The 57,671-nt window shown below is 61.9% G+C and carries 33 protein-coding genes (2 of these 33 cut by a window edge); 26 read left to right on the top strand and 7 right to left on the bottom strand.

Annotated elements, in window-relative coordinates; translation table 11 throughout:
• The 5 genes in view from tssF to J2X24_RS17925 are tightly spaced (at most 30 nt apart) and all read left to right on the top strand, a layout consistent with a single transcriptional unit that may run on beyond the window.
• Window positions 1-262 carry the end of a type VI secretion system baseplate subunit TssF gene (tssF, locus tag J2X24_RS17945; protein ID WP_209724645.1) on the top strand. 1,601 nt of this gene lie to the left of the window's left edge, so 262 of the gene's 1,863 nt are visible here — the last part of the coding sequence; its start codon lies beyond the left edge, outside the window; the stop codon is at window positions 260-262.
• Entirely contained in the window at window positions 226-1,263 is a 1,038-nt protein-coding gene (tssG, locus tag J2X24_RS17940; protein ID WP_245344914.1) for a type VI secretion system baseplate subunit TssG, read from the top strand. The genes tssF and tssG overlap by 37 nt, the downstream gene beginning before the upstream one ends.
• A gap of 30 nt (window positions 1,264-1,293) precedes the next feature.
• Complete coding sequence (gene tssH / locus J2X24_RS17935) at window positions 1,294-3,951, top strand: type VI secretion system ATPase TssH (RefSeq protein WP_209724643.1); 2,658 nt, start codon at window positions 1,294-1,296, stop codon at window positions 3,949-3,951.
• Between the two features lie 20 nt (window positions 3,952-3,971).
• The gene (locus tag J2X24_RS17930) at window positions 3,972-4,664 is read left to right on the top strand and encodes a YqiA/YcfP family alpha/beta fold hydrolase (protein ID WP_209724641.1); all 693 of its coding nucleotides are present in this window, start codon (window positions 3,972-3,974) and stop codon (window positions 4,662-4,664) included.
• Window positions 4,661-6,058 (top strand): class I SAM-dependent methyltransferase, encoded by a 1,398-nt coding sequence (locus J2X24_RS17925; protein ID WP_209724639.1) that lies wholly within the window; start codon window positions 4,661-4,663, stop codon window positions 6,056-6,058. Before J2X24_RS17930 ends, J2X24_RS17925 begins: the two co-directional genes overlap by 4 nt.
• Here the strand turns inward: J2X24_RS17925 and J2X24_RS17920 are convergent.
• From J2X24_RS17920 to J2X24_RS17910, 3 genes are all read right to left on the bottom strand, one after another.
• Window positions 6,055-6,375 (bottom strand): DUF4031 domain-containing protein, encoded by a 321-nt coding sequence (locus J2X24_RS17920; protein ID WP_209724637.1) that lies wholly within the window; start codon window positions 6,373-6,375, stop codon window positions 6,055-6,057. The genes J2X24_RS17925 and J2X24_RS17920 overlap by 4 nt on opposite strands.
• Entirely contained in the window at window positions 6,375-6,629 is a 255-nt protein-coding gene (locus J2X24_RS17915; RefSeq protein ID WP_209724635.1) for a WGR domain-containing protein, read from the bottom strand. The genes J2X24_RS17920 and J2X24_RS17915 overlap by 1 nt, the downstream gene beginning before the upstream one ends.
• Before the next feature lie 96 nt (window positions 6,630-6,725).
• The gene (locus tag J2X24_RS17910) at window positions 6,726-7,574 is read right to left on the bottom strand and encodes an arylesterase (RefSeq protein WP_209724634.1); all 849 of its coding nucleotides are present in this window, start codon (window positions 7,572-7,574) and stop codon (window positions 6,726-6,728) included.
• Between the two features lie 20 nt (window positions 7,575-7,594).
• Here J2X24_RS17910 and J2X24_RS17905 point away from each other — a divergent pair, with 20 nt between their 5' ends.
• The 13 genes from J2X24_RS17905 (at window position 7,595) to J2X24_RS17845 (ending at window position 31,587) form a co-directional block, all read left to right on the top strand.
• Window positions 7,595-8,959, top strand: coding sequence for a glycoside hydrolase family 53 protein (locus J2X24_RS17905; protein WP_209724632.1), 1,365 nt, complete (start codon window positions 7,595-7,597; stop codon window positions 8,957-8,959).
• A gap of 159 nt (window positions 8,960-9,118) precedes the next feature.
• Window positions 9,119-9,700 (top strand): RNA polymerase sigma factor, encoded by a 582-nt coding sequence (locus J2X24_RS17900; RefSeq protein ID WP_209724630.1) that lies wholly within the window; start codon window positions 9,119-9,121, stop codon window positions 9,698-9,700.
• Window positions 9,687-10,688: a FecR family protein gene (locus J2X24_RS17895; RefSeq protein WP_209724628.1), complete on the top strand. Its 1,002-nt coding sequence runs from the start codon at window positions 9,687-9,689 to the stop codon at window positions 10,686-10,688. Before J2X24_RS17900 ends, J2X24_RS17895 begins: the two co-directional genes overlap by 14 nt.
• 105 nt (window positions 10,689-10,793) lie before the next feature.
• Entirely contained in the window at window positions 10,794-13,706 is a 2,913-nt protein-coding gene (locus tag J2X24_RS17890; protein ID WP_209724626.1) for a TonB-dependent receptor, read from the top strand.
• A gap of 97 nt (window positions 13,707-13,803) precedes the next feature.
• Window positions 13,804-16,290 carry a beta-galactosidase GalA gene (gene galA / locus J2X24_RS17885; RefSeq protein WP_209724624.1) on the top strand — a complete coding sequence of 829 codons (2,487 nt, stop codon included), beginning with the start codon at window positions 13,804-13,806 and terminating at the stop codon, window positions 16,288-16,290.
• Between the two features lie 83 nt (window positions 16,291-16,373).
• Window positions 16,374-17,561, top strand: a complete 1,188-nt coding sequence (locus J2X24_RS17880; RefSeq protein WP_209724623.1) for an ROK family transcriptional regulator — start codon at window positions 16,374-16,376, stop codon at window positions 17,559-17,561.
• A gap of 66 nt (window positions 17,562-17,627) precedes the next feature.
• Complete coding sequence (locus J2X24_RS17875; RefSeq protein WP_209724622.1) at window positions 17,628-19,121, top strand: tryptophan halogenase family protein; 1,494 nt, start codon at window positions 17,628-17,630, stop codon at window positions 19,119-19,121.
• 215 nt (window positions 19,122-19,336) lie between these two features.
• The gene (locus J2X24_RS17870; protein WP_209724620.1) at window positions 19,337-20,362 is read left to right on the top strand and encodes a LacI family DNA-binding transcriptional regulator; all 1,026 of its coding nucleotides are present in this window, start codon (window positions 19,337-19,339) and stop codon (window positions 20,360-20,362) included.
• 46 nt (window positions 20,363-20,408) lie between these two features.
• Window positions 20,409-23,357 (top strand): TonB-dependent receptor, encoded by a 2,949-nt coding sequence (locus tag J2X24_RS17865; protein WP_245344913.1) that lies wholly within the window; start codon window positions 20,409-20,411, stop codon window positions 23,355-23,357.
• 264 nt (window positions 23,358-23,621) lie between these two features.
• A complete protein-coding gene (locus J2X24_RS17860) occupies window positions 23,622-24,998 on the top strand; it encodes a glucoamylase family protein (RefSeq protein ID WP_245344912.1) in 1,377 nt (458 codons plus the stop codon).
• 2 nt (window positions 24,999-25,000) lie between these two features.
• Window positions 25,001-27,997, top strand: coding sequence for a discoidin domain-containing protein (locus J2X24_RS17855; RefSeq protein ID WP_209724614.1), 2,997 nt, complete (start codon window positions 25,001-25,003; stop codon window positions 27,995-27,997).
• A 37-nt stretch (window positions 27,998-28,034) separates the two neighbouring features.
• Window positions 28,035-30,302, top strand: coding sequence for a glycoside hydrolase family 3 N-terminal domain-containing protein (locus J2X24_RS17850; RefSeq protein ID WP_209724611.1), 2,268 nt, complete (start codon window positions 28,035-28,037; stop codon window positions 30,300-30,302).
• Window positions 30,295-31,587 carry an MFS transporter gene (locus tag J2X24_RS17845; RefSeq protein ID WP_209724609.1) on the top strand — a complete coding sequence of 431 codons (1,293 nt, stop codon included), beginning with the start codon at window positions 30,295-30,297 and terminating at the stop codon, window positions 31,585-31,587. The genes J2X24_RS17850 and J2X24_RS17845 overlap by 8 nt, the downstream gene beginning before the upstream one ends.
• Here the strand turns inward: J2X24_RS17845 and J2X24_RS17840 are convergent, their stop codons facing one another.
• Window positions 31,588-32,913 carry an MFS transporter gene (locus tag J2X24_RS17840; protein WP_404977836.1) on the bottom strand — a complete coding sequence of 442 codons (1,326 nt, stop codon included), beginning with the start codon at window positions 32,911-32,913 and terminating at the stop codon, window positions 31,588-31,590. It lies immediately after the preceding gene.
• A 310-nt stretch (window positions 32,914-33,223) separates the two neighbouring features.
• Here J2X24_RS17840 and J2X24_RS17835 point away from each other — a divergent pair, with 310 nt between their 5' ends.
• Window positions 33,224-36,577 carry a DUF4450 domain-containing protein gene (locus tag J2X24_RS17835; RefSeq protein ID WP_245344910.1) on the top strand — a complete coding sequence of 1,118 codons (3,354 nt, stop codon included), beginning with the start codon at window positions 33,224-33,226 and terminating at the stop codon, window positions 36,575-36,577.
• A 214-nt stretch (window positions 36,578-36,791) separates the two neighbouring features.
• Here the strand turns inward: J2X24_RS17835 and J2X24_RS17830 are convergent, their stop codons facing one another.
• Window positions 36,792-39,062 (bottom strand): hypothetical protein, encoded by a 2,271-nt coding sequence (locus J2X24_RS17830; protein ID WP_209724604.1) that lies wholly within the window; start codon window positions 39,060-39,062, stop codon window positions 36,792-36,794.
• A 418-nt stretch (window positions 39,063-39,480) separates the two neighbouring features.
• Between J2X24_RS17830 and pelA the strand changes: the two genes are divergently transcribed.
• The 6 genes from pelA to J2X24_RS17800 all read left to right on the top strand — a co-directional run bounded on the left by pelA (window position 39,481) and on the right by J2X24_RS17800 (window position 50,364).
• Window positions 39,481-40,776: a pectate lyase gene (gene pelA / locus J2X24_RS17825; RefSeq protein ID WP_209724602.1), complete on the top strand. Its 1,296-nt coding sequence runs from the start codon at window positions 39,481-39,483 to the stop codon at window positions 40,774-40,776.
• Between the two features lie 79 nt (window positions 40,777-40,855).
• Complete coding sequence (locus tag J2X24_RS17820) at window positions 40,856-42,277, top strand: glycoside hydrolase family 28 protein (RefSeq protein ID WP_310004508.1); 1,422 nt, start codon at window positions 40,856-40,858, stop codon at window positions 42,275-42,277.
• Between the two features lie 100 nt (window positions 42,278-42,377).
• On the top strand, window positions 42,378-45,773 hold the full coding sequence (locus J2X24_RS17815; RefSeq protein ID WP_209724600.1) for a TonB-dependent receptor: 3,396 nt from the start codon (window positions 42,378-42,380) through the stop codon (window positions 45,771-45,773).
• A 125-nt stretch (window positions 45,774-45,898) separates the two neighbouring features.
• Entirely contained in the window at window positions 45,899-48,154 is a 2,256-nt protein-coding gene (locus J2X24_RS17810; RefSeq protein WP_245344908.1) for a glycoside hydrolase family 88 protein, read from the top strand.
• A 12-nt stretch (window positions 48,155-48,166) separates the two neighbouring features.
• Window positions 48,167-49,519: an oligogalacturonate lyase family protein gene (locus tag J2X24_RS17805; RefSeq protein ID WP_245344907.1), complete on the top strand. Its 1,353-nt coding sequence runs from the start codon at window positions 48,167-48,169 to the stop codon at window positions 49,517-49,519.
• A gap of 38 nt (window positions 49,520-49,557) precedes the next feature.
• Window positions 49,558-50,364, top strand: coding sequence for an IclR family transcriptional regulator (locus tag J2X24_RS17800; RefSeq protein ID WP_209724598.1), 807 nt, complete (start codon window positions 49,558-49,560; stop codon window positions 50,362-50,364).
• A 26-nt stretch (window positions 50,365-50,390) separates the two neighbouring features.
• Here J2X24_RS17800 and J2X24_RS17795 read toward each other — a convergent pair whose 3' ends face one another.
• A complete protein-coding gene (locus tag J2X24_RS17795; protein WP_209724596.1) occupies window positions 50,391-52,223 on the bottom strand; it encodes an Svx/AvrXca family virulence/avirulence protein in 1,833 nt (610 codons plus the stop codon).
• Window positions 52,223-54,610 (bottom strand): glycoside hydrolase family 127 protein, encoded by a 2,388-nt coding sequence (locus tag J2X24_RS17790; RefSeq protein ID WP_209724594.1) that lies wholly within the window; start codon window positions 54,608-54,610, stop codon window positions 52,223-52,225. Before J2X24_RS17790 ends, J2X24_RS17795 begins: the two co-directional genes overlap by 1 nt.
• A gap of 422 nt (window positions 54,611-55,032) precedes the next feature.
• Between J2X24_RS17790 and J2X24_RS17785 the strand changes: the two genes are divergently transcribed.
• On the top strand, window positions 55,033-57,671 hold the 5' portion of the coding sequence (locus J2X24_RS17785) for a TonB-dependent receptor (RefSeq protein WP_209724592.1). 61 nt of this gene lie beyond the right edge of the window; only the first 2,639 of its 2,700 coding nucleotides appear in the window; the start codon lies at window positions 55,033-55,035; the stop codon falls past the right edge of the window.

Raw genomic sequence — 57,671 nt, 5'->3', positions numbered from 1 at the left:
CCTGAATGTGTCGTCGCGGCGGGTGTCGCGGCGCGTTCCAGGGGGTGACCGCATGGCGGTGGCTTCGGGCCAGCATATCCGCATCCGCCTGGATGACGGCGCCTTTGACCGGGCGCGCCTGTTCGTTTTTTCGGCTGTGCTGGAGCGTTTCCTGGCCGAATTCACCACGATCAACAGTTTCACCGAGTGCGAGTTTGAGTCCCCCGTCGAAGGAGTGTTTGTCAAATGGCCGCCCCGGACAGGCCGTCAGCACAACATCTGAACTTCCTGGCCCAGGCCGCCGGGATGGTCCGGCGCTGGGGTCTGTTCGCCCTTTTGCGGGGCGCGGAAGCGCGCGCCCATGGCCTGCCGCGCGTCGGCCGGGCCCGCCTGCCGTCACAAAACGTCGTGGATCTGGCGCAATCGCCGTCGCTGGGCTTTGCCGACAGCACGCTGGATGAGGTGGAGATTAAGGGCGGTCGCGCGCGGGTCAGCGGCTACTGGCTGGGCCTCACGGGGCCGATGGGGCCCTTGCCCATCCACATGTCCGAGTTCGTCCTGTACGAAAAAAAGTATGCCACAAGCCGCCCCGTGGGCCGCTTCTTCGACATGCTGTCCAACCGCATGTTGCAGTTCTTCTATCGCGCCTGGGCGGACAGCCAGCCCGCGCCGATGGCGGACCGGCCCGGCGACGACCGCTTCGCCGCCTATATCGCGGCGGTAACTGGCGCTGCCGAAGGTGCCGGCGACCGCTCGGCCTTTCCGGCGCGGGCGCGCCTGCATTATGCCAGCCTGTTCGCGTCGCGGCGCAATGCCGGCGGTATCGAGGACGCCCTGTCGCACCTGCTGAGGCAGAAGGTCCGGGTACTGGAATTTCAGCCGCGCTGGCGCGACATCGAACCCGAAGACCGCACGCGGCTGGGCCAGTCCTATGCCCAGCTCGGCGGCGACATGCTTCTGGGCGGGCGGGTGCGCACGGCGTCGGACGCCTTCCGCATCGTCATTCGCGTCAATACATTGCGCGAGTACGAAAGTCTGCTGCCGACAGGATCGCGCTTCGCCATCGTGGCCGAGGCGCTGGACGCCTTTGCGCCGCAGCACCTGGAATGGGACATCGCGCTGGAGATGGAGGACGCCAAGGCGCCGCCGCTCAAGCTGGATGGCCGTGGCCGGCTGGGCTGGACCAGCTGGCTGGCGCCCAAGGCTTCGAACGGTATCCGGCGCGACACCATTGTGCGGCGCCAGGCCGCAAAGCCGCGTGCGGCTGAAACTACGATACATTGAAATTACAGGGATTAGGGAAGGGCTAAGGTTATGGCGGAAATTAGCAGGTCATCGCTGTTCGGGCGGTTGAACCCCACGGCGCTGAAGGCCATCGAAACGGCCACCAGCTTCTGCAAAATGCGCGGCAACCCCTATGTCGAGCTGGTCCATTGGGTCCACGTCATGCTGCAGGATCCGCGCAATGACGTAGCGGCCATCCGTACCGGCTTCAACATGGACGATACCCAGTTGGCGCGCGATGTGGTCGCCGCGCTGGACGCCCTGCCGCGCGGCGCCACTGCCATTTCCGACTTTTCGCCGCAGATCGAGGAAGCGATCGAAAAGGGCTGGCTCTATGCCTCGCTGCAATTCTCGGCCAACCGTGTCCGCACCGGCCATCTGATCTATGGTATGCTGAAGACCCCGACGCTGAAAAACGCGCTCGGCAATATCTCGGGCGAATTCCGCAAGATCGGCGTCGACAAGCTGGGTGAGACCTTCGAGAAGATCGTCGCGTCTTCCACCGAACAGACGACGGTCGACACGGTCTCAAGCGTTGGCGGCGGTTCCGCCGATGGAGCAGGACCGGTGGGTGAGGGCGAGGCCCTGGCCAAGTTCTCCGTCGACCTGACCGAACGCGCCCGCACCGGCGCGATCGACAAGATCGTCGGCCGCGACGCCGAAATCCGCCAGGTCGTCGATATCCTGCTGCGCCGCCGCCAGAACAACCCGATCCTGATTGGTGAAGCCGGCGTCGGCAAGACGGCTGTGGCAGAGGGTTTCGCTCGCCGCATCGTTGATGGCGATGTGCCGCCGCAGCTGAAGGACGTCACCCTGCGCGCGCTCGACATCGGCCTGCTGCAGGCTGGTGCCAGCGTCAAGGGCGAGTTCGAAAAGCGTCTCAGGCAAGTGATCGACGAGGTCGAAGCTTCGCCGAAACCCATCATCCTGTTCATCGACGAAGCACACACCCTGATCGGCGCCGGTGGCCAGGCCGGGACGGGCGACGCCGCCAACCTGCTGAAGCCGGCCCTGGCGCGCGGACGCCTGCGCACCATCGCCGCCACCACCTATGCCGAATACCGCCAATACTTCGAAAAGGATCCGGCGATGACCCGCCGCTTCCAGACGGTCGATGTCGGCGAACCGGAAACCAACAACGCCATCGCTATGTTGCGTTCGGTCGCGCCGATGATGGAAAAGCATCACCAGATCGTTCTGCTCGACGAAGCCGTCGAAGCGGCCGTCAAGCTGTCGCAGCGCTATGTGCCGGCGCGTCAGTTGCCGGACAAGGCGGTCAGCCTGCTCGACACGGCGTGCGCCCGCGTCGCGGTATCCCAGCACGCCACGCCCGCCGCCGTCGAGGACCGCCGCCGCAAGGTCGAGCTGCTCAATGTCGAAATCGAGATCGCCGCGCGCGAACTGGCCGGCCAGTACCGGAGCGACGATCGCGGTCCGAAGCTGAAGGAAGCTTTGGCCGAGGCTGAAGCGTCACTGGCCGAAGTGACCGCCAAGTGGGACGCCGAAAAGGCTGCCCTTGAAGGCGTACGTGCCGCCCGGGCTGCCCTCGAGGAAGCGCGAGCCCCGGCCGAAGACGGCGCCGAGCCGGTGGATGAAACCCCGTTAAAGGCTGCGCTCGATACGGCCATTGCCGCCATGCGCGATGCGGCCGGTGACACCCCGATGGTCTTTGCCGTCGTTGATGCCGATGCCGTCTCGGCCGTCATCGCCGACTGGACCGGCATCCCTGTCGGCCGCATGGTCAAGGACGAGATCAAGAGTGTGCTGGAAATCGCGGACCGCCTGAAGGAACGCGTCATCGGCCAGGACCACGCCATGGACGCCCTGGCCAAGCGCATCAAGACCAGCCGCGCCAAGCTCGACAATCCGAACAAACCGGTCGGCGTCTTCATGCTGTGTGGCCCGTCGGGCGTCGGCAAGACCGAAACCGCGCACGTCCTGTCGGAACTGCTCTACTCGGGCGACGATTCGATGATCGTCATCAACATGTCCGAATTCCAGGAAGCCCATACCGTCTCGACGCTGAAAGGCGCACCGGCGGGCTATGTCGGCTACGGCCAGGGCGGGGTGCTGACCGAAGCGGTTCGCCGCCGTCCCTACAGCGTCGTCCTGCTCGATGAGGTCGAAAAGGCCCACCCGGACGTCCACGAGATGTTCTTCCAGGTCTTCGACAAGGGCTTCATGAACGATTCCGAAGGCCGGCACATCGACTTCAAGAACACCCTGATCCTTTTGACCTCGAACGTCGGCACCGACCTGATCACGACGCTGTCCGAAGACGAGGAGATGAAGCCCGATCCGGAAAGCCTGGCCGACGCCCTGCGTCCCGAGCTGCTGAAAGTCTTCCCGCCGGCGCTGCTGGGCCGCCTGCTTGTGCTACCCTACTTCCCGCTGTCGCCGAAGATGCTGCAAGGCATCGTCAAGCTGCAGATCGACCGCGTCAAGAAGCGCATCCAGGAAAACCATGGCATCGCCTTCAACTACAGCCAGGAGGTCGTCGACCTGATCGTGTCGCGCTGCAACGAGGTGGCGTCGGGCGGCCGGGTCATCGACGCCATCCTGACCAATACCATGCTGCCGGAACTGTCGATCGCCCTGCTCGAAAAGCAGATGAACGGCGAAGAGGTCACGTCCATCGATGTCGGCGTCGGCGACGGCGCCAGCGGGTTTACCTACAGCTTCTCCTGACATTTTTCGGAGGATCAGCCATGCTGATACGTGAACTGGGTCTGCTTGCGGAGGCCGTCTATGAGGACGGCCCCAACCCCACGGCGTTCGGCTGTATCAGTCGGCGAGCAGCGGCGGGGGCGCTTAATGGCTTCCAGGCATCGGCCTATTCAGGCCGCGGCTGTATCGTCGTTGCGTTCCGTGGTACGGCGCAAAAAATGGATGCGATCGCCGATCTCAAGCTCGGTACCGGAATGAATACCTCTTACTTTTCCGCGGGCGAAGCGTTTGTGGAACAGTTCGCGGGGCAGAACATCGTCCTGTGTGGACATTCCCTAGGTGGGGCGATCGCTCAGGTTGTCGCCAACCGCAAGCGACTTCCCATGGTGACGTTCAACGCGCCCGGCGTGGGGGTCTTTGCGTCGCGCAATATCGCCGACGCCAGTGTCGCCATGACGGCGGTCAGGACGGCGGGCATGCTGGCCAGCGCCATCCGCCACCCCATGCAGGCGATGCGGGACGTCAAGTCGGCATTCCATACCGTCCAGGGGTTGAACGTCTGCCTGAGCAACGATGTCGTCAGCAAGATCGGCGTTCACTACGGAGAGGTTCTGCGTATCGCCGGGACATCCATGAATCCATTGACCGAGCACCGCATGGCGACAATGAACAAGGTCCTGCTGAGCCACGGTTGCGGCGCGAAGGACATCGCTCCGGCGCTGCTAAAGGCGTGACCGAAACCACCTACGATTCCGTCGCCTATCCGACGATGATCTTTCCGCACGCCCATCCTGACCGGATGGCGTTGATGGCGCGCATTCACGGCCTTGACGCGGCGCCGGTCGAAACGGCGCGCGTACTGGAAATCGGCGGCGGCGACGGGGCCAATGTCATCGCCATGGCGGCGGCCTACCCGGACGGGCGTTTCCTTAACTTCGACCTGGCCGCCAGCGCCGTCGCGCGCGGCCAGGCGCTGCTGAAGGAGGCCGGGCTTACCAATGTCCGCGTCGAGGTCGGCGATATTCTGGACGCCGCGGAAAGCCTGACCGAGACCTTCGACTATATCATTGTGCACGGCGTCTATGCCTGGGTGCCGGAGCCGGTGCGCGAGGCGATCTGGAAAATCATCGGCCGGTGTCTGGCGGCTGAAGGTGTCGCGTATATCAGCTATAACGCCTTGCCCGGCGGCCACGTGCGCAAGCTGCTGCGTGACATGATCCTGCGCCACGTCGAAGGTCTTCCCGACGCTGAGCGTACCGCCGCGGCTAGGGAATTCCTGACGGCCTACGCCGCGCCGCGCGACGATGATCGTCCGCTTCAGACCGGCCTGCGCGGGGAGGCGGCCAACATGCTGGATAAGCCGCCGGAGGTGCTCTATCACGACGAACTCGGGCCGTGTTTCGAGCCGCAATCCCTGACCGACATGGCGCAGGCCGCGGGGCATCATGGCATGCAATATCTGAACGAAGCGCATCCGGGCTTGCTGGCCGACGGCTTTATCAGCGAAGCTGGCGACAGCACTAAGGTCCGCGACATCGTCGCCGCCGTCCAGCGCCGCGACGACGATATCGTTCGGTTCTTCCGCCACAGCCTGTTTGTCCGGGCAGAGGCGAAGCCCGAACGCCGCCTCGATCCGGCACGGATCATGTCGTCACACGTATCGGCGCGCTGTACGCGCGACGGCCAGAAATTCACCTCGAAGGACGGCGAGTTCGTCATCTCCAACGAAGGTTTGGCCGAGATACTTGACAAGCTGTCCGCGTCTTGGCCGCGCCGTTTCCGGATCGATGAACTGACCGATCAGGAACCCTATGCCCACGCCCTGTTCCGGCTGTTCGACTTCGGATTGACTCAGCTGCATGGCGGACCGGCGCCATTTTCGGATACACCCGGCGATCGTCCGAAGGTCAGTGCGCTGGCGCGCGCCATGATCCGGCAGGGCTATCCGATGATGTACACGCTTGATCACCGCACCCAGAACATTACAGAGGACGAACCTCGGGCTTTTGTACTCGGCCTCGATGGTCGAAGTGACGTAGTGGATCTGAAGGCCGGCTGGACCTCGGAAGCGTTGAGCTTCGAGGCGGCCATGACCATGGTCGTCGAGTCCGGGCTGCTGCAGCCTTAAGGGTTACGCTGGCGCAGCCACTGCCGGTACCACCTCGCGGCATCGGCCGGATCGCCGCAATGGCCTTCCACGGCCTGCCGGCGCCGCATCATGCCGCACTGGCGGTAGGTGACGGCGATGGCGCCGGCGGCAATCGCGTCGCGGCGGCGGGGCAGGGGGATGTCGTAGTGATCGCCCTGATACCATTCGCGCCGCATGCCGATGCGACGAGCGAAGACGTGCAGTTCGTCGGGCGTGTCGGCGATCAGATGCGACATCTGCATGCCGCGAAACTCGCCTATGGCGTAGCGGTACATGTCGTCGACATAGACGGCCATCAGATGTCGGCTGCGGGGGCAGGTGCGCGCAGGGTGTAGCCGCGTTTCTGCTTTTGCCTGAGGATGGCGGCGGCCTCATTTTCGGCCTCGGTCTCGTCGCGGAACCAGTATTCCTTCGACTGGCCTGTCGTGCCGATTCGGCCCCAATGGCGCAGTACGGAGACATCGCCGAACAGGCCGGGCTGTACCGACAACTCGTAGCCGCGCGCCATATTGCGCGCCTTGTCGATACGGTGCAGGATGCTAATCGTCATCGCTGAATCCTCAGTGAATCCAATGATCTAATGTAACACGCCGCGAGTTTGCAGCCAAGAACAAAACGTGATTCACGATCACCTATTACGCGATAATCAGCCCACGCCGGATGAGACGACCGATGGCTTGGGCTTGGGCGCAGGCTGTCGAAGAAGTTCAGCGCGGATGGTCGGCAGGATGTTTTTCGCGATGACCTTGACGCCCTGGGCGTTGGGATGAACACGATCCTTCAGCAGTAACGCCTTGTTGAGCATGACGTCTTTCATGAAGAAGGGATAGAGGGTTGCGCCATGCCTTTTTGCCACACGCGGATAGATGGCGTTGAACTGATCGAAGTAGCTGAAGCCCAGGCTGGTGGTGTCGAACATGCCGGCCAGAATGACAGGAATGCCACGTGCCTTCAGCTCCGAAAGCATGGCGTCGAGGTTGGCTTCCGTTACTTTCGGGTTATGGCCCATCAGCATGTCGTTGGCGCCCAGTTCGACGATCACGAGGTCGGGTTTGCGCTTCAGGCCCTTCAATACGCGGTTCAAACGCGCCCTGCCACCCGTCGTCGTGTCTCCTGATACGCCAGCGTTATGCACGCGCACCCTGTGCCCTTCGTCACGCAATAGCCCTTCAAGTCTCGCGGGAAAGCTTTCGGACGATTTCAGGCCGTAGCCGGCAGTAAGTGAGTCTCCGAACGCCAGGACGAATCGCTCACGGGCGGGGGCGGCTTCTGCAGCAGGAGAGGCAAGCATGGACGCAACGCAAATAAGGAACAGCAAACAGGAAAGCAGAAAGGGGCTTGGGCGAAAAAGAGGACGCATCCGCCAGGGAACTCCGAAAAAGAGGAACAGGTGAGATATGGGAAGGTAGGGCCGTGGTGTCACCATGGTGGCGGCAAGGTATTTTTGCGGCATATTGCGCAAAAATAGTTCCGGCTGGCCGGCGGAAATAGCCAAGTGGATGCATCTGGTTTGATATGACCCATAAATTCATCACTCCCTTCGCCCTGGCCGCCCTGATCGCGGCGCCGTCCGTCCATGCGGAAGATCGTTCCTACTGGTTCGGCGCCGACCTGTCCTACGTCAACGAAATGAAGGACTGCGGCGCGCGCTACAGCTATCAAGGTAAGACCCAGGACGCCTACGGCATCTTCGCCCAATCCGGTCACAACCTGGTACGGGTGCGCATCTGGGTCGATGCCAAGTGGACGCCTTATTCCGACCTCGACGATGTCAGGATTACCATCCACGAAGCCAAAAAGGCCGGCATGAAGGTGCTGCTCGACTTCCACTATTCGGACGACTGGGCCGATGGCGGCAAGCAACTGGTGCCCGCCGCCTGGGCCAACCTCAATGATGACCAACAGGTAGAGGCGCTCTATAAATACACGGTCGACACGGTCGATGCGCTGCAGGCCGATGGGCTGATGCCCGACATGATCCAGGTCGGCAACGAGACTAATGGCGAAATCCTGCGGCCGAAGCCGGAAGAAAACGCGCCGATCAACTGGACGCGCAATGCCCGGCTGTTCAATGCCGGCATCAAGGGGGTCCGGGACGCCAGCGCCGACAGCGCGCTTAAGCCCACCATCATGCTGCACGTCGCCCAGCCGGAATATGTCGAGCCGTGGTTCGAAGCCGCGACCAAGGCGGGTGTCGTGGGGTACGACATCATCGGGCTCAGCTATTACAGCAAATGGTCGAAAATGGACTTCTCCGGTCTGGCTGAAACAATCCGCCGCGTCCATTATCGCTTCGGCAAGGAAGTCATCGTCGTCGAAACCGGTCATGCCTTTACCGATCAATGGAATGACGATGCCCGCAACCTGCTGGGCTCGGATTCGGCCTTGAAGGCCTATCCTGTCACACCGGACGGCCAGGCGAAATACATGCACGACATCATGCAGCTGACGCTCGACAATGGCGGAACGGGTGTTGTCTATTGGGAGCCGGCCTGGGTGTCGACCAAGTGCAAGACGCGGTGGGCGCAAGGGTCCGACTGGGAAAACGCGGCCTTCTTCGACTTCAAGGGCAATGCCCTGCCGGCGCTCGAATGGCCGAAGGCGCAGTACGTCTGGCCGGTCGAAGTGACGTTCAGCCTGCCCGATAACGGCCAGGCGGCGCAGTACCTGACCGCCGACTTTACCGGCGGCGTCAATGTGGCCATGGTCAAGACCGGCAATGCCTTCACCTATTCCGCCTGGCTGAAGCCGGGTACAGAGGTGATCGTGGGCACGGCGGACAGCGAACCTGCCCTGGAAACGGCCGAAGCCCTGACCTTCGCAGTGCCCAAGGCGGCAAAGACAATCGTGCTGAACAGGTCACAGCCGTCCGCCAACTGATAATTTGTCATACAATAACCGTCGCGTTCGTCCCAACATGTGCTATGACTCGCGCATAAATATGCAGCGGGACACGACAACCTGCTGTTTCCCAGGGAAAAGCTTAGGGCAGGTGGCGGAAATGACTGCGTCGCGCATCGTAGCATCAGGAAACAGGCCATGACGGCGGCGGAGAACCGCGCCGCGTTGCTGGCCTTTATCGGTACGCAGATCCTGCCGCACGAGGCGGACCTGCGCCAGTGGTTGACCCGGTTGGGGGTAAAGGCGGATGAACGCGATGACATCGTTCAGGAAGTGTACTGCCGCCTGCTGCGGATGGAGCGTACGGACCATATCCAGGACGCGCGCGCCTATCTCTTCCGTTCGGCCCGCAACATCGTGCTCGAGCAGGTGCGCCGCAACCGCGTGGTGTCGATCATGACCGTGCAGAATCTCGACGACCTCGGCATGGCCGATCATGCGCCCGATCCGGAAAAGGCGACTTCGGCGCGCGCCGAGCTGACGCGCGTCCTGGGCCTGATCGGCGCCCTGCCGGACCGGTGCCGGCAGGTGTTCGAGCTGCGCAAGGTGCACGGCCTCTCGCAGGCCGAGACGGCCAGGCGTCTGTGCATCAGCGAGAATATCGTCGAAAAGGAAACGGCACGCGGCTTGAGCCTCATCCTGCGCACCCTCGCCGACCAGCCGGTGCTGACCGTCGCGGTGCCACACACCTCTGTCGGAGTGAGGCATGTCGCGGATTGACGCTGAAGCGGCGGAGTGGGTCGCTCGCAGGGCAGGGACTTCAGATCCCGAAATCGAGCAGGCCTTTCAGGCCTGGCACGATGCTGACCGCCGCCACGCCGGTGCCTACCTGCGCGCCGAGGCGGCGTGGATTTTGCTCGATCGGGCTCAGGTCCTGACGCATGGGGTAGGGGCTGCGATCCCGCAGCACGACGTCCTGTCCAGTCCGCTGGTTACGCCGCTGCCCGCGCCATCCAGGGCGCCCGCCCAACCGTCCCGCCGCCACGCCTTGATGGGCGGGCTGGCGGCTTCGGCCCTGGCCGTTCTGGGCGTCGGCTATGCCATGTCCCGCCGGGCCAGCTATGAGACGCGGCGTGGCGAACTGCGCAATGTGCCTCTGAGCGATCGCTCATTGGCGGCCATTAATACCGACAGCCATGTCGAGGTCGCCATGGGCGAATCTTCGCGCAAGGTGCAACTGGTCAAGGGCGAGGCCTGGTTCGAGGTCGCCAAGAATCCTGACGCGCCGTTCGTCGTCTCCGCCGGCGATATCCGCGTGCGCGCCATAGGCACTGCCTTTAGCGTCCGCCGCCACGCCAATGGCGCCGACGTGCTGGTGACGGAGGGCACGGTCGAGACCTGGAGCGTCCGTGATCCGGAAAAACGCACGCGCCTGTCGGCCGGCAGCCGTGCCTTTGTCGCGGCGGAAACCGCGGAGCCTGTCGCGGTCGTCGCCGAAGCGGCGGAGATCGACCGCAAGCTGGCCTGGCGGGAGCGTGAAATCATCCTGCGCGAAGAAAGCCTGTCGGCGGCGGCATCGGACTTCAATCGCTATAACGACCAGCAGATCATCATAGCCGACGAGCGCCTGCTGGACGTCAAACTGGTTGGCGGTTTCCAGGTCGACCGGCCCGAAGCCTTTGCACGCGCGGTTCACAGTGCTTTTGGTGTGCCGGTCAGCATCCGCCACGACCGTATCATAATTGGCACACAAGCCGCATCGTCATAAATTTGTAGGATAATACCGGCGGAAAAGATTTCCCCTGTTCATCTTGTTATTGAAGGGGCCGGGAAGCGTCCCTCGTGGAAGATGTCAAGACAGGGGAACCCTTAAATGAAAGATTTATATAGTGCCGGTTTGCGCGCCGCCCTCATGGGTACCGTCGCCGTTGCTGCCGTCATGGCCGCGCCCGCCATGGCGCAGGAAAAGGCCTTCAACATTCCGGCCCAGGACGCGACGAGCGCGGTGCCGAGCTTTGTACAGCAATCGGACCTGCAGGTCTTGGCCGCCGCCAGCGAACTGCGTGGCATCCGCACCAATGCTGTCCAGGGCAATATGACGGCTGATGCGGCCCTTGACACGCTGATCAGCGGTACCGGCCTGACGGTCAAGTCGCGTGCCGGCAATTCGGTTGTGCTGGCCCGCGCCGCCACCGCCGAAAATGCCGCGTCACCGGCCGCCGCCGAAGCGCCGGCCGAATCCGAGGACGTGGTCGTCGTCGGCATGCGTAAGTCGATGCGCGACGCGCTCGACGTCAAGCGCCGCCAGACCGGCGTCATGGAAGCCATTGCCGCCAAGGACATAGGCGTCCTGCCCGACGTGACGATCGCCGAGTCGATCGCGCGCCTGCCGGGCGTCAACACGACCCGCGACCGCGGCAATGACAGCCAGGCGGCCATTCGCGGCATCGGTCCGCGCATGGTTCTGGGCACGGTTAATGGCCGCGAAGTCGCGTCTTCCGAACCGGACCGCAATGTCCGCTGGGAAATCTATCCGTCGGAAGTCGTTTCGGGCGTCAGCGTCTACAAGTCGTCGCAAGCGAGCCTGATCGCCGGCGGTATTTCCGGAACCGTGGATATCCAGACCATCCGTCCGCTGGAATACCGCGGGCCGGAACTGGTGGCGCGCGCCGGCGCCGTCTATTACGACGGTGGCACCGCCCTCCCGGACTATGACGGTCTTGGCTACCGCGCCTCGGGCTCGTTCGTCAAAAAGCTGACGCCGGAATTCGCCTTCGTCATCGGCGTCACCGCCCAGCAGCAGAAGAACGGCTATGAAAGCTTCCAGGGCTGGGGCTATAATGACGACAGCATCCGCCCGGCCAACTCGACTGGCCCGATCGTCACCGGTGGGCCGAAGGTGCCTACGCCGTGGGGCGCCCAGGCCGAGGCCAAGTTCCTGACCGCCGACCGCTACAGCGTCTCGACAGGCTTCCAGTACCGCCCGAGTGAGAATTTCCAGCTCACCTACGACCTGCTCTATTCGAACTTCAAGATCGACGAGCATCAGAACCAGCAGGTCTATGGCGGCCTCGGCGGCCGCTGGGGCAACTGGGCTGGCGGCAACACCGGCCAGTACACCAATCCGGTCATCGTGAATGGCGACCTGGTTGGCGCGACGACCGCCTATGACACCGTGACCTCGCTGGTTGCCCAGTATACCGAAAACAAGGACCTGATCGTGACAGGTCTGAACGGCCGCTGGACCTACGACCAGTGGACGGTCACGGCCGACGCCTCCTATTCGTCGGCTGAACGCAGCAATCTGTGGCAGGCCGCCCGGATGCAGTACTATCCGGCCACCATGACCTGGCTGCTGGACGGCGACGATCCATTCGTGACGGTGTCGGACCAGCCGCAGAACACCGCCCAGAGCGTCGAATGGCAACCGGGCGAAGCCGCACCGGGCCGCCTCAAGGACGAACTGAGCGCCTTGTCGTTCGACGCCCGTCGCGATCTGTCGGGAGGCTTCCTGACAGCGATCGAGTTCGGTGCCCGCTTTGCCGATCGCACCAAGTCCGAAATGACCACGGCGAACACGCAGGCGCAGCACCTCACCGGTGTGACGACCCTGCCGACCAGCCTGTTCACGTCGTATGAGTTCAAGAACTTCAAACTGCCCTCCATACTCGACGGTGATTTCGACGAGATCGTTACGGCGGCCTATGGCGCTGGAGCGCTCGACCTCGATCCGGAATCGCTGGCCTACAACTCGACCGTCAGCGAAAAGGTCGCGGAAGCCTACGTCCAGGCCCGCTACGAGACGACGTGGTTCGGCAAGCCGACGGATGGCAATTTCGGCGTGCGGGCCGTCAGTGTCGACAGCGAGAGCATTGGTGACAGCGTCTCCGGCGGCGCCTGGTTCCAGGACACGTCCGGCAACTGGGCCTTCTATCCGCTGGTCCTGACCTCGGCCAAGGGCGGCAGCGATTATACCAAGCTGTTGCCAAGCGCCACGGCGCGGATCGAACTGAACGACGGCGTTTACCTGAAGCTCGGTGCCGCCCAGGTATTGTCGCGTCCGCCGCTCAACGAGCTGAAGGCCAACCGCAGCCTGTCACCGACCGCGCCCTATACCGGTTCGTCGGGCAATCCGTATCTTAAGCCGTTCGAAGCGACGCAGATCGACGTGTCCTATGAAAACTATTTCGACAAGGACGCCCTGTTCGCGATCGCCGGCTATTACAAGCAGATCGAGAACTATGTCGGCTATAATCAGCGTACCGAGACGATCAACGGCAATCCGTACACACTGGTCTCGCCGGTCAACAAAACGGACTCGGGCTATATCGCCGGCCTGGAATTCACCTTCCAGACGCCGTTCAGCTTCATCCCGGGCTTCGAGAAGTTCGGCATCTATTCAAACCTCGCCCTGGTCGATTCCGACATTGAAGAGTTCGTCCCGACCAATAACCCGCTGACCATGAACGGCGTCGCCGACACGACGGGCACACTGGACCTTTGGTACAGCGACGGGACGTTCGAAGCGCGTCTGGGGGCCAAGTATCACTCGACCTATACTGCCCTTTATGGCTGGGATTCGAGTGCCCTGGTCAGCGTTGAGCCGGAAACGACTGTCGATTTCAGCGCCAGCTATAACGTCAACGCCCAAGTGTCGCTGCGCTTCCAGGCGGCCAACCTGCTCGACACGCCGCTGCGCGCCTACGACGACAACAAGGAAAACCGTCTGCGCCGCATGGACTACTATGGGCGTCGCTTCCTGTTCGACGTGACTGTGAAATACTAAGTTTCACTTGAAGTAGTAAACTCATGGCCGGGCGCTTGACCCTAGGAGCGTCCGGCCATCATTGTCTGAAAATGTGAACTCCCGGAGGACCGCTGCCATGACCCCCAACCGCCGCGAAGTGCTAGCCACCGCATCTTCTCTAACGCTTATGGCGTCGGCCGGCATTACCTGGGCTCAGGACAAGAACGAGCCCGTGGCGAAAGACGAAGTAGGTCGCATGGGACGCGTGCGCTTCAACGATGGCTGGCGGTTCGCCTTCGGTCACCTGCATGACGGCGAAAAGGACTTCGGTTTCGGCCTCGACCTGCGCACCTATGCCAAGCAAGGGCCGGATTCCGGCAAGGTCGCGCAAGCGGCTTTCGATGACTCGCAATGGCGTCAGGTTACCCTGCCGCACGACTGGGCGGTTGAACTGCCGTTCGTACCGAATCCAAAGGCGTCTGAACTGAAACCGAACGACCGCGGCGAAATCTGGGATCCGGCGGCAAATCACGGCTTCAAGCCGCTGGGCCGCGAATATCCGGAAACCAGTGTCGGCTGGTACCGTAAGACGTTCACGCTGGATACTGCCGACAAGGGCAAGCGCATCTTCATCGAGTTCGACGGCGTCTTTCGCAGCACGCTGGTCATGGTCAACGGCTACATCGTGCGCGAACATGACGGCGGCTATACCGGTTTCTCAATCGACGTCACGGACTTCCTCAATACCGACGACAAGCCGAATGTCATCGCCGTGCGCGTCGATGCATCCCTGGGCGAAGGCTGGTTCTATGAAGGCGCAGGCATCTATCGCCACGTCTGGCTGACTAAGGTCAATGCGGTGCACGTCCCCCAGCATGGCGTTCTGGTCCGGTCTAAGACGGATGGCACGGTGGAAATCACGACGACCGTTCGCAATGACAGCGACGTAGCGCAAACGGTTATCGTGGCTTCATCGGTCAACTATCTGGACGTGCCTTCAAGTAATCCTGATACCCGTGACGACTCGTCGATTGATGTGCCCGCGTGGTCCTCCACGGACGTGGTTCATAATGTTAAGATCGTTCAGCCTGCACTTTGGTCGGTAGAACAGCCTAACCTCTATTTTATAAACACCAATCTCATCGTTAAGGACCAGGTTGTCGATCAAGCTTCGACAACATTCGGTTTCCGCGATATCAAATTCGACGCCGAAAAGGGCTTCTTCCTCAACGGTAAGCACCTGAAGCTCAAGGGTACCTGCAACCACCAGGATCACGCCGGGGTCGGCGCCGCCATTCCGGACGCCTTGCAATATTACCGGCTGAGATTGCTGAAGGAGATGGGCTGCAACGCCTATCGCGCTTCGCACAATCCGCCGACGCCGGAAGTGCTCGACGCCTGTGACGAACTGGGACTGCTCGTCATCGACGAAACGCGCCTGATGACCTCGTCGAAGGAGGGGCTGGAAAACCTGCGCAGCATGATCGTGCGCGACCGCAACCACCCGTCGATCATCCTGTGGTCGGTCGGCAACGAAGAGCCGCAGCAGGGCACTGAGCGTGGGGCGATCATCACACGCACCATGAAGCGCCTGTGCAACGAACTGGATCCGACGCGCGGCGTCACCTACGCCATGGACCAGGGCTATGGATTCGGCGTCACCCACGAGGTCGATGTGTTGGGCTTTAACTACCGCACGCACCTGATCGACGACTTCCATGCCAAGTATCCGCACATCCCGGTCATCGGCTCGGAAACCGCTTCGACAGTTGCGACGCGTGGCGAATATATCGAGGACAAGGCCAACCATATTGTCCCGGCTTACGATACGACAGCGCCGTGGTGGGCGACGACGGGCGAGACCTGGTGGACCCACGCCGCCGAGAAACCCTACATGGCCGGCGGCTTCATCTGGACGGGCTTCGACTATCGCGGCGAGCCGACGCCGTTTTCGGAATGGCCCAGCATTTCGTCGCAGTTCGGCGTCTTCGACACCTGTGGCTTCCCGAAGGACAACTACTATTATTACCGCGCCTGGTGGCGGCCGGAGCAGCCCTTGCTGCACCTTCTGCCGCACTGGAACTGGGAAGAAGGAAAGACGGTTTCCGTCTGGGCGCACAGTAACTGCGACGAGGTCGAGCTGTTCGTCAACGGCAAGTCAGCTGGCCGCAAACCAGTGCCTCGCAACCGCCACGCCGAATGGAGCGTGCCCTATGTGCCCGGCAAGATCGAAGCCTTTGCCTATAAGGGCGGCAAGGTCTTGCTGAAGGACAAGCGCGAAACGGCGGGCGCGCCGGCCAAGGTGGTGCTGAGCGCCGACCGCACGGCGCTTTTGGGCGATGACATGGACGTCGCCGTATTACGCGCCGAGGTCTTCGACGCCAGGGGCCGGCCGGTGCCCAAGGCATCGGACCTGATCACCTTTGCCGTCTCGGGGCCGGGCGAAGTGATCGGCGTCGGCAACGGCAATCCGAACAGCCACGAAGCCGACAAGGCGAGCCAGCGCAAAGCCTTCAACGGGCTATGCAGCGCTATTGTCCAGACGCGCGGGAAGGGCAACATTACCGTGACGGCTTCGGGCGCCGGGCTGACCAGCGGGAAGGTCGTGCTGAAGGCCGGTTAAGCTCCGGCCCGAATTGGTCTCCTTTACAAGCCGGGCAAAACATTTCAGTAAATCACAAGTACTACTTGTGAGGATGCCGTTTTATGGCTGTGAAGGCCCGTGCAACGACCAAAAGCCGCCTGCCGGGCACTAATCTTAGCCGGGCAGGGGACTATAACCAGCGCGTCGTCCTGCAGGCCATTCGCGCCAACGGTCCGGTGACGCGCGGCGATGTCGCCGAAATCACCGGCCTGACGCACCAGTCGGTCATCAATATCAGCCGGCGGCTGCTCGACGCCGGGGTTATTGTCGATGAAGATCCCATTCCAGGCGCGCGCGGCCAGCCCGCGGCGCGCATGGCGGTCAATGCCAATGGCGCCTATGCCATAGGGCTTAATATCGACCGCGAGCATATAACCTTCGTGCTGATGGACCTGGCGGGCAGGGTCCGGCGGCGGATCTACACGGGCCAGCATTTCGCCCTGCCGGAACAGGTGCTGTCCTTCGTTGAGGACCAGCTTGCGGAAATCTTCAACCAGAGGGTCGCGCCGCGCAAGCGCGTCATCGGACTTGGGATCGCCATCCCGGAAAAGCTGGCCGGCGTCCATGTGAACGAACGCCCCGAAAGCTATGAGGCCTGGTCGGGACTGAATGTCACCGAAGCTTTCGCGGAGCGTCTCGGCATTCCGGTCTATGTCGAAAACGACGCGACCTCGGCGGCGCTCGGGGAATTGCAGTTCGGCCTGGGCATGACGCACCAGACCTTCGTCTATACGCTGATCAGCGCCGGAATCGGCAGCGGCCTGATCATCAACGGCCAGCCTTACACGGGCGGCCTGGGCAGCCCGGGTGACCTCGGCAAAATTCCCGTGCGGTCGAACGATGGCCGGGCAAAGTTGCTGTGGGACGTGCTGTCACTGTTCGCCTTCTATGAGGAATTGGCCCGGCACGGGGTGACGGTGTCGGATGTCAGTGATCTGCGTGAAGACGATCCGGCGACCCGCGCCGGCGTCAACGCCTGGATCGAAATGGCGGCGGAGTGTCTGTTCGATCCGTGCCTGACGATCAACTATGTCCTCAGCCCTGAACTGCACGTCATCGGCGGCCAGTTGCCGGCCTTTGTCACAAGGCGGTTGTGCGACCGGTTGAACGCCAGAATGGAGGTCGAGAGCATCGTGCCGCTGGCGCCGTTTTGCCCTTCGACCGTCTCGGTGGATGCGGCGGCGATCGGCGCCGCCGTGGTGGTCTTCCAGAACAGATTGTTGCCGACGCCCGAAGCGTTGATGAAATAGGCGCATTGCGCAAAGCCGAAATGCCGGCGCATAACGCATCAAAACAAATGCATGGAGGCACGCGGCATGACGGCCCAACCGGTTCAAACGATCACGATCGTCGGCGGCGGCACGGCCGGCTGGATGACGGCCGCCATGCTGTCGAAGCTGTTCATGGGCCGTTACGCCATCCGCCTGGTCGAATCGGACGAAATCGGCATTATCGGCGTTGGCGAAGCGACCATCCCGGCCATCCGCACCTTCAACGAGCTGCTGGGCATCAGCGACGTTGAGATGCTGAAAGCCACCAAGGGCACCTTCAAGCTTGGAATCGAGTTCGTCGATTGGCGCGAAAAGGGCCATTCCTACATCCACGGCTTCGGCAAGATCGGCATCGACCGGCTGTGGCTGCGGCCACACCAGTTCTGGCTGAAGATGCACGCCAAGGGCGCGGCCAGGGATTTCGACCACTACGCCATCAATGTCGTGGCGGCGCGCGCCAACCGCTTCTCCGACGGGCGTGGCCCCAAACCGGTCTCGGACATCGACTTCGCCTATCATTTCGACGCCGCGCTTTATGGCCAGTTCCTGCGCCGCCATGCCGAAGCACGGGGGGTTGAGCGTATCGAAGGCCGGATCATCGAGGTGCGCCAGAACCCGGAAAGTGGCCATGTCGCGGCGGTCAGGCTGGCCGATGGCCGCGAGGTCGCCGGCGACCTGTTTATCGACTGTTCGGGGCAGCGCGGCCTGCTCATCAACCAGACACTCGGCATCGGTTTCGAGGACTGGTCGCGCTGGCTGCCCTGTGACCGGGCGCTCGCGGTTCCCTGCGAGAGTGTCGCACCTTTGACGCCCTACACGCGCTCGACGGCGCGCGATGCCGGCTGGCAATGGCGCATCCCCCTGCAGCATCGCATCGGCAATGGCCACGTCTACAGCAGCGCCTACACGGACGACCAGGCGGCGGCCGATGTGCTGATGGCCAATCTCAACGGCAAGGCCCTGGCCGAGCCTCGGCCGGTGCGGTTTACGCCCGGCAAGCGCGTCAAGACCTGGGAGAAAAACGTCATCGCCATCGGGCTGGCGTCGGGTTTCCTGGAGCCCCTCGAATCGACCTCGATCCACCTCATCCAGACCGGCATATTGCGCATAGTCTCGCTCTTCCCCGACATGGCCTTCGATCCGGCCGTGGTCGCGGAATACAACCGCCAGACCGACAGCGAATATGCCGACATCCGCGACTTCATCATCGCGCATTACAAGGTGACGCAACGCGAGGACACACCGTTTTGGGCCTATTGCAGGCACATGGACGTGCCGGACAGCCTGCAAAGTCGCCTGGACCTGTTCAAAAGCTCGGCGCGTTTTTTCAAACGCAACGAAATTGAATTGTTCCGAGAGGAAAGCTGGGTGCAGGTCCTGATCGGGCAGGGGATTGATGCGCGCTATGACCCCAGTGTCGATCTGATGAGCGATGCCGAGAGCGCCGGATTCCTCAAGGATATCGAAGAGGTCATCGCAGACGCCGTCCGCCGCCTGCCGTCGCATGACGACGTTATCGCTCGCCATTTCAAGGCATAGATTTTTTATCTGTGGCGGTGCTTTAGCCAGTCCCACGCCACGCACTTTCGCATATCATTGTTAACGCTATCTGCTGCACCGCATCCTGTGACCCATAAGCTGCACTTGGATGTAAGCGCTTACAGAGCGTGTTGACTCCGTTAATGTAAGCGCTTACAGACGCAACCCAGAGCGATTGTAAGCGCTTACAGAAAATCACAGGGTTGGTGGAGTAGATGGCGGCAGGTGTGACGCTTAACGACGTGGCCAAGGCGGCCGGCGTCTCGATCGCTTCGGCGTCGCGGGCCATCAACGGACTCGACAATGTGACCGAAGAGATCCGCGACCGCGTCCTGGCCGCCGCCGGCCGGCTGAAATACGTGCCGCACGGCGCCGCCCGCGCCCTGGCCATGAGCCGGACCAACACCATCGGCGTCATCCTGCCCGACATCTATGGCGAGTTCTTCTCCGAGATCATCAGGGGCATCGATGTCGGCGCCCGCGCACGCGGCCTGCACATCCTGGTGTCGGGCTCGCATGGCGACCTGAACGAAGCCGTTACCGCAGTGCGATCCATGGCAGGCCGTGTCGACGGGCTGCTGGTCATGGCGCCCTACGCCAATGCCGGCGACCTGGCGGGCAAGCTGCCGGTCAACCTGCCGCTGGTCATGATGGGTGGTTCGGCCGGCCAGGCCGACCTGCCCAGCCTGATTATCGACAATTACGGCGGCGCCCTGGATGCCGTCCGCCACCTGCGTGAACAGGGCTGCCGGCGCATCGCCCACATTTCCGGCCCCGAAAACAACCTCGAAGCTCAGGATCGCCTGCGCGGCTATCTCGACGGCCTCAAGGAAAATGGCGGCACGCAGGAACCGATCGTCCTGTCCGGCGATTTCACCGACAATGCCGGCTATGCGGCCGTGCGCGGCCTGCTGCGCGGGACCATGCCCGACGGCCTGTTCGCGGCCAATGACATGATGGCGCTGGGCGCATCGCTGGGTTTACGCGAAGCCGGCCTGTCCGTTCCCGAGGATGTGGCCGTGGTCGGCTTCGACGATATTCCGGTGACACGGTATGCCTCGCCGCCGATTTCGACGCTGCGCGCCGGTGTCTTCGACATCGGCCAGCGCAGCCTGGAACTTTTGTCCGTACTGATCGAACGCGGCGATGCGGAAGGGGGCCCGCCCCCCGCCAGCCAGACAGTGCGGCCAGAACTGGTGGTCAGGGCTTCCAGCCGCCGCCTCAGCCCAAGTAACGCGTAGACATAACAAGAAACGCCAAGAAGGAAGATTGGAAAAGGACATGCAGATGAAACGCAATGAAGGCCTGCGCTTCGGCGCATCGGGACTGGCGCTCGTTACGGCGCTGGTCATGGCGGGCCCCGTCGTGGCCGCCGAATCTGACGCCACCCTGGTGGGCAGCGCCCCCGCCGGTACCGTCATCACCGCCACCGACGCCAATACCGGCGCGTCTTCGTCGGCTACGGCCGGCGCCAATGGCCGTTATATTCTGGTGGGCCTGCGCCCCAGCAACTACTCCGTCACCTTCAAGCTGCCCGACGGCACGACGCGTACTGACAGCGCGGTGTTGCCGGTCGGCCAGACGATCGAGCTGAACGCCCAGGCCGACACCGCCCAGGGCGATGTCCAGACCGGCGTCGTCACCGTCCGCGGCCGCCGCAACAGCCCGCGCACCTCGGAAATCTCGACGTCTGTGTCGCGCCAGCAGATGGAAACCTTGCCGCAGAACGGCCGCAACTTCCTGAACTTCGCGGCCCTGGCGCCGGGCGTGTCGGTCTCGACCGACCCTGAGCGCAAAACCTTCCAGGCCGGCGCCGTCAATGCCAACCAGGTCAACGTCTTCATCGACGGCCAGAGCCAGAAGAACCAGATCCTGCAAGGCGGCGTTTCAGGTCAGGACGCCTCGCGCGGCAACCCGTTCCCGCAATTGGCCGTGCAGGAGTTCAAGGTCTCGACCCAGAACTTCAAGGCCGAGTACGAACAGGCCGGCTCCGCCATCATCACCGCCATCACCAAGACCGGCGGCACGGAATTCCACGGTACGGTCTTCGGCACGCTGCAGACCAAGGACATGATCGGTCAGCCCTACTACGTGACTGGCGACAAGCCCGATTATGAGAACACCGAATACGGTCTCGACATCGGTGGCCCGATCATCAAGAACAAGCTGCATTTCTACGCTTCGTATGAAGGCCGCAAGGACAAGCGGCCGACCGATTCGGTCAACATGCAGAACAATGCGGCCTTCAATGCCGCCAATCCGACCCTGACCCAGGCCCTGGCGAATGCCTATAACGGCGCCTTCGCCAAGGACTTCCAGCAGGACATGATCTTTGGCAAGCTGACCTGGTTCGCCGACGACGACAACACGATCGACCTGACCGTCAAGCACCGCAAGGAAGACGACCTGCGCAACTTCTCGGGCACGACCGCCTATGAACGCGGCTCGACCTTCGACCAGGAAATCAAGGGCGTCAGCGTCAAGTGGCGTCACCGCGCAGGTAACCTGCTCAATGACATGCAGCTCAGCTACGAAGACGCGCAATGGCGCCAATCGTCGCTGTCGGATTCGCCGGCGATCACGATCATCGGCCGCGATGCGCCGCCGGCTGGTTCGCCCGCGGGGACGCTGGGCAACCCGAACATCAACACCGTCTATGCGACCTTCGGCGGGGCCTCCTATTCGCAGGTCAAGGGCCAGGAAAGCGTTACTCTGCGTAACGACCTGACGCTGATCGGCACCGAATGGCACGGCACGCACGTCATCAAGGGCGGCTTCAAGCTGGCCAACTACAAGTATGTCGCCGAGGAAAATGACCGCGCCGCCAATCCGGAATATTTCTATCTGGCGGACCAGTATGTCTACGGCGCGTCCAACAATGTGCCGTATGCCGTCAAGATCGCGGACGGCAATCCGCGCATCACATCGACCAACATGCAGTTCGGCGTCTATATCCAGGACGACTGGACGATCGACGATCACTGGACGGTGAACCTGGGCGTGCGCTGGGATTACGAGTCCAACATGCTCAACGATGACTTCGTCACCCCGGCCGAGGTTGCCGCCCTCCTGCGCTCGACAGCCGGCTTCAATGTCGCCTTCAACCCTGACGACTATATTTCGACGGGCGCCAACCGCGACAGCTTCATGGGCGGCATCGCGCCGCGCGTCGGCTTCTCCTATGACGTCAACGGTGATCGCGACCTGGTCATCTTCGGCGGCTACGGCCGCTACTACGACCGGACCATCTACGATTCGGCGCAGCTGGAAACCCGCCGCGCTCTTCTGCACGTGGCCCAGATCAACTTCGTCGCGGGCGGCAATACTGACACCATTCAGAACACGGCGGATTGGGACGCGAGCTATTTCGGCAACCCGGCCGCCCTGGTCGCCCTGGCCAAGTCGCTCAACCTGAAGGGCGAAATCTTCGCGCTCAAGAACGACGTCAAGGTGCCGTATTCGGATCAGTTCAATGTCGGCGTCCGCAAGCGCTTCGGCGACATCAATACCTCGGCGACCCTGTCCTATATCAAGTACCAAAACCTGTTCAACTGGGTGCTGGGCAACCGCCTCCCGGACGGATCGTGGTGCCAGTACGGCCCGCAATATGCCTGTCAGCCATGGGGTAACGGCATTCCGGGTTACGGCAACCTGATCATTTCGACCAATGATCGCGAAGCCAACTACAAGGCCCTCTACCTCAGCGCCGACAAGCCGTGGACGCCATCCTCGAAGTATGGCTTCACCGCCACCCTGACCCTGGCGGACGCCGAGATGAATGGCCATAATGACCAGTTCATCTTCGACTACGCCAATCCGCGCGACACCGGCATGCACCATGCCGAAGGCGTCGACAAGTGGCGCTTCGTCGGTTCGGGCATCGTCTCGGGTCCGTGGGACACGCGTGTGTCGACCATCGTTACCCTGGCTTCGGGCACGCCGTTCCCGTCAATCGATGCCACCGGCCCGGCCGTCCGCATCATCGACGGCTACTACTTCCCGAAGAAGGGCTTCTCGCAGGTCGACTTGCGCCTGTCGAAGGACTTCACCCTGCCGAACGGCCAGATGGTCACGGTCGACGGCCAGATTTACAACCTGTTCGACACGGTGAACCGCAAATACTCCGGCTGGACCGGCGGCTTCAACGGTGGCTCGGGCGCCTCGCTTGAGCCCGACGCCAATGCTCAGGAGGGGCCGTCGCGGTCCTTCCAGGTGGGTCTGACCTATAAGTGGTAAGCCCATAGGGTCCGTTCCGCCATTCCCGGCGGCGGAACGGACCTGACCCCATGCCCGGCGCGCATCCGTCTCCCTAGGCGCGTTTGCCGGACATCCGCCTCTGCCGTCCTTGTCTTCCCCGCGGCGTGAGGCACTATTCCCTGATGGCCGGAGGCTTTTTCCCGGAGCCTCCGGTCCCTTTTCCCTAATTTCTTGCGAAATGGGGCGGGGCGCCGAATAAGAAAGTCCGCTGCCATGTCTTTGTACCAACCGACCCGTAGGGCCATGTCCTTAGGTCTTCTCGCGCTGGGGGGCTGCGCGCACCTACCGGGTCATAAGGCCCGCATTGCGTTTTCTGATCCCTTGCTGGCGGACCTGCACAAACGCACGTTCCGCTTTTTCTGGGAGATCACCGATCACCACACCGGCCTTACGCCCGACCGCTGGCCGACGCGCACCTTTTCCTCGGTCGCGGCGATCGGTTTTGCTTTCAACGCCTATATCATCGGGGCGGAGCAGGGCTATGTCAGCCGCGCCAAAGCCGCCGAACGCACGCGCAATACGCTGAGCTTTCTTTATACCCTGCCGCAGGGCGAGGCGGCGTCGGGCGTCGCCGGCCACAAGGGCTACTTCTACCACTTCCTGAATTTCGAAGACGGCACACGCTACAAGACCTGCGAACTGTCGTCTGTCGACACCGCGCTGCTGCTGATGGGCGCGCTCTGCGCCGCGCAGTATTTCGATCGCGACGACGCTGTCGAGGCCAGTGTCCGCCGTTTGGCCACTGCCCTTTATGAACGCGTCGACTGGACCTTCATGATGCGTCCGTCGGGCCGCCAGACCATGGGCTGGCATCCGGAAACCGGCTTCATCAAGGCCGAGTGGCAAGGTTATTACGAAGGTATGATGATCTATCTTCTGGCTATGGGATCGCCGACCCATCCCATCGACAGATCCGCCTATGGCGTCTGGTGCTCAACCTATGACGAAACCTTCGGTCTCAACAATGGCTTTGTCCATCTGGGCTTTCACGCCCTGTTCGGTCATCAGTATAACCATATCTGGATCGACTATCGCGGCATTGCCGACGCCTATATGCGCGCCAAAGGCTTCGACTATTTCGAGAACTCGCGTCGCGCTACCCTGTCCCAGCGGAACTACGCCATCGCCAACCCGATGGGCTTCAAGGACTATGGTCCGGACATCTGGGGCTTTACGGCGTGCGACGGGCCGGCCGACGTCAAGCTGACCCTCGACGGCGTCGAGCGCCAGTTCCGAAGCTATTCGGCGCGCGGGCCGGGCGGAGACCACCCGTTCGATGACGGCACCATCGCGCCGACGGCGGCGCTGGGGTCGATCATGTTCACGCCTGAGGAATCGCTGGCCGCGGCCAAGGCGATGAAGGCGCGCTATGGCGCCGACATTTATGACAAATACGGCTTCCACGACAGCTTCAACCCGACCTTCGTGACGGACTATCCGTCGCGCGAAGGCCATCAGACCAAGCGCGCCGGCTGGGTGTCGAACGACTATATCGGCATTGACCAGGGGCCGATCTTAAGCGCCATCGAGAACCAGCGCTCTGGCCTGTTCTGGCGATTGATGAAGGGCTGCGCGCCGCTGCAGCGCGGTCTGAAACTGGCCGGCTTCGAGGCGCTGTAGCGATGCGTATTGCCGTCGTCCTTGCTGTGCTTACGTTGTGCTGTGGTTCTGCCGCAGCCGCCGACACGCCGCTGATCATGCCGGGCACCTGGACCGCCGGTGCGTCCGAAGGCGTGACGTCCAAGGCGACCGGTAAGGACATGGCACGCCTCGACTATGGCTTTGCCGGCGCCGGCTACGCCTTCATGATCCACCCGCTGGATTTCGCGGCTTCTGAGAATTTTGTTATCGAAATTCCCGTACGGGGCGAGGGGGCGGGCAATGACCTGCAGATCAAGTTTACCGACGCCTCGGGCGACAATGTCTGGTGGGTGACGCGGCCCGGCTTTGTGCCTTCCAAGGATGGCACGACCTTGCGCGTCCGCCCGCGTCATATCGATTTCGCCTGGGGTCCGGCGCCTGACAAGACCTTTAAGGGCGGCAAGCGCATGGAGGTTGTCGTCGTCAAGACCGCCAAGGGCGCGTCCACGGGATGGCTCGAAATTGGTCCGGTGACCTGGCGCGCCGAAGTACCGGAGCCCAGGGTCGAAGCGCCTCTCAAAGCGGATGAGGCATTGGCCGTGGATGGCAACCTGGCAACCGGGAAAGCCGCAAAGGCGGTGACGCTTGACCTGTCGCGGGTGCGGCCATTTGGCGGCCTGAAGCTCGATTGGGCGGAGGCGCCGGCGCGCTACGATATAGCCGTATCCGACGACGGCAAAAGCTTTCGGAACATGCGCACTGTGACCCTCAGCGATGGCGGCACCGACTATGTGGCCCTGGGTGAAGTCGATGCCCGCTACGTCCGCATCCGTGGGCAGGGGCGGTTGAACGAGGCTGGCCTGCTGCCGCTGGAGATGGGCATAAAGCCCAATGCGTTGCTGACCGAACTGACCAAGGCGGCGCCACGCGGCGACTATCCGCGCGGGTTTTCGGAGCAAAGCTATTGGACCGTCGTTGGCGTGGCGCACGGCGGCGCGCGCGCGGCGCTTCTGTCCGAAGACGGCGCGGTTGAACTGGGACCGGAGCGTCCGTCCTTGGCGCCGGTCCTCACTGTCGATGGTCAGCGCTATACATGGGCGCAGGCCAAGGTCACGCTCATTGCGGACGCCGAACGTTTGCCTTTGCCATCCGTGGAGTGGCGGGCGGGACCTGTGAAGATGACAATCGCGCCGCTGGCCTATGGCGACGGCAAATCGCCATCCGGACTGGTGCGTTATGACATTCGTTCTGACACTGATACGACGATTCGTCTCGACCTCAACCTGCGCCCCGTCCAGGTCAATCCGCCGACGCAGTTTCTGACCCGGCCGGGTGGCTTCGCACCTATCCGCAAACTCGCGTACGATGCTCAGACCTTGAGCATTGATGACCAGAAGCTATGGCTGCTGACCCCGCCGTCGCGTGTGACGATCTCGGGTTTCCTGACCGGGCCGCAGGGGGCAACCGTCAGCGATGCCGACGGCATGGCTTCGGCGGTCATCGGCTACAATATGACGCTGAAAGCCGGTGAGATGCGCAGCATCGTCGTGTCCTTTCCGCTTGGTGAGGCATCGCCTGCGCCGCAGGTTTCCGGGAACCCGGTGGCCTGGGCCGACCAACAGGCCAGGACGGTGCGTCTCGATTGGCAGCAGCGGCTTGGCCAAACCCAACTCAGCTTGCCCAAGGGCGCGCCGCCGATCGCTGATAGCCTGAAACTGGCGCTGGCCTACCAATTGGTGCTGATGGACGGCGACTGGCTGAAACCCGGCGCGCGGTCCTACGACCGGTCATGGATCCGCGATGGCGCCATGATGTCCGAAGGCTTGCTGCGCATGGGCTTGACGGACGAGGCCTTGCGCTTCTTCAAGGCCTACGCGCCGATGAGCTTCGATAACGGCAAGGTACCGTGCTGCGTCGATGCGCGCGGCGCCGATCCGACACCGGAAAACGACAGCCACGGCGAACTGGCCTGGCTGGCGGGCGAACTGATCCGCTATGGCGTGCCGCCGGCCGAAATCGCGCCGTATTGGTCTCAGGTCTCCGGCGCCATCGCCTATCAGGAGAGCCTGCGCCACCAGAACCTGACGCCTCAAACGCCTGCGCGCTTCAGGGGACTACTACCACCATCGATCAGCCACGAAGGCTATTCGGACAAGGCCGCCTATTCGTACTGGGACAATTTCTGGGCGCTGAAGGGGTATCGCGGCGCAGCCCTGACCGCCGAGGCGCTTGGCCTGACCGGCGATGCACAAACCATAACCGGGCAGGGCGAGGCCTTCGCCCGTGACCTCAAGGCGTCGATCACAGCCACCGCCACACACTACGGTCAGGACGTCATTGCCGGCGCCGCCGATCGCGGTGACTTTGATCCGACCTCGACGACCATGGGGCTGACCGCCGGCGCCCATGAGGCCGATATTCCTGAAGCGTTGAAGCGCCGGACTTTCGAACGCTATTGGTCGAAAACACTGATGCCGCGCCGTGAGACGCCCAAGGTCTACACGCCCTACGAACTGCGCAATGTCGGCGCCTTCCTGCGTCTGAAGCAGCCCGAACGCGCGCGCCAGGCACTCGACATGTTCTTTGCCGACCAGTCGCCGAAAGAATGGTTTCAATGGGCCGAGGTCATCACCACGCCCTATCGTCAGCCGCTGTTTATCGGCGACCTGCCGCACGGCTGGGTCGAGTCTGACTACCTGCGCGTCGCGCTCGATCTTTTCGCCTATGAGCGGCCGGAAGCCCAGCAGATGGTCTTGCTGTCAGGGTTCGATCCCAAGTGGGCGGACGCAGAAGGCGCGAAGCTTGACGCCCTGCAAACCCCCTATGGCCTGCTATCCCTGACCGCGCGCCGCAACGGTTCCGCCATCGACGTAAAACTGAACGCCGAGGCCGCTCCACAGGGCGGTTTCGCGCTCGACCTCACTCCATTCGGCTCCGTGGCCGTCCGCGTTGACGGCAAGGTCGTCAAGCCTGACGCCCGCAACGAAGTCCTCATCCGCACACCCCGCGCCGTTGTCCAGTTGGAGCCGGCAAGATGACATTGAAAATTTCCCGAAAGCTGAACAGGATCAAACCATGACCGCTTTTACGCCCTCACGCCGTTTCTTCCTCAAGGGCGCCGTCGCCACGGCCGCCTTCCTGCCGGTTGTCGCGCCCGCTCTGGCCAAGGTCAGCGCCGCGCCAGATCCCTTTATCGAAAAGCTGATCGCGTCGATGTCGGTCGAGGAAAAGGCAGGCCAGCTTAGCCTCTATGCCGACCTGACGCGCCCCGACTTCGGCAATGTCAATCCGGCGGCGATCGCCCAGACCAAGGACGAGGTCAAGGCACGCATCCGCAAGGGCGAGATCACCGGCCTGTTCAACGGCATCGGCGTCGCCGGCGCGCGCGAACTGCAGAAGGTCGCGGTCGAGGAATCGCCGCACAAGATTCCGCTGATCTTCGCGGCCGACATCATCCACGGCCTGCGCACCACCTTCCCGGTGCCGCTGGGGGAAGCATCGGCATTCGACGCCGATCTGGCCTATCGCACGGCGCGCGCCGCCGCGATCGAATCGACCGCCGTCGGCCTGCACTGGACGTTCGCCCCCATGGTCGACATCGCCCGCGACCAGCGCTGGGGCCGCGTCGTCGAAGGCGCCGGCGAAGACACCTATCTCGGCAATGTGCTGGCTGCCGCCCGCGTCAGGGGCTTCCAGGGCGACGACCTGACCGATGGCCGTTCCATGCTCGCGACCATGAAGCACTTTGCCGCCTATGGCGCCGTCCAGGGTGGCCTGGAATACGCCACGGTCGATATCCCCGAAACGACGCTCCGCGAAGTCCATCTGCCGCCGTTCAAGGCGGGCCTCGACGCCGGGGTGATGAGCTTCATGTCGAGCTTCAATGACGTGGCCGGTGTGCCCGCGACGGCCAACCGCCACCTGCTGACCGAGATATTGCGCAATGAATGGGGTTTCAGCGGTCTGGTCGTTTCCGACTACACGTCGGAGGAAGAGCTGATCCTGCATGGCTATGCCGCCGACGGCCGCGACGCCACCAAGAAGGCGATCATCGCAGGTTGCGACATGTCGATGCAGTCCGGTCTCTACATGAAGCACCTGCCGTCGCTGGTCGCCGATGGCGAGGTACCGATGGCCGTGCTCGATGAAGCCGTGCGTCGGACTCTCAGAGTGAAGAAGGCGCTGGGTCTGTTCGACAATCCCTACCGTTCCATGGACGCGAAGCGCGAAAAGGCCGATGTCCGTTCCAAGGACATCGTCGCCCTGGCGCGCGAGGCCGGCCGCCGATCGATCGTTCTGCTGAAGAATGAAGGCAACCTGCTGCCGCTGCCGAAGTCCGGCCGCAAGATTGCCCTGATCGGGCCGCTGGGCGCCGATCGTCACAACTTGCCGGGACCGTGGTCGGTCTTCCCGGACCGCGCCAAGGGCGTAACCATTGAGGAAGGCCTGCGCGCCGTCACCAAGGACGTCACGGTCGTCAAGGGTTGCGACTTCGACGCGGCCGTACCGGGCGGCATCGATGAAGCCGTTGCCGCGGCCAAGGCCGCTGACGTCGTGGTCTTCGCGGTCGGCGAGGCCGAGAACATGTCGGGTGAAGCCCAGGCACGCACCGACATCTCGCTGCCGGCGGCACAACTGGCGTTGATCGAAGCCGTCAAGGCGACAGGAAAACCCACCATCATCCTGCTGCGTCATGGCCGCGCCCTGGCTTTGACCGGGGCGGCGCGCGACGCTGACGCGATCCTCGCCACCTGGTTCCTCGGTTCGGAAACCGGCAATGCCATCGCCGACATCCTGTTCGGCGACTATGCGCCGTCGGGCCGCCTGCCGGTCAGCTTCCCGCAGGCCTCGGGCCAGCAGCCCTATTACTACAATCACCGCATCAGCGGCCGGCCGCAACTCGATCCAAAGGTCGCGGAATACAAGACCCGCTATCGCGAAGTCACCAATGCGGCGCTTTATCCGTTCGGCCACGGCCTGACCTATTCGAAGATCGACTACGGTGCGACGACGGTGAGCGCAGCGACGCTCGACTGGAATGGGTCACTCACGGTCAGCGCCGAAGTCGCCAACACCGGCGCGCGCGAAGCCGACGAGGTGGTGCAGCTCTATATCCACGACAAGGTGGCGAGCCTGGTCCAGCCAGTCCGCCTGCTGAAGGGTTTCAAACGCGTGACGCTGAAACCCGGCGAGCGCAAGCGTGTCGAATTCACGCTGAAGCGTGCGGATCTTGCCTTCGTCCAGGCTGACCTGAAGACCGAGGCCGAGGCCGGCGCCTTCCTGGTCTGGGTCGCGCCGTCGGCGACAGGCGGTAGCCCTGCGACCTTCACGCTGAATGGCTGAGCGGCGGCCGGCCGGAATAAGTCTTAAGGGCGCGGCCGTCTACGGCCTGGGGGATTTTGCCTGTAACCTCTACTGGCAAAGCGTCAGCCTGTTTCTGCTGTTCTACTATACCGAGGTGGCGGGATTATCGCCCGCCACGGCCGGCCTGATCTATCTGGTCGCGTCGGTGTGGGACGGGGTCATCGATCCATTGATCGGCATGGCCGCCGACCGCACGCGCACCCGGTTTGGCGCCTATCGGCCTTATCTCCTGATCGGCGGGCCGCTTCTGGGCCTGAGCTTCTGCCTGCTGTATTACCGGCCGCCGTTGGAAGGCTATGCCCTGGCCATATTCATGCTGGTCAGTCACCTGATCTTCCGGACCGTCTACGCCCTGGTCAATATTCCCTATGCAGCCTTGTCGGGACGGATCACCGCCGATCCCGACCGGCGGGCACAGCTGTCGGGCTTTCGCATGTTCTTCGGCGCCCTGGCGGCAGCGCTTGTGTCGTTGGCAATACCGTTCACCAACGGTGAGGGCAGGGGCTATTTCCTGCTGGCGGTGGGTTTCGCGGCCGTGGCCACCCTCCTGTTCCCGCTAGTCTTCGCCGTGACGCGCGAGCCAGAGACGGGGCCAACCGCAGCCCCGCCGCCCAAACTGAAAGCCCTTTTGTGGAGCCTGATGCGCAACCGCGCCTTCTGGGCGCTGAACCTGGGCGTTATCGCTTTCGCGGTTTCCGGCACGACCCTGACCAAGTCGGTGTTATATTACTTCAAGTACCAGTTGCACGACGAGGCGGCGGGCGCCTTGTGCCTGGCGGCCACGGGTGTGGCTGGACTGGTCGTCATACCCTTCTGGACCCTGCTAGCGCGGCGGCTTGGCCGGCGCGGCGTGTGGATCGCCGCAAGCCTGGTTGGCCTGTCAGGCCTGTTGGCCCTGGCCGTCCTCCCGGCCGTGGGGACAGGTTGGACGACGGCGCTGCTAGTCTGGGTCCACAGCGGCTTTCTCGGGCTGTTCTTTGCCTTCTGGTCGCTGCTGCCCGACACGGTTGATTACGGCGAACAGGCGACCCATGTCCGCGCCGACGGTTTCGTCTTTGGTGTGGCGGGCATGATCTCAAAGGTTTCCGTGGGCATCGGCGCGGCCCTCTTTGGCTGGGGGCTGAGCGTGTCGGGTTATCGCCCCAATATTGACCAGACAACCGAAACCTTAGCAGGCTTGAAGACGCTTATGGTCTTGCCGCCCATCGCCGGACTGTCGATCTGCGTCGTACTGATGATACTGACGGTGCGGGCGCGGAAATAATCAGGCCTCCACCGGCTCTTCCTCTGGTGCTTTGGCATAGGCCTGCGACAGGTCGCGATAATAGGACGACTTCAGCGCAAGCAGGGTGACGATCACGCCGACCATCCCCGCCAGGGTGAAGACAAGCGCCATGCCGCGCGGCGCGCCGGTGCCGAACCAACTGCCGATGGTCCGAGCGCCCAGGCCATCCGTCATGAAGGGAATGACGATAAACTGGGTCAGCGGGCCGATCAGGAAGGCTGTCAGCGGCGAGGCGGCCTGTTCGACCGACTGTGCGAAACCGAAGACGCGGCCCTGACGTTCATGCGGCACCACCTTTTGCAATGTGGTCTGTTCCGCCGCCTCGGCGAATGGCCCCAGCAGCATCCACACGAAACAGCCCGCGGCCAGTAGCCAGATTGAGGACTGCAGCGTGAAGACGCAGCAGACCGACCAGGTGATCAGGTTGACCAGCAACAGGGTCCGGATCGGATTTTTGCCCAGCCCCGTTTTGGAAATGATGATGCCGCTGGCGATAAAGGCGGTCGACAGCACGCCGAACAAGAGGCCCCAGATCTCGACCGAGACCAGCGACAAACCATAGGCGTCGAGCAGTGCCATGAATATCCCGCCCAGGAAGTTGTTGAAGGTGGCGAAGAAGATCAGGGCGAACAGGCCGGGCACGGCCGAAATCACCTTGATCGTCCCCTTTAGATCGATGCGTTTGGGTTCCGCGGGTGCGTCCGGATGGGCGCTCTCGCGCTTCTCATCGACCCGCACAAATGACAGATGCACGAACGCCAGTACGGTCATGACCAGGGCCAGGCCAAGCGCCGCCACCATGCCGCCCCACGCCACCAGAAAGCCGCTAATGACCGAGGTGGTCAGAAAGCCGATGCCGGTCACCATGCCGACCAGGCCATTGGCCTTGTCGCGCCGGTCTTCGGGGATGAGGATAGTGACGAGCGTCGGCAGGGCAATCGAGCGGATATTTCCGGCGATGACGCCCAGCATGACCAGCAGCACGAAGACCCACAGATGTGGGCCGTAGGGATTGGTGAAAACCTCTTTCGGCCAGAGCTGGAGCAAGGCCAGCGAGATGGCGTAGAAAATGCCCGATACGACGCTCGAGCCCAGCATGGCGACCTTCTTGGCGTTGTGGTCGACAATGCTGCCGAGCCAGAAGCCGAAGCCTGCGGTGAATACCAGATAGACGCCGGCGATCATGCCCGTCGCGAACACCGACTTCGTTTCGAGATAGACCCAGAAGGTGACCGCGAACCAGACGGTGAAGTTGGTGATGTTGGCAATCAGGTTGTTGCCGAGCAGGTGATAGAAGGCTGTCATCGTCTTTTCCATGGCCGCACAGACTTAACGCAGGCATGCGGTATTACCAGTAAAAACACACTTATGAGTCAGAAGGTGGCAGCAGGGCTGAACTGTTTCATCTATAGATACGCGATAAAGAATATTCCAATATGTGGAACAGATGTCGATTGTTATTTGAAGATATCTACTTAATCGCGCTTGACGACTGTTCGTGCTGTGGTCAGGATCAACAGAAATACAGGCCGAATATAGTTCAGGCCGGGAAGCCGTCCGCCACCTATAGTGAACGGCGTTCTGAAGAATAATCATCTATCGGCAGGAAATGCTTATGAAACGGCTATTGGGCGCGACGGTTTCGATCTGTCTGCTGTTGGCAGTGACGCCTGCGTGGGCTCAGGTGGCGCCGTCGGCGACCGGCGGCCTCATGCCCAATATCGAAGGTCAGCTTGATACGCCGTTGCGGTATCATCCGGACGGTGGCGACTTCGTCATCCGCAACGGATCAGAGTTTTTCAACCGCGCGCTTTATGGTGGCAATACCGCCTTTCGCGTCGACGGCGGCGACAAGCCGGAATTCTCGCTTTATCTACCCGGTCGCGGCGGCAATGTCCGTCTGGGCATCAAGACCGCCCAGGGCGTCAAATGGCTGAGCGACGCCAGCCACATCGTCACCCGCTACCGGCCGGGCGAATTGCTCTACGTCATTACCGATCCGCTGCTCGGGCGCGGGCGGCTGGAGGTCGAGGTCCTGGCCTACCATCAGACCGAGGGCCTGATCGTGCGCGCCGAAGGGCAAGGTCTGCCGGCGGGGGCCCAACTCGTCTTTGCCTATGGCGGCGGCAATGGTCAGCGCGGCGTGCGCGATGGCGATATCGGCACCGAGAAGGTGCCGATCAGCCAGTATTTCCAGTTCAAGCCGGAATATGCGGCGGACGACCGCTATGCTCTGACAAACGGCGGCTTTACGGTTGACGGCAAGGCGGCGCGCTTTGCCGGCATCGTATCGGGCCAGGCGGAGCTGCGCTTGGCGGACGCGGCACAATGGGCAAATGCGCAAGCCCTGCTGTCGTCGTCGTCGGACGCCGCCGTCAAGGTGCTGGTCGGTCAGGTGAAGCTCGGTAGCGCCCCAGTCTTTCTGTCGGTGCAGGTGACCAGCCGCCCACAGGCCGGCGATCTCAGCACCTATAGCGCCGTCACGGCGCCCGGCCGCACACCGGCGCAAACACAAGGCGTAAGTCCGCTGGATCCGGCCTATAAGCCGGCCGAGCTGGCCAAACGGTTTGATGCCACGCGCCGCCATTTCGAAAACCTGCGTAACCGTGTTCGCGTCGAGACACCGGACCCTTATCTCGATGCCGCCATAGGTTCGCTGAATGTCGCGGCCGACGCGTTGTGGGATGAGCGGCAGGGCGGCATCATGCACGGCGCCATCGCCTGGCGGACCAAGCTGCTCGGTTGGCGTGGGCCCTATGCGCTCGATGCCTTGGGCTGGCACGACCGGGCACGTCGGAATTTCGACGGCTGGACCGTGCGGCAGAACGCGGATCCCATTCCGGCAGCTTTGCCGCCCGCCGATGAGGATTCGAATCTCGCCCGTAACGAGGTCGGCCTGCACTCGAATGGTGACATGTCGAACTCGCATTACGACATGAATATCGGCTTTATCGACGCCATGTTCCGCCACATCCTATGGACCGGCGACCTCGACTATGCCCGAAAGAACTGGCCGGTCATCGAGCGTCACCTGGCATGGGAAAAGCGCCTGTTCCGCAGAGAATACGGGCCGGAAAAGCTGCCGCTTTATGAGGCCTATGCCGCCATCTGGGCCAGCGACGACATGCAGTATAATGGCGGCGGGGTGGCCTATACTTCGGCCTATAATCTCTATCATAACCGCATGGCGGCGCGGGTGGCCGCACTCATCGGCAAGGACGGCAGCGCCTATGCGCGCGAAGCCGAGCTGATTGGCCGGGGCATGCGGCAATATCTGTGGATGCCCGACCGCGGCGCCTTTGGCGAGTTCCGCGACCTGCTGGGCGGGCAGATGCTGCATCCGAGCTATGGCCTGTGGAGCTTCTATCACACCATCGATTCCGGCGTACCCGATGGCTTCGAAGCCGCGCAGATGGCCGCCGACCTGGAGCGCCACCTGAAACCCATTCCAGTCAGGGGCGAGGGCGTGCCGGTCGATCGGGCGTACCACGTCCTGCCGAGTTCCGACTGGATGCCCTATAGCTGGTCGCTCAACAATGTGGTTATGGGCGAGAACCTGCATACGGCCCTGGCGCTGTGGCAGGCGGGGGATGCGGAAGACGCCTATACCCTGACGCGCGGTAGTTTGCTCGCCAGCTTCTACATGGGCATCGCACCCGGCAATATCGGCAGCCTCAACTATCTTGACGTCTACCGCCGCGAAGCCCAGCGCGATTTCGCCGATGGCGCCGGTGTCATGTCACGCGCCATCATCGAAGGCCTGTTCGGGGTCAAGCCGGATGCGCTCGACAAGACCTTGCGCCTGACGCCGGGTTTCCCGAAGGATTGGAACCATGCCAGCCTGAGCCATCCGGATCTTGGCTTGGCCTTTAAGCGCGACGGCGCGAATGAGAGCTGGACGGTCAGCCAGACAGGCATGCGCTTTACCCGCTTCGTCCTCGATATTCCGGTGAGGCAGGAAATGGTCGATGTGGTGACGATCGACGGCAGGGAGGTGCATTGGAGCGCCGTCAGGGGTGTCGGCGCGCCCAAGCTGCGCATCGAGGGCGACTTGAAAAAGCAGGCGGTCGTGAAGGTCGCCTTCAAGGGGGCTATGCTTGACCTGGCCACGGCCGAGGTCATCGGCACTGGCCCTGATCCGCGCTTTACCGCGCACCGCCAGGGCAATTTTGAATGGTGGACACTAGCCGCGACGCCAGGCCCGAAGCAAAAGGCTTGCGACATTCAGGCGCCGCGCTGGGCGTGGATGAGCCGGTTGCTCAAGACCGAAGCGGTCGATCTGTCGGCATCGTTCAACGCCAAGGTCACGGAGATCTTCGCGCCCGGCAAGTACCTCTCACCACGGTCGCCGCACGTCTCGCTGGCCATTCCGGCGCAGGGCATCGGCGCCTGGGCCGGCCACGTCAAGGCGACGGCCAATATCGATGATGCCGCCCTGCGCGCCGCCGACGGTGAAGTCAGGCTGCCGAACGGTGTGAGTTTCAAGACGCCGGCCGAGGGCGCCAATATCGTCTTTACTTCGCAGTGGGATAACTATCCGGATGAGGCGACGGTGCCGTTGAGCGGACGTGCAAAGCGTGCCTTCCTGATGATGGCCGGATCGACAAATGCCATGCAAAGCCGCGTTACCAATGGAGAGGTCATCGTCACCTATACGGACGGCACTGAAACACGCATGGCGCTGTCAAATCCGCAGAACTGGTGGCCGATCGAACGCGACTATTTCATCGACGACTATCAGTTCCAGCTATGCGGCGAGACACCCGTGCGCTTCGATCTTAAAACCGGCACTGTTCACATTCCGGGCCAGAACAACAAGGGCCGCAAGGACCGCGAGAAGATCGACGGCGGGGCAGCGAATATCCTCGATATCGAGCTCGATGCGACGCGGACGCTGAAGTCACTGACTGTGCGCAGCGTCGCCAATGAGGTGGTCATCGGCCTGATGGCGGTGAGTTTGGAGAGGTAGGCCGCTACGGTTTCCTCCTTCCGTCATTTTGCTCCGCAAATGCCCATGGTTGGCGAAAGCTATATTTTCGCCGGCGCCAAACCCGCGTGAACAGGGAAGGAAATGGAAAGAGATACTTAGCTGATTCCTTCCCCTTTTAAGGGGAAGGTGGCGACGCGAAGCGGCGACGGAAGGGGTATGGCTCCTAGGCGCGACGAAGCACGCCGTCACCTAATTACAAGGACGGATTCAACCCCTCGACCTTGACGTTCCAATCCTTTGGAAAGCCCGGTGCGTGGCCGCCCTGACCGTCCCAGCCGCCCGCCATCAGGGCTACCGCAAGCAGCAGGCTGCCGTTTGACGGGAAGTAGGTTTCGGCCGCGCGCTGATAGCCGGGGCCATCGGGATTGGCGTGAGACGCGCCGGTCGCCGTCGGCACAAAGGCCTGGGCGTGTGCGTCGAGATGCACGCGCGGTGTCATGCCGCTCTTGCCGTACTTGTTGTTCCTGGCGTCGAAGAACAGCCAGTCGACCGCCTCTTCCGGGCTGTTCAGCCGCGCCGCTGTCATGGCAATCATGGCGTAGTCCCAGCCCCAGGTCTGGCGCAGGTCCCAGTCGGCCTTCATGCGGTGGAGCGTGCGGCGCATGGTGGCGCGATCAACATCGCGGCCGGGCAGCCAGCCAAGTGGCATCAGGAAGGACGGATGGTCGCGGTTCTGGCAGCTTTCTTCCACCGCATTTGCCCGGCAGGTGCCGGCGGCGCGGTCCCAGAAATCGGGCGTCGAGGCGGTCGGAAGGTAGAGTCCGTCCTTTTGCGGAAGGACGGGCCACCTGTTCAGCGCTTCGTCCCAGTCGGCGCGGCGGGACAGCCCCAGACGCTCGCGCCAAGCCTGGCCGGTTTCGATCCCCCAGCGGTAATAGGCGACTTCGAACATCGGGTCGTAGGTCGTCAGCGGATCGAAGTTTTCCTGCACCGGGATGATCGGCGGCCCCAGACGATAGCGGCCACTGGCCTCGTCGAAATGGGCGAAAGACGCCAGAAGTTCGGCTGACTGTTCGACCAGCTCCGCATAACGCGCCAGCACGGCCTTGTCCTTGCCTGCGCGCCAAACCAGCTCGCTCATATAGATGGGGTGGGGCTGCTGCCACATGATGAAGGGCGAGACCTTGCTAGGGCTGTCGACGCCATCCGGCCCGATCATCTTGGGCCACCAGGCGCCCTTGACGCCTTGGTTGGCAGCACGCGCCTTGGCGTCCGGCAGGTGTTTCAGGTACCAGCCAAGGCTGCGTTCCAGCAATTGTGGCCGGCCCCACAGGGCAAAGTGCGCTGAATGCCACGGGTGCATTTCCAGGTGCGACTTGCCGTTCCAGCTGTTGGAAAACAGGCCTTCCTCCTGCGGAGGAAAGTCGCCGGACGCATTCACTGCCATCAGGTATTGCGACAGGATGACCCGCCGCTCCAGTTCCTTGGCGCGTGGATCTGTGCTGCCGGAAAAGTCGACCATGCCGCCTTTCGACCAATAGTCGCGCCAATGCGCGGCCACGGCGGCTTTGGCCTGGCCAGGGGTGGGCAGGGCGATATCGGGTGCCTTGGCAAACTGCGTCAGTACGGTGAGGGTGCGGCTTTTGCTCGATGCCCGCCAGACATGCGCGCCGGCGGCTTCGACCTGGCTGCCAGGCGCGGCGATGGCAGCATGATAGGTGGTGGCATCTATCCGTCGCTCCAGCCGGACTTCGCTGCCGGTGCGGCTGCGCTCGGTCGTGGTGTGCGCGTCCGGGTTGGTCCAATCAGATGGATCGGGATTGAGCGACTTAGATACACCCGGGAATTTGACGACGACGGCCAGCCGTCCTTCCGCCACCAGCTTCGAGGTGACCTCAGTCATGACGGTATCCTGATCGGGCATGACGCTGGTTATGACCGTGACCGGCTCATCATCATAGACGAAACGGCTGGTCAGGGTCCCGGTCCACAGGTCAAGCGTCTGGTGGGTACCGCGGATATCGGCAAAGCGCGCCGGCGACGCATCTTTCGCCTTCAGGTCCAACGCTATGCGGCCCAGCGAAAAGCGGTGCGGATTTTCGCGGATATAGGCGACGGCCGGGTTTTTGGCGGCCTCGGCCCAGTCCTTGATATAGCCGTAACGGCGCGTGCGGCCGTGCACATCGATCTCGACCTGCGTATCGCTGACCGTAAAGCCTTGCGGGTTGGGGAAGCTGTGCCACGCCCACTGGGCCTCGGTCAGCAAGGGGGCGATCTTCGAATACGGCTCGGTGAAGGTCTGAAGCCCGGTAATGTCGGCGGTGAAGCCAATATTGCCGTTGCCAAGCATAAGAGGCGCTGACGGATCGACCTCGATCAGGACAGGATTGTGCCGGGTGACCAGCGCCTGCCGGTCAATGGCCGTCTTTGCGCTTGCAGGGGCGCCGGCTAGGGCGATGGCGGCCGCCGATGTGAACAGCAACTGGCGGCGGGACAGGTCGGGCGTATGACGAAGGCTGGGCATAGGCGTCGCTCACAAAAAATACTGACAACGTTCTCCGCTATCCGGAACGGCGAAATCACGCGCGTTATCTCAAATTGCGACTGGCAGGGCTGACACGCGGAAATGACGGAAAACTAAGCGAAAAGAGCGCCGCAATTCCCGTTGGCGCTCCCTCTCAAAGCCAATATTGCGCGCCTTTTGCCTGTGCACCAGCGCTTTATTTGTATTACAATCAACTTATTGCGCTAAAGTGTGCTTGGAAATGATGAATTGTGCGAGTTTTGCAACATTATTTCTTTGATTGAAATTTCCCGGGCATGATTATTTTAAATTTAAAAACATTTTCAAAATAATTTATCGATGCTGATCATTTGTGTTTACAAATGCAGAATTCCCCGTATCAATTTTGACATAAGTATATCAAAAACAGGGACGGATCATGAAGGCGAACCTTATGGCGTGTGCGATAGCCATTGCAGGTCTTGCTGTGCCCGTGGCCATTCAGGCGGCGGTTATCGGCGAGAACACGCCGGCGCGCCCCCTGACCATCGATCGTCTTAACGAACTGCCGGCCGATCAGCGTTCACCGTGGGCGGACTATATCCGCCGTTCAGAAGCGCAGGAAAAGGTCGACCGCGCGACCATGGCCGCCGAACTGAAACCAGGCGAAGCGCCACCCCCTCCGCCGGTCGCCGGCAGCGGTCACATGGTGCTTAACAAGGATGCCGCCTGGTACGGTACCCCTGAAGCGCGCGCCATCGCCGACACGATCGTCAGCTTCCAAACCCCAGCCGGCGGCTGGAGCAAGAACCAGAATCGCACTGGCCCCAAGCGTCTGCCGGGCCAGCGCTATAGCAACAATGCCGAGACCATGGAAATCGGCACCGGCAGTTTCGATGCGCCGAAAGACCGCTTCTGGACCTTTGTCGGCACGCTGGATAACGGCGCGACCACGACCGAGATGCGTTTCCTGGGCCGCGTGCAACAGCAAGTGCCGGGCCAGGATGGCGATGTCTATCGCGCCAGCATTATCAAAGGTGTGAAGTATCTCCTTGCCGCGCAATATCCCAATGGCGGCTGGCCACAGATCTATCCGATCGAGGGTGGCTTCCACGACGGCATCACCTTTAACGACAATGCGGTCGCCGAAGCATCCATGATCCTCGAGGACGTCGCCGAAGGCAGCCCTGAATTCGCCTTTGTGCCCAAAGACTTGCGCCAGAAGGCCGGCGCCGCCAGTGCGCGCGCCGTCGAGGTCATCCTGGCCGCCCAGGTGGTGGTCGACGGCAAAAAGACAGCGTGGCCTCAGCAGGTCGACGCCCTGACGCTGGAACCCATTTCGGCGCGCAATTACGAAATGCGGTCACTGGCCAGCGCCGAAAGCGCCGACGTGCTGATCTTTCTGATGCGCCAGCCCAATCCGTCGCCGAAGATCAAGGAGGCGGTGCACGCGGGCGTCGCCTGGCTGAAGGCACGCGCCATCTACGGCAAGGCCTTTACCAAGGTCAGCGACGCCGAAGGCCGCAAGCTGATTGATCAACCGGGCGCGGGCCCGATCTGGTCACGCAATTACGACATCCAGACCGGCAAGCCCATCTTCGGTGATTGGGACAAGTCGATCCAGGACGACGTCAACAATATCTCCAAGGGTCGCCGCAACGGCTACTCCTGGTACTCAGCCATGCCGCAGAAAGCGCTCGACGCCTATGCGGAGTGGACCCTGAAGAACCCCTGAAGCCTTCGGGAGCGCATGTCGTCCCGAGGCGTGCGCTCCCTTTTTTCAGGGTGATCCGTTTATAGTTAGGAGCCGTTTCGTGGCCTGGTGCACGCGTCTAAGTCTGTCCCTGATCGCCGTCATTGCCTTCGTGGCGATGATGCCGGCGCATGCACTGGCGGCTGTCGATCCGGCGGCGCCACGCGGGCTGACGGATACGATCGTGTCCGCCGACGACTATGGGGTCAAGGGTGACGGCGTGACGGACAATACCGTCGCGCTGCAAAAGGCAATCGACGCCACAGCCGCGAAACATGGCACGCTGGTCTTGACGCCTGGTACATACCTGACAGGGTCTTTGTTTTTGAAATCCGGCATGGCCCTGCGCCTTGACAAGGGCGTACGCCTGCTGGGCCGCCGGAACATCGACGCCTATCCGCGCCAGTTCACCCGTATCGCCGGGGTCGAGATCACCTGGCCGGCGGCGCTGCTCAACGTCTATGAGCAGTCGGATGTCAAAATCTACGGCGAAGGCACGATCGACGGCGACGGCAAGGTCTTCTGGGACAGCTTCCAGACAATTCGCGCCGACTACGAGCCCCGCGGCCTGCGCTGGGCAGCCGATTACGACGCCGAGCGGCCGCGCCTGATCCAGATCTACAAGTCGAGCCGCATTGCACTGAGCGGTGAGTCCGAGAACCTGCTGCTGACACGCTCGGGCTTCTGGACGGTGCAGATCGTCTATTCGCATGACGTCAAGGTGTCCGGCGTCACGGTGCGCAACAATGTCGACGGCAAGGGGCCGTCGACCGACGGTATCGATATCGATTCTTCGCACACCGTCCTGGTCGAAAACGCCGACATCGATGCCAATGACGACGCCCTGTGCCTGAAGGCCGGGCGCGACGCGGATGGTTTGCGCGTCAACCGCCCGACCGAAAATGTCGTCATCCGCAACTCGACCATTCGCAATGCCTATGCCGGGATTACCTTCGGTTCCGAGACCTCGGGCGGCATCCGCAATGTCGAGGTCTACGGCCTGAAGGTCGTGGGACCGGTGCGCTACGGCATACTGTTCAAGTCAGCCAAGACGCGCGGCGGGACAGTATCGGACATCGACATTCACGATATCGACATCGCCCAGGCGGATGCCGGCATCCGCATCAACCTCAACTGGAACCCGCAATATTCCTATACCCGGATTCCCGAGGGCATTACCGACATACCCGCGCACTGGAAGGTTCTGACCACACAGGTTCCGGCGGAAAAGGGTCTGCCGCACGTTCGCGATATCCGCATTGCCCGCGTCAAGGCGCGCGGCGTGAAAACGGCCATCGAGCTCGAAGCCTATCCGGAGGCGCCGATCCGCGATGTCCGGCTCGAAGACATCGATATCGAAGCCGGGCAGTTGGGCGCCATCCGCCATGCCGCCAATATCCATTTTGTCCGTAGCCGGATCACGGCCAGCCAGGGGGGGACAGTCACGCTGGAGAACACAAGCAACATCACTGGATTGCCTTAAAGGGCAAGCGCCGCCGCGTTTATCCGGCGGTCAATGACACCGGTGGCCCAGCCACCAGGAAAAGCCGTCTGAAGCGGCGATCTATAAAGGTAGGAACACGATGAAACTCAAGGGTAGTACAATCAAATTCATGTTCGGCGCGTCTCTGATGGCGCTGACAGCGGCTTCGGCCCATGCGCAGGCGCCTGCGGCAAGCACCGAAGCGCCGGCCGTGGACGATCAAGCGATCGTCATCACCGGCGCGCGCAATTCCGAGCGCTCGGCCATCCAGCGTAAGAAGCGCGCCGCGACGGCCCAGGACTCGATCGTTGCCGACGACGTTGGCAACTTCCCCGACAAAAACGTTGGCGAAGCTATCTCGCGCATCGCCGGTGTGGCGTTGGACGTCAGTGACGCCGGCGACCAGGGCGGCTTCACCATCCGGGGGCAGGGCGCTGACCTCGTCCGCGTTGAAGTCGACGGCATGTCGATGCTGCCGACCGATGCCCAGAACGGCCGTTCAGTCACAGGCCTCAACGACATGTCGTCCGATCTCATCAAGAGCGTCGACGTGGTCAAGGGTCAGACGGCTGACATGCGGCCGGGTGGCGTCGGCGGCACGGTTCGAATCGAGCAGCGTTCGGGTCTCGACTTCAAGAAGCCGCTCTACAAGATGAACCTGCAGTATCAGAAGAATACTCTGGATGGTAAGTGGTCGCCGCGTCTCAACGTGATCGCGACCCGCAAGTTCCTCGACGATCGCCTGGGCGTCCTGTTCAACTTCACATATGACGACCAGCGGACTTCGACCGACTTTAACAGCGTGTCGGACAAGCAGGTTGGCTACCAGCCCTTCGGCGACCACGACAACTCGCCGGAAAAGACCTTCACCCAGGCTTATGACAAGGTGGCTGCGGCGGTTACGACCAAGGCTGGTTGTGCGGCCCTGCCGACGACCGGCATCAACAGCCGCCTTAACTGCTATGCCCAGTGGGAAGATTTCGCGCCCTCGCTGCCCCGCATGCGCCGCGAAAACCGCCGCGATACACGCACCTCGTTCCAGCTGCGCGCCGACTATCGCGTCAACGACGACCTGACCGTGTTCGCGTCCTACAACCCAAACATCCGCAAGCAGGATTTCCAGGCCTACAACTTGCAACTTATCGCGCCGAACGGCTCGACCTGTGCCGGGCCAGCCGCTACCCCGACAGCGAATACATGCCGGACTAATGGCCAGATGCTCTCGAACATGCGTAATGTGGTCGTAAACGAGAACCATTACATCACGTCGTTCGACTTCGTGACGCAAACCTCGCCCACCGATGGCGGCATTTCCACGCTCAACTACGACAGCCAGGTCCGCGACATCCAGCGCACCAACGAGCAGCACTACACCCAACTCGGCGCCGACTATAAGAACGACATCTGGGATATTCGCGCCCGCGTGCAATATGGGTTTGCGAAAGGTGAGCGCGAGGACGACGCCTTCAAGATCATCGCGTCCATCCCACGGGCTTCTTTCTACATGATCCCGGAAAATGGCCTGTGGACGTTTGACGTCCCGGCCGTCGATTTGGACAGCCCTTCTGCCTACTACCCAAAAGGGACGGATGATCGTCCTGCGGCCCAGGGCGCGCGCCGGGCGAACGTATTCCAGAACCCTGGTACGACCGCACGGCTTGAGTACACACCGCAGGCCGACAAGAATAGTGAGATGAACTATCAGATCGATCTGACGCGGAAGTTCGCGGATTTCGGCCCGCTGAAGTCTGTCAAGTTTGGTGCGTCCCACACCGATCGTGATAACGAGACGTGGCGCGAAGGTGGCTTTAATATTGCGCCTGGCGTCATGCTGTCACGTGCACGCAGCCTTGATTATGTCCGCTTCTGCGATCCAGCTGTAACCGGCCCTGCCTGTAACTTTGGTTCGAGCGTCCTCAACACTGTGGCCACCAGCCAGGATCGCCTGGAAAAGGAACACATGCTGACCCGGGCGCAGTATCAGGAAATGATCGACGCAAGCCTGATCACGCTGCCGGGCGCCAACTATTTCGAAGGCATGCCGGATCGCGGCAATCTCATCAACTCCTGGAAGGCTTTTGACTTCGACACACTGTTCGGTGTGCTCGGCAAATATGCTGACCTGAGCCACCACAACCTGGACTGCCTGTACGAATGTATCGCTTCGGACGGAAAGACCTATACCCGTCCCAGCTACTCGACCAACGAAGTCACGACGTCTGCCTATATCATGGGCGATTTCGAGACCCGCCTGTTCAATATGCCGGTCTTCGGAAACCTTGGCGTGCGCTATCAGAAGATCAGCGTTGATGCGGCGCCTTCTGTTGTCTTCCAAACCACCACGCTTGACCCCACGCGCGTCGCGCAGATCCAGGCCGGCGGCAATGGCGATCCGACGATCACAACCTTTGTTGAACGCCGGGTATTCGATATCCATCGTCAATCGGAAGATGTCCTGCCAAGCTTTAACCTGGCGGTCTGGCCGATCGAGGACGAACTCGTGCTTCGGTACTCGATCGCCAAGCAGCGCGCGCGTCCTAACATGACGCAATTGACCGGTACATCGGCGGCGACCTGTAACTTCATCAGCACCCAGGACGCGGCCACATTGGAAGCGCTGGGAGTGAATTTCCCGGGCTACTGGAATGACGCTGACGCCGACGTTGAAACCGAGCCCGTAAATGAAAAGCGCTGCTCGGGCCGTATCGGCAATCCGGAACTCAAGGGCTATGGCGCGACGACGTCTAACGTGTCGCTGGAGTGGTACCCCAACCGCGACAGCCAGCTGAGCATCGCCAGCTATTCGATTGACGTCAAGTCGGGTCGTCCGGAAGAAGTCACGCTTCCGGAGTACGAACTGGAAGGCAATACCTATATCGCACCGACCTATGAAGATGGCCCCAGCGGCCTGCAGCAAACCGGTATCGAACTGGCCGGCCGCACGGCGTTCAGTTTCGCACCGAGCATCCTGAAATATACAGGCGCTGGCTTCAACTACTCGACGACAGAAAGCAACGAGAGCTTCACGGCTGTCGATCCGCTGACTGGAAAGCCGCTGCCGCCAGCGAAGCAATCGAGCTACTACTATAACCTCAACTTCTGGTACGATGACGGCAAGCTGAACGCGCGTATCGCCTATCAGGAACGTGACTTCTATTACGACCGGATCGATGCCTCCGAAGGCACCAACCGCGTGCCGAACGAAGCCACCCAGAATGCCATGGGCATCAATCTGCCGCCGTACGGCGGTGCGACCAGCTACTTCAAGACCGTTACCCCGGTCTTCAAGAACAAGACAAAGTCGCTCGACGCCCGTATGTCGTACAAGATCAACAAGAATGTCGAACTGTTCGCTGAAGGCAAAAACCTTCTGAACGACACGATCACGCGCTACGCACCGGAAGAGTACCGGGATGTCGGTAATGGCGTGCCTTACGTCTTCGACACCCTCTACTATGGCCGCCGTCTCTACTTTGGTGTCATAGCAACCTTCTGACCTGTATCCGTTTGTCCGGCCCCATTGCCGTGGGGTCGGACTTTCGGCACGTTTGATATAAAAAGCAAAGCCGCTTGCCGGGGTGGCTTGTTGCTCCAGGATTTCGTCTTTCAGGATATTCGATCATGATCATGCGCCATCGCCTGGCTTCGTACCTGTCCGGCCACCTTTTGCCCGCCACCGCTCTTGCCTTTGCCCTTGCCGCGCCCTTGCCGGCGATGGCGCAAAGCGCGCCTCCGGTCGCCGGCATCGAGGCCGGCTGGCTGACGCCGGCGGCGCGGCCCGAGATCGCCTTTTCGCCCGACCGCCTGCCAGCGCGCGAAGCCGTCCTGCCGGTGCTCGACTATGTCGCCACCTCCCAGATTGCCGACATGAGCCGCCGGCCGATTCAAATGGCGACGGGTTCGAACCTGACCGAGATTTCCTCCAACTGGGTGGCGGCGACCTTTTATGTCGGCGCGGCGCGCCTGGCGCGGGTGTCGGAGAACAAGACGACCCTGCGCTTCCTGACCGCCACGGCCGAGCACTACAATTACGCCCTTCGCGGTGCGCGCTCCGAGCGGACGTTGCTGAACGCCGACGATGTGGCGATCGGTGATCTCTATGAGGAACTCTATAGTCGCCGGGGCCAGCAGGGCACATTGATGCCGCTGCAGCAACGACTCGACTTCCAGGTGCCGCACCTCAATCGCACGGAAGAGACGGAGGCGCTGGTCTGGTGGTGGTGCGACGCGCTCTATATGGCGCCGCCGGTGCTGGCGCGGATGTCGGTGCTGACAGGCGATCCCAAGTACCTGCGCGCCATGGACAAGGAATGGCGCCGGACCTATGCGCGCCTGTGGGTCGAGGACGACCAGCTGTTCCTGCGCGACGAACGCTTCAAGGCGCGGACGGGCGAGGGCGGCAAGCCGATCTACTGGTCGCGCGGCAATGGCTGGGTCATGGGTGGCCTTGCCCGAACGCTCGAAGTCATGCCGGCTGATTTCGCCGGCCGCGACCTTTATGTTACAACATTTCAGAAAATGTCGAAGCGTATCGTAACCTTGCAGCAGGCTGACGGCCTGTGGCGCGCCGACCTCAACGATCCCAACACCTTCCCCGAGGCGGAAACCTCTGGCTCGGCCTTTTTCGTCTATGCTCTGGCCTGGGGGATCAATCACGGCCTGCTCGACCGCGAGATCTATCAGCCGCATGTGCTGAGGGGCTGGGCGGCGCTCAACCGCCATATCCTGCCTAACGGCCTGATCGGCGCGGCGCAGAAGACCGGCGATCGCCCGGTGCCGACCCGCGCCGATGAAACCGGGCCCTACGCCACCGGCGCCTACCTGCTGGCGGGACTCGAGGTCATGGATCTGAACGGCAAGGCTCAAGCCCTGCCGGAAGCCGAACCCGCGCGTGATGACGCGGCCGCCATCGCGGCCACCACGCCGCAGCCGCCTCCGCCCGCGACCATAGTGGGCGAGGCGGAAAAGGCGCGCCGCGAGGACGAGATGAAGGCGACGCGCGCCCTGGCCTATGACCCGTCAACGCTGAAGCGCCCGGCCGCCGTCGAAAAATTGACCGCGCCGGCGGACCAGACCCCGCGCGCCGTCGCCCGCTTCGCGCCCGACCGCTTCGACGACATCCTGTGGGAAAACGACAAGGTCGCGCACCGCATCTACGGCCCGGCGCTGCAGGTCCGCGAGGCGCCGTCAGGCTCCGGCATCGATGTCTGGGCCAAGCGCGTCCGCTATCCCTATATGGACCGCCAGCTCAAGTTCCCGAACTATCATGTCGACCGCGGCGAGGGGCTCGACTATTACGACGTCGGCCGTGGCCGGGGTGCCGGCGGTCTTGGCATCTGGTATGAGAACAAGCTTTGGACATCTCGTAATTTCTCGAAATATGAGATCCTCAAGACGGGTGGCGACGAGGCGAAGTTCACCGTTGACTACAAGCCGTGGCCGGTCGATGTGACGCGCAAGGTGTGGGAGACACGGACCTTTTCGCTGCCGCTGGGATCGAACTTCACGCGCATGGTCTCGACCATCCAGTCCGACACCAAAGACCCCCTGGTCGTCGCCATAGGCATCAACAAGCGTAAAGGTCCCGGCGGTTCCGGCAGCGTTACCAAGGACGCCAAGACGGGCCGCCTGAACTTCTGGGAGCCGAATGATGGCATTCACGGCAGCATCGGTATTTCGATTGCCGTCGATCCGGGCATGGTTGAGGGCTTTGCCGAGGACGCCGAAAACTACCTGATCCTGCTGCGCGTTACGCCCGGCAAGCCGTTTGTCTACTATATGGGCTCAGCCTGGGACGGCGGTCTCGATTTCACGTCGCGCAATGCCTGGGAAAACTTCGCCAATGCCCAAAAATTCAGCTTCGACGCTGCAAAGTAGGAGTATCTCATAATGCGCGAAACACGCCGGACGGCGCTGAAAGGCTTGTGGGGCGCTTCGGCCCTGCTGCCGCTGATGATCCACGGCCAGGCGGGTGCCCAAACTGCGCCTGCCCAACCAGCCGGCAACCCGCCGAAGACCTGGGTCGATGCGAAGACCGGCCACCGCGTCGTCCGCATCTCGGACGAGCCGGGCTCGCTCGGTATGTACTTCTACCGCCATGTTTACACCCCTGAAAACGACCTGATGGTCATCAAGTCGCCGACCGGCATCCAGACCGTGGACCTGAAGACCTGGGGGGTGAAACCGCTGGTCACAGGCCCGGGCAACGACCTGATGTTCATGGCGCGCAAGTCTCGCGAGGCCTACTATTCGGTCACCGATCCGGGTGAGGGGGAGGCGGCCGACCGCCCCAAGACGATCTACGCCGTTCATGTCGACATGAAGACAGTGCGCAGGGTCGCGCGCATTCCGGCCGGCCAGATCAGCGCGATGAATGCCGATGACACGCTTCTGCTGGGTACCGTCGCCTATGGCGCCAAGCCCTTGCAGCCGAAGGACAAGGCCAGTGTCGATAAGTTCGGCCAGGCGGAATATGCGGCGCTTGGCCCCGACGGCAAGCCGCTCAACTTTGCCAAGGCCAAGGGCGTGCGCATGCTGGAACGCTGGGCTGCGCGTGTGCCGGCGGAGCTGTTCACTATCGACATCGCGACCGGCGAACGCAAGGTGCTGTACAAGACCGAGGAGTGGATCGGTCACGCCCAGTTTTCGCCGACCGATCCAAACCTCATCCGCTTCTGCATGGAAGGGCCCTGGCACCGTGTCGATCGCATCAAGCTGATCAACGCCGACGGCTCAAACCTCAGGAGCGTGCACCAGCGCACCATGAACATGGAAATCTGGGGCCATGAATTCTTCAGCCAGGACGGCAAATGGCTGTGGTACGACCTGCAGACGCCGCGCGGCCAGGTCTTCTGGGTCGCGGGACTGGAACTCGCCACGGGCCGCCGCATCTGGAAGCGCATGGAGCAGAACGACTGGGGCGTCCATTTCAACGTCGCGCCGGACGGTGTGACCTTTGCCAGCGATGGCGGCGACGCCGACATGGTCGCTCACGCCCCCGACGGAAAGTGGATTTCGCTTCTCAAGGCCGACGCAATCGTCGACGCAGATTTGCCATCATATGACGACAGGCTGATTTCGATCGAGACCTTTAAATCCACCCGGTTGATTGACATGTCGGCCCACGACTACAGGCTGGAACCGAACCTGCGCTTTACGCCGGACGGAAAGTGGATCATCTTCTGTTCGAATATGCATGGTGTGAACCACGTTTACGCCGTGGAAGTTGCCAAGGCGGCATAACGAGAGTAACTCGAGTTTTAGTTTAAGAGAATCAAGGCATGAACAAGCCCGTAAATCCCAATGTGGAAAGCGAACCTGCCGACGAGGCCGTGGCCGCGCGCATGCCTGCGGCCCTGACCCTGGCCAAGGGTCTGGATGTCCTGTCGCGGGTCGCCAAGGGCGACAACACGCTTGGCAAGATGTCGAAATCGCTGGGCCTGAACAAGACGACCGTGCACCGCCTGGCCACGACCCTGGTCGAAAGCGACTTCCTGTCCTTCTCGCCGCGTGACGGCTATGCGCTCGGCACCAAGCTTCTCGAACTTGGTTTTGCCGCCCAGCAGCAAATTACGCTGACGCGGGTCAGCCACGACTATCTGCGTCAGTTGTCAGCCGACACCGGCGACACGGTCAATCTCGGGATTCTGGAACGCGACCAGGTCCACTATATCGACAAGATCCCGGGCACGCGCCGCGTCGAGGTCCGCTGCGTGGTTGGCGAGCGCCAGCCGCTGCGCCACACCGGTCTCGGCAAGGCGCTGCTGCTGGATGAACCGGAAGAGCGCCTGCGCGAAGTCTTCCAGCGCGAGGCGGCGCTCTATCCGCGCTACCGCTACGATATCAAGCAGTGGCTGGACGTCATGGCGCATTATCGCGAGCACGGCTATGCGCTCGACCTCGACGAAAACGAGGACCATGTCCGCTGCGTGGCCGCGCCCATCCGCGACATGTCGGGCAAGATCATTGCCGCCATCTCGGTGTCGTCGGCCGCGCAGTATATGGACGACGACCGTATCCAGCTAGTGCGCGGATACGTCAAGGACACCGCCATGAAGATCAGCAAGCAGTCGGGCTACACCGGCTAACGACCGTATCCAGGGGCACTGCCTTATCAGCGATAGTCGGGCTTGGCCGTCACTTCCGGTACGGCCGCGGTCAGCGTCCCGCCTTGCTGGGCGGCGTCGGGTCCATCCTGACTGTTCTGGTCGATAAAGCCGTAATAGACGCCCCTGGTCAGTTTCGGACCGCCGCGCACCTCGGCATCGCCGCGGATCTGTGCCGTGCCCGACACGACTGTGCCGGGCTCGAACGCGCCGGGGCTCATGAAGATGGTGGCGACAACGGCCTGATCCTTCACGACTACCCCCTTGTCGAGGATGGTCATGGCGCCGACGGTGGCATTATCCTGAACCGTTCCGTTGACAATGATGGCGTGGTCTTCGATGCGGGCATTGCCCAGGACCTTGCCGCCCAGCACCTGGGCGTAAGGGCCGACATAAGCCGTGGCATCGACCTGGGCGCCGTCAGCCACCCAGCCGCCGCCGTTCTTGTGCCTGTGGCCCTTGGCCGTCGGCATCTTGGCGTTGGCTTCAAGACCCTGCGGCTTGGCGCCCTGAAGCTCGACCATCCACGGATAGCGGTAGATCGAGTAGTAGGGCTGGTCCCACCTGATCTTGTGCATCGTTTTCGGTGTACCCACCACGACCATGTAGACGGCCTTGTCACCGGGCTTGACCGGAAAGCTCATCTCGCCGTCGGCGCCGCCCATCAGCGGGCTGAGGCGCGACTGACCGTTGGCGTCGATTGCCACCACGCCCCAGCGCCAGTCGGAATCGGGATTGCCGACCCTGTCGGGTTCATTGGCGAGGCCGGGCAGGGTGGTCACAGCCGGCTTGTCCTGAACCACGCCCTTGAAAGTCACCGCGATCCTGGTTGCGCCGGCATCGGGAGCGAGCTGGACGATATTGTAGCCCCAGCGCTGCGGCGCCCAGTCAAACGGCACGGCATAGCGGCCCTTTGCGGCATCGACCGGATCGAGCGTAGTCACACGCAAACGACGATCGCCGTCACGCTGATCATAGCTGCCGTACTTGGCGCGATAGAGCACGCCCTGGTCGCTGCCGTCCGGATTGATGTAGTCCCAGTTGACATTGTACATCGCCCAGGCGCCGAAGACGTCGTTGAGGTCGTCCTGGCTCCAGCCCTGATTGCGCTTCAGGATCGAGAAGGGATCTTCTTCGAGATAGCCTGGCTGGCCGGTCTTGATCGCCTTCAGCCAGATGTCGTTAACGGCAGCGTAGCCGTACTCGTTCTTGACGTGCTCCAAGAACTGCCAGTTGCAATAGCGGTCGCGCGTCGAGCCGTAGTAGAGGTGCGGGAAGTTGACCAGCATCTCCGAGCAATGGACTTCCTTATTGTGGAACTCCGGCATCTGGTGCGTCATCCAGTTGGCGTGGCTTTCCCATAGCCAACCGACATAGGGTGAATCGCGTAAAGCGCGCGTCGAACCGCTCAGCGCATGGGCAAATTCATGCGCCAGTCCCCAGTTGTCCTTCAGCGCCGGCGGGGCGATCCACATGCCCATGTCGCGCTCGCCCGTCGGCCCGCCTGCCAGGCCAAAAGTCGGGTCGAGATTGATATTGGCCTTGTGCTTCTTCGCCGTATCGCAATAGGGCTCCGCGAAAGCGACCGGCCCCATATAGAAATTCCAGATTTCCTCGAGCTTGACGCCAGCGGCCTGGGCATCCTCAGGCTTGACGGTATTGTCCTTCCAGCGGAAGGCGAAGTGCGCGGTCTCATAACGCACCGGCGCTTCGCTGGATTCGCCGCCGGATACGATCGTCCAGTCGCCCGGCACGCAGGACTGGGTTTGAGTCTGGGCCTGCGCGGCCGTGGCGTAGCCCAGGGCCAGGGCGGCAAGGCTTACGGTCAGCAGCGCGCGCATCAGTTGCCATCCTTGGAAGCGGTGAACAGACGGACGCCGAACACCATGCCGGTCGAGCGGCTGTTGGTCGGCTGCAGGCGCATCAGCACGGTCTCCTTGCCCTTCGTCAGTTCCTCGGGAATATCATAGGTCTCATCGAAGAATTCGCCAGGCTTGGGCGCCGTCGGATGCGAGACGCTGACGGCGACCTTGCCGTCGATCATCACGTCGTAGGACCGGCGGTCGTCACCCCAATAGGTGGCTTGCAGCTTGAGCGGTCCGGCATCCTTGCCAGCTTCACGGCGAACCTTCATGGTGAACTGCATGAAGCCGCCCTGGCGGGCGTCGCGGCCGTTGCGGCCACGATAGGTGCCGGGCCACGACACGTCCGATTCGAGATTATGGTCGCGCTCGGGCTGCATTTCACCAAGGTACATGACATCGACGGAGCGCGCCGACAGGTCGCGCTGGCGCTCCTGTTCGGCCAGAAAGGCGGCCTCTTCCGTCTTCCATTCGGCTTCGGTGAAGCGCTTGAAGTAGATGCCGCTACGACGTTCGTACTGGCTGTAGAAGGGAACGAAGTCCATGTCGCCGGGGCGGCCGGAGCCCTTGGTGCGGTAATGTGCCTTCTCCAGGCTGACCGGCGCAAAGGTCGCCAGCAGATTGTCGCCGACCAAGGCCGGTTCGGTGCCCTTGTAGTCGCTCTCGACCGAGCCGAGATCGGCAGCCATGACCATCGGACCGCGCAGGAGAGCCACGACATTCGGATTGTCACTGGTCGCTTCGAAGCGCAGATCGAGCGGGAGTTTGAGACGCGCCGTATCGCCGACGCTCCAGACGCGATCAACAATCAGATAGCCGCGATTGCGCGTTGCGCCGACTGCCTTGCCATTGACCGTCAGCTCAGCAGATCGCGCCCAGGCGGGCACCCGCAGCGCGACCTTGAAGCGCGTGGGGCGACGGAGTGCCGTGACCGCAAAGCGGATGTCGCCGTCATAGGGATAGCCGGTGTCGATCCGGACGTCAGCATCCTTGGTGGCCCACTTGGCCGCCGCCGGGATATAGAGATTGACGAACAGAGTGTCGCTGTTTTCCCAGAAGATGGATTCGCCATGCTTGGCGTGGCTTTCCATGCCCGAGCCATGGCAGCAGGTCCAGTTGTCGACCGGATCGGAAAAGCCGCGCGCCGCCCCTGTGAACAAAGGCGTCATATAGCTGAACATGCCGGTTTTCGGGTTTTGCTGCGCCATGACGTGGTTCAGGTGGGCGCGTTCGAAATAATCGAAATAGCGCGCATCGGCGTCCCAGCTATATAGGTGCCGGGTCAGCTTGAGCATGTTGTAAGTATTGCAGTGCTCGCAGGTTGCCTCGGTAATGTGCTTCGAGATCGTGTCGGGCTGGAAGAAGTACTCGCGGTCGGCATTGCCGCCAATGACGTAGGAGTGGTGATTGACCACGCGCTCCCAGAAGAAGCTGGCGGCCTTGCGGTTGTCGGCCTTGCCCGAGACTTCGTAGAGGGTCGCTTCGCCGAGCAGCTTTGGTACCTGGGTGTTGGCGTGGTTGTTGGCCAGCTTGTCTTCGCCGGCGATCAGCGGATCGATCATGCGCTTGTGGTGCATGCGGCGCGACAGGCTGAGCCAGCGGTGGTCCTTGGTGCGACGGTAAAGCTCAGCGAACGAATCGTTCAGTCCGCCGAATTCGCAGTCGAGGACCTTCTGGACCTGTTCGTCATTAAGGGCGGCAAAGACGCGATCTATATAGCCGCCGAGACGCACGCCGACCGTGATGCCCTTGTCGTGGCCGCAAAAGGTCTGGGCGTCGAACAGGCCGCCATAGAGCTTGTGCCAGTTATAAAGCGGCACCCAGCAGCCATTGAGATCGAACCCGGCCGAGCGGATGTCACCCGCCATGATTTCCGGGAAGATCTCCTTGCCGTCGACGACGCTGCCGTCCTTGCGCTTGCGCGTAAAGCCGGCGACATAGCCGTCGCCATGGGCGCCCTGGATCAATGCCAGTTCGTCAATAATATAGGCCGCGCGGACTTTGAGCGCGGCATTGCCGGTCTGGGCATGCATCAGCGAGATGGCGGACAGGTAGTGGCCCAGGCTGTGGCCGGCGATGGTGTCGCGCTCCCATCCGCCGTACATTTCGGCCTTGGGCTTCAGCCCCGCGCTCTTGCGGAAATTGTGCAGCAGACGATCGGGATCGACGCTCAGCAGGTACTGTTCATTGACGTCGACAGCCGTCTTATAGGGCGAAGGCAGGAGACGCACGTCGCTAAGGGGCAAGGAGCGTGTGGTTATGGGGCTGCCGATCGTGTCGGCGCGCAGAGGTCCGGCGGCCAGGGTCAGAGCCAGCGCGCCTGTGCCGGAAAGGAGTCCGCGACGATTCATGACAAGTGTGCCCATCTTAACATCCCTATATGTCTGACATATGTATACGATATACAGAGAAGATTTCAACAATGTTGTCGGACAATATCGTCGTTCTGTCAGAATTTGTGCCGATCACTGCAGAGAGCACACCAAAGAAAATAAAATCATATTTTCGGAAATATACAATTTAAACTTCATAAATTAGAAGTTGCAACGAGAAAATACATGCACACTTATAGTATGTATCGCGCTTTATTTGCAAATATGGGAGGATAATTCTGACGTTTATATAGCTGAGGTGCCCTGACATCTTCGTTGCATTTATGACACTCATTTGGCGATAGTGCATGGAACAAGGGCCGGGTCACGTATATCGTATAAAATATTTTGACGGTTTTGTAAACTTGTGTCTTCATAGCGTCGCACATTTGTCAGGGAAAAAAGGACAAGGCATTATGAGGATTAAGCGGACATATCTGGTCACCGGGGGACTGATCGCTGCGGTGCTGTGCTCGCCGGCCGTCGCGCAGGACGTTTCTGCGCAAGGCGACACGAGCGCTACGACAGCTGAACAGAATGACGACGTCGTTGTCGTCAAGGGCATTCGCAAGAGCCTTAAGACCGCGGTCGACCGCAAGCGCCGTTCGGCGCAGATCGTCGATTCGATCGATGCCGAAGACGCCGGCAAGCTGCCTGATAACAACGTCGCCGAAGCCATTTCGCGCGTTACAGGCGTTCAGATTACGCGTGAACGCGGCGAAGGCGGCAGTGTCGCCATTCGGGGCATGACGGACATCCAGACCTCGGTTAACGGCAAGGCGACCAACTCGGGCACCGGCCGCTCCGCCGGGCTGAACGACGTCCCCGCCGAATTGCTGAAGTCGGTCCAGGTCTACAAAACCCGCACCCCCGACCAGGAAGAAGGCGGCATCGCCGGCACCGTCAACGTCGACCTGCGCCGTCCGCTGGACCTGCCCAAGGGCTGGACGGCCGCAGGCAGCGTCCGCAACGTCTATAGCAATGTCGGTGAGACCGAGAGCCCCTACATCAGTGGCCTGATCGCCAACCGCTTCGACACCGCAATGGGTGAGATGGGCTTCCTGCTGAACCTGTCCTTCCAGAAGAACAATTACGGCGAACAATATATCGAAAGCGAAACCCCGCGTGAATTCTGGGGCAACCAGCTGACCAGCCTGCCGGCCGACCAGAAGGGCACTGTGGGCGTCTATAAGGTCCGTTACGGTGTCGAACGCGGCTATGTCGAGCGTCCGTCTTACAACGCCGCCTTTCAATGGCGCGCCAGCGATCAACTGACCTTCCTGCTCGAAGCCTCGCAGTTCAACGCCAAGGAGCACCGCCAGCTGGACGTGCTGGAAGCGCGCCTGAAGGATTCGAACGCAACACTGTCTGACGTCGTCCTGATGCCGGATGGAAAGTCGCTGAAGTCTGCCACCTTCACCGGCACCGACCTGCCGATCGGTCCCTGGGCCAACGACCAGGCGATCGATATCGTCAACCGTCGTATCAACTTCGAAACCCGCTGGACCAATGACCGTTGGGACGTCGACGCCGGTATCTCGCTCGACGAAAACAATTTCGATATGGAATGGTACCGCCAGACCATCCGTTTCAGCACGGCCACCCAGTTCAAGATCGACATGAACTCGCCCAACACCATCCAGGGCGCTCCCTATGTCGAATATACCGGCATCGATCTTGACGACGTCAATAACTACTACCTGCATGAATTCGAAAACGGCAAAAGTTTCGAAGACAGCAAGGAAAGTGTCTGGCAGTTCAACGCCAGCTACCGCGTCAGTGACGACAAGCTGATCCGCTCGGTGAAGTTCGGCGCCCAGCACAAGGATCGCCAGACGGGCCGTGCCTACGGCTATCGCTACGCGACCTTTGCCGCGCCCAACCGCGTCAAACTGGTCGACTTCCCGACCGGCCAGGGTTACGACGAAGTATCGATCAAGGTTCCGGGTTTCGACTCACCGACCTGGTACCGCCTGGACCTCGACAGCATCATCGACAACTTCGACGATATCCGCGCCTACGCCCAGGCCCGCAAGACCAATACCTTCACGGGTTCGGGCGGCTGGACGGATGAGGTCGTGACGACCGAGGACGGCTTCGGCTCGTTCAGGGCCACCGAAAAGAAATCGGCGGTCTACGCGCAGGCGACCTACGGTATAGACTTCGGCAATATTCCAGTGGACGGCGTCATCGGCGTCCGGAGCACGAGCACGAAGGGCACCAGCACGACCAAGCAAAACCCGACCGCTCCGGAGCTGACCGACGAGCTGGATTATAGCTTCCTTCTGCCCAGTGCGACGGCCGTGGTGCATTTCACGCCCAAGCTGCAACTGCGCCTGGCCTATACCGAGAACGTTCAAAGCCCGAACTTTGGCGAAGCCACGTCCTGGGTGTCGCTGGACAATGGCTGCCGCTGCGGCTGGGGCGGCAATACCGATCTGCGTCCCAACCACGAAAAGAGCTATGACGCCTCGTTGGAATACTATTTCGGCCGTGGCGGTATCGTATCGTTCGCGACCTACCTGAAGAAGCCGGACGGCTTCATTACCTGGACGCACGAAGTCAACGTTCCCGTTGGCGGTTATGAGGGCCTGTGGACGATCGACCGTCCGACCAACGCCGGACCGGGCGAGTTCCAGGGCTACGAGTTCTCCGCCCAGGGCTTCTTCGACTTCCTGCCGGGCAAGTGGAAGAACTTTGGCGCCAGCGTCAACGCGACCTACAACGAGAAGGCGACGATCAAGTACCCGTACCTCGACGACACGGGTCTTGGCGACTACAACGCGGTCGGCAATTCGAAGTCGACCTATAACCTGGCGCTGTACTACGACACGCCGGAATTCAGCGCCCGGGTCGCCTATAACTATCGCGACAGTTACCGCGACAGCGCCGACCTGAACTATGCCAACGGCCTCTACTCGCTCTACGTCGATCCGACATCGCGTCTCGACGTGGCGGTCAACTGGACGCCGATCAAGCAGCTGACCCTGGCGCTTGAAGGCACCAACCTGCTGGAAAACAATACCCAGCGGTTCTGGGGGGAGCAGCATCTGAT

The organism is Asticcacaulis solisilvae (genome assembly GCF_017875235.1).
Lineage (GTDB): Bacteria > Pseudomonadota > Alphaproteobacteria > Caulobacterales > Caulobacteraceae > Asticcacaulis > Asticcacaulis solisilvae_A.
This window is presented reverse-complemented; position numbering and strand designations above follow the sequence as displayed.

Bases quoted from the DNA above. Each gene is read 5' to 3' on its own strand.
- J2X24_RS17830 (WP_209724604.1), bottom strand. From the start codon at position 39,062: ATGCCCAGCCTTCGTCATACGCCCGACCTGTCCCGCCGCCAGTTGCTG.
- J2X24_RS17835 (WP_245344910.1), top strand. From the start codon at position 33,224: ATGAAACGGCTATTGGGCGCGACGGTTTCGATCTGTCTGCTGTTGGCA.
- J2X24_RS17895 (WP_209724628.1), top strand. From the start codon at position 9,687: ATGTCGCGGATTGACGCTGAAGCGGCGGAGTGGGTCGCTCGCAGGGCA.
- J2X24_RS17860 (WP_245344912.1), top strand. From the start codon at position 23,622: ATGTCCTTAGGTCTTCTCGCGCTGGGGGGCTGCGCGCACCTACCGGGT.
- J2X24_RS17815 (WP_209724600.1), top strand. From the start codon at position 42,378: ATGAAACTCAAGGGTAGTACAATCAAATTCATGTTCGGCGCGTCTCTG.
- J2X24_RS17810 (WP_245344908.1), top strand. From the start codon at position 45,899: ATGATCATGCGCCATCGCCTGGCTTCGTACCTGTCCGGCCACCTTTTG.
- J2X24_RS17865 (WP_245344913.1), top strand. From the start codon at position 20,409: ATGAAACGCAATGAAGGCCTGCGCTTCGGCGCATCGGGACTGGCGCTC.
- J2X24_RS17855 (WP_209724614.1), top strand. From the start codon at position 25,001: ATGCGTATTGCCGTCGTCCTTGCTGTGCTTACGTTGTGCTGTGGTTCT.
- J2X24_RS17795 (WP_209724596.1), bottom strand. From the start codon at position 52,223: ATGCGCGCGCTGCTGACCGTAAGCCTTGCCGCCCTGGCCCTGGGCTAC.
- J2X24_RS17890 (WP_209724626.1), top strand. From the start codon at position 10,794: ATGAAAGATTTATATAGTGCCGGTTTGCGCGCCGCCCTCATGGGTACC.
- pelA (WP_209724602.1), top strand. From the start codon at position 39,481: ATGAAGGCGAACCTTATGGCGTGTGCGATAGCCATTGCAGGTCTTGCT.
- J2X24_RS17875 (WP_209724622.1), top strand. From the start codon at position 17,628: ATGACGGCCCAACCGGTTCAAACGATCACGATCGTCGGCGGCGGCACG.
- J2X24_RS17880 (WP_209724623.1), top strand. From the start codon at position 16,374: ATGGCTGTGAAGGCCCGTGCAACGACCAAAAGCCGCCTGCCGGGCACT.
- J2X24_RS17930 (WP_209724641.1), top strand. From the start codon at position 3,972: ATGCTGATACGTGAACTGGGTCTGCTTGCGGAGGCCGTCTATGAGGAC.
- J2X24_RS17915 (WP_209724635.1), bottom strand. From the start codon at position 6,629: ATGACGATTAGCATCCTGCACCGTATCGACAAGGCGCGCAATATGGCG.
- tssG (WP_245344914.1), top strand. From the start codon at position 226: ATGGCCGCCCCGGACAGGCCGTCAGCACAACATCTGAACTTCCTGGCC.
- galA (WP_209724624.1), top strand. From the start codon at position 13,804: ATGACCCCCAACCGCCGCGAAGTGCTAGCCACCGCATCTTCTCTAACG.
- J2X24_RS17920 (WP_209724637.1), bottom strand. From the start codon at position 6,375: ATGGCCGTCTATGTCGACGACATGTACCGCTACGCCATAGGCGAGTTT.
- J2X24_RS17850 (WP_209724611.1), top strand. From the start codon at position 28,035: ATGACCGCTTTTACGCCCTCACGCCGTTTCTTCCTCAAGGGCGCCGTC.
- J2X24_RS17870 (WP_209724620.1), top strand. From the start codon at position 19,337: ATGGCGGCAGGTGTGACGCTTAACGACGTGGCCAAGGCGGCCGGCGTC.
- J2X24_RS17900 (WP_209724630.1), top strand. From the start codon at position 9,119: ATGACGGCGGCGGAGAACCGCGCCGCGTTGCTGGCCTTTATCGGTACG.
- J2X24_RS17845 (WP_209724609.1), top strand. From the start codon at position 30,295: ATGGCTGAGCGGCGGCCGGCCGGAATAAGTCTTAAGGGCGCGGCCGTC.
- J2X24_RS17840 (WP_404977836.1), bottom strand. From the start codon at position 32,913: ATGACAGCCTTCTATCACCTGCTCGGCAACAACCTGATTGCCAACATC.
- J2X24_RS17790 (WP_209724594.1), bottom strand. From the start codon at position 54,610: ATGGGCACACTTGTCATGAATCGTCGCGGACTCCTTTCCGGCACAGGC.
- tssH (WP_209724643.1), top strand. From the start codon at position 1,294: ATGGCGGAAATTAGCAGGTCATCGCTGTTCGGGCGGTTGAACCCCACG.
- J2X24_RS17800 (WP_209724598.1), top strand. From the start codon at position 49,558: ATGAACAAGCCCGTAAATCCCAATGTGGAAAGCGAACCTGCCGACGAG.
- J2X24_RS17905 (WP_209724632.1), top strand. From the start codon at position 7,595: ATGACCCATAAATTCATCACTCCCTTCGCCCTGGCCGCCCTGATCGCG.
- J2X24_RS17805 (WP_245344907.1), top strand. From the start codon at position 48,167: ATGCGCGAAACACGCCGGACGGCGCTGAAAGGCTTGTGGGGCGCTTCG.